This is a genomic window from Sphingopyxis sp. (assembly GCF_036675685.1).
Classification (GTDB): Bacteria; Pseudomonadota; Alphaproteobacteria; order Sphingomonadales; family Sphingomonadaceae; genus Sphingopyxis.
In genome coordinates this window covers 57,499-103,582 of record NZ_JAKFEM010000026.1, presented here as the reverse complement: position 1 = coordinate 103,582, position 46,084 = coordinate 57,499, and the positions used below count along the sequence as shown (strand labels likewise).

General features: G+C 64.4%; 44 protein-coding genes, 1 tRNA gene and 1 pseudogene (1 of these 46 cut by a window edge). 31 read left to right on the top strand and 15 right to left on the bottom strand.

Annotated features, from left to right (window positions below; translation table 11 throughout):
- The 3 genes and pseudogenes from V6M50_RS12315 to V6M50_RS12305 all read left to right on the top strand — a co-directional run.
- Positions 1-393: pseudogene (locus tag V6M50_RS12315) on the top strand (DNA primase); the annotation flags it as partial.
- Between the two features lie 31 nt (positions 394-424).
- Positions 425-2,449 carry an RNA polymerase sigma factor RpoD gene (gene rpoD, locus V6M50_RS12310; protein WP_332818858.1) on the top strand — a complete coding sequence of 675 codons (2,025 nt, stop codon included), beginning with the start codon at positions 425-427 and terminating at the stop codon, positions 2,447-2,449.
- A 497-nt stretch (positions 2,450-2,946) separates the two neighbouring features.
- On the top strand, positions 2,947-3,588 hold the full coding sequence (locus V6M50_RS12305) for a hypothetical protein (RefSeq protein ID WP_332818857.1): 642 nt from the start codon (positions 2,947-2,949) through the stop codon (positions 3,586-3,588).
- Positions 3,589-3,665: 77 nt separating this feature from the next.
- Here V6M50_RS12305 and V6M50_RS12300 read toward each other — a convergent pair whose 3' ends face one another.
- On the bottom strand, positions 3,666-4,985 hold the full coding sequence (locus V6M50_RS12300) for a DNA-packaging protein (RefSeq protein WP_332818856.1): 1,320 nt from the start codon (positions 4,983-4,985) through the stop codon (positions 3,666-3,668).
- A 51-nt stretch (positions 4,986-5,036) separates the two neighbouring features.
- Positions 5,037-5,558, bottom strand: a complete 522-nt coding sequence (locus tag V6M50_RS12295) for a hypothetical protein (RefSeq protein WP_332818855.1) — start codon at positions 5,556-5,558, stop codon at positions 5,037-5,039.
- A gap of 329 nt (positions 5,559-5,887) precedes the next feature.
- Here V6M50_RS12295 and V6M50_RS12290 point away from each other — a divergent pair, with 329 nt between their 5' ends.
- The 4 genes from V6M50_RS12290 (at position 5,888) to V6M50_RS12275 (ending at position 8,741) form a co-directional block, all read left to right on the top strand.
- On the top strand, positions 5,888-6,364 hold the full coding sequence (locus V6M50_RS12290) for a PspC domain-containing protein (RefSeq protein ID WP_332818854.1): 477 nt from the start codon (positions 5,888-5,890) through the stop codon (positions 6,362-6,364).
- Positions 6,365-6,630: 266 nt separating this feature from the next.
- On the top strand, positions 6,631-7,302 hold the full coding sequence (locus V6M50_RS12285; protein WP_332818853.1) for a DUF6975 family protein: 672 nt from the start codon (positions 6,631-6,633) through the stop codon (positions 7,300-7,302).
- Positions 7,303-7,468: 166 nt separating this feature from the next.
- Complete coding sequence (locus V6M50_RS12280) at positions 7,469-8,314, top strand: AAA family ATPase (RefSeq protein ID WP_332818852.1); 846 nt, start codon at positions 7,469-7,471, stop codon at positions 8,312-8,314.
- A 7-nt stretch (positions 8,315-8,321) separates the two neighbouring features.
- Positions 8,322-8,741: a GFA family protein gene (locus V6M50_RS12275; protein ID WP_332818851.1), complete on the top strand. Its 420-nt coding sequence runs from the start codon at positions 8,322-8,324 to the stop codon at positions 8,739-8,741.
- Here the strand turns inward: V6M50_RS12275 and V6M50_RS12270 are convergent.
- Positions 8,738-10,135: a methyl-accepting chemotaxis protein gene (locus V6M50_RS12270; protein ID WP_332818850.1), complete on the bottom strand. Its 1,398-nt coding sequence runs from the start codon at positions 10,133-10,135 to the stop codon at positions 8,738-8,740. The genes V6M50_RS12275 and V6M50_RS12270 overlap by 4 nt on opposite strands.
- Before the next feature lie 383 nt (positions 10,136-10,518).
- Here V6M50_RS12270 and V6M50_RS12265 point away from each other — a divergent pair, with 383 nt between their 5' ends.
- The 3 genes from V6M50_RS12265 to V6M50_RS12255 all read left to right on the top strand — a co-directional run bounded on the left by V6M50_RS12265 (position 10,519) and on the right by V6M50_RS12255 (position 13,432).
- Complete coding sequence (locus V6M50_RS12265) at positions 10,519-11,697, top strand: vWA domain-containing protein (RefSeq protein WP_332818849.1); 1,179 nt, start codon at positions 10,519-10,521, stop codon at positions 11,695-11,697.
- A 75-nt stretch (positions 11,698-11,772) separates the two neighbouring features.
- Positions 11,773-12,579 carry a lipid II flippase Amj family protein gene (locus tag V6M50_RS12260; protein ID WP_332818848.1) on the top strand — a complete coding sequence of 269 codons (807 nt, stop codon included), beginning with the start codon at positions 11,773-11,775 and terminating at the stop codon, positions 12,577-12,579.
- Complete coding sequence (locus tag V6M50_RS12255; protein WP_332818847.1) at positions 12,572-13,432, top strand: DUF817 domain-containing protein; 861 nt, start codon at positions 12,572-12,574, stop codon at positions 13,430-13,432. The genes V6M50_RS12260 and V6M50_RS12255 overlap by 8 nt, the downstream gene beginning before the upstream one ends.
- On the opposite strand, the gene V6M50_RS12250 is transcribed toward V6M50_RS12255, so the two are convergent.
- From V6M50_RS12250 to V6M50_RS12240, 3 genes are read right to left on the bottom strand one after another with little or no spacing between them, the layout of a single operon-like run.
- On the bottom strand, positions 13,429-14,673 hold the full coding sequence (locus tag V6M50_RS12250; protein ID WP_332818846.1) for a M24 family metallopeptidase: 1,245 nt from the start codon (positions 14,671-14,673) through the stop codon (positions 13,429-13,431). The genes V6M50_RS12255 and V6M50_RS12250 overlap by 4 nt on opposite strands.
- Before the next feature lie 17 nt (positions 14,674-14,690).
- Positions 14,691-15,896 (bottom strand): exo-beta-N-acetylmuramidase NamZ family protein, encoded by a 1,206-nt coding sequence (locus tag V6M50_RS12245; protein ID WP_332818845.1) that lies wholly within the window; start codon positions 15,894-15,896, stop codon positions 14,691-14,693.
- A complete protein-coding gene (locus V6M50_RS12240; protein WP_332818844.1) occupies positions 15,893-16,441 on the bottom strand; it encodes a DOMON-like domain-containing protein in 549 nt (182 codons plus the stop codon). Before V6M50_RS12240 ends, V6M50_RS12245 begins: the two co-directional genes overlap by 4 nt.
- Positions 16,442-16,482: 41 nt before the next feature.
- Between V6M50_RS12240 and tyrS the strand changes: the two genes are divergently transcribed.
- Together tyrS and V6M50_RS12230 are read left to right on the top strand one after the other, a co-directional pair.
- On the top strand, positions 16,483-17,709 hold the full coding sequence (gene tyrS, locus V6M50_RS12235; RefSeq protein WP_332818843.1) for a tyrosine--tRNA ligase: 1,227 nt from the start codon (positions 16,483-16,485) through the stop codon (positions 17,707-17,709).
- A 74-nt stretch (positions 17,710-17,783) separates the two neighbouring features.
- Positions 17,784-18,125 carry a PilZ domain-containing protein gene (locus tag V6M50_RS12230; protein ID WP_332818842.1) on the top strand — a complete coding sequence of 114 codons (342 nt, stop codon included), beginning with the start codon at positions 17,784-17,786 and terminating at the stop codon, positions 18,123-18,125.
- A gap of 92 nt (positions 18,126-18,217) precedes the next feature.
- Here V6M50_RS12230 and recG read toward each other — a convergent pair whose 3' ends face one another.
- Positions 18,218-20,284 carry an ATP-dependent DNA helicase RecG gene (gene recG / locus V6M50_RS12225; protein ID WP_332818841.1) on the bottom strand — a complete coding sequence of 689 codons (2,067 nt, stop codon included), beginning with the start codon at positions 20,282-20,284 and terminating at the stop codon, positions 18,218-18,220.
- Positions 20,285-20,489: 205 nt separating this feature from the next.
- Between recG and V6M50_RS12220 the strand changes: the two genes are divergently transcribed.
- Positions 20,490-20,750: a succinate dehydrogenase assembly factor 2 gene (locus tag V6M50_RS12220; protein ID WP_332818840.1), complete on the top strand. Its 261-nt coding sequence runs from the start codon at positions 20,490-20,492 to the stop codon at positions 20,748-20,750.
- Positions 20,747-24,241: a transcription-repair coupling factor gene (mfd, locus tag V6M50_RS12215; RefSeq protein WP_332818839.1), complete on the top strand. Its 3,495-nt coding sequence runs from the start codon at positions 20,747-20,749 to the stop codon at positions 24,239-24,241. Before V6M50_RS12220 ends, mfd begins: the two co-directional genes overlap by 4 nt.
- Before the next feature lie 151 nt (positions 24,242-24,392).
- Here the strand turns inward: mfd and V6M50_RS12210 are convergent, their stop codons facing one another.
- Positions 24,393-25,595 (bottom strand): GGDEF domain-containing phosphodiesterase, encoded by a 1,203-nt coding sequence (locus tag V6M50_RS12210; protein ID WP_332818838.1) that lies wholly within the window; start codon positions 25,593-25,595, stop codon positions 24,393-24,395.
- 59 nt (positions 25,596-25,654) lie between these two features.
- On the opposite strand from V6M50_RS12210, the gene moaA reads away from it, so the two are divergent.
- The 3 genes from moaA (at position 25,655) to V6M50_RS12195 (ending at position 27,643) form a co-directional block, all read left to right on the top strand.
- Positions 25,655-26,671: a GTP 3',8-cyclase MoaA gene (gene moaA / locus V6M50_RS12205; protein ID WP_332818837.1), complete on the top strand. Its 1,017-nt coding sequence runs from the start codon at positions 25,655-25,657 to the stop codon at positions 26,669-26,671.
- Between the two features lie 43 nt (positions 26,672-26,714).
- On the top strand, positions 26,715-27,485 hold the full coding sequence (locus tag V6M50_RS12200) for an NAD kinase (RefSeq protein ID WP_332818836.1): 771 nt from the start codon (positions 26,715-26,717) through the stop codon (positions 27,483-27,485).
- An 83-nt stretch (positions 27,486-27,568) separates the two neighbouring features.
- A tRNA-Asn gene (locus V6M50_RS12195) sits at positions 27,569-27,643 on the top strand.
- A 60-nt stretch (positions 27,644-27,703) separates the two neighbouring features.
- Here the strand turns inward: V6M50_RS12195 and V6M50_RS12190 are convergent.
- On the bottom strand, positions 27,704-28,099 hold the full coding sequence (locus tag V6M50_RS12190; RefSeq protein WP_332818835.1) for a RidA family protein: 396 nt from the start codon (positions 28,097-28,099) through the stop codon (positions 27,704-27,706).
- A gap of 318 nt (positions 28,100-28,417) precedes the next feature.
- On the opposite strand from V6M50_RS12190, the gene V6M50_RS12185 reads away from it, so the two are divergent.
- Entirely contained in the window at positions 28,418-29,116 is a 699-nt protein-coding gene (locus V6M50_RS12185; protein WP_332818834.1) for a helix-turn-helix domain-containing protein, read from the top strand.
- Between the two features lie 41 nt (positions 29,117-29,157).
- Here the strand turns inward: V6M50_RS12185 and V6M50_RS12180 are convergent, their stop codons facing one another.
- Positions 29,158-30,186 carry a formylglycine-generating enzyme family protein gene (locus V6M50_RS12180; RefSeq protein WP_332818833.1) on the bottom strand — a complete coding sequence of 343 codons (1,029 nt, stop codon included), beginning with the start codon at positions 30,184-30,186 and terminating at the stop codon, positions 29,158-29,160.
- A gap of 224 nt (positions 30,187-30,410) precedes the next feature.
- Here V6M50_RS12180 and V6M50_RS12175 point away from each other — a divergent pair, with 224 nt between their 5' ends.
- From V6M50_RS12175 to V6M50_RS12165, 3 genes are all read left to right on the top strand, one after another.
- Positions 30,411-31,574 carry an acyl-CoA dehydrogenase family protein gene (locus V6M50_RS12175; protein ID WP_332818832.1) on the top strand — a complete coding sequence of 388 codons (1,164 nt, stop codon included), beginning with the start codon at positions 30,411-30,413 and terminating at the stop codon, positions 31,572-31,574.
- A gap of 7 nt (positions 31,575-31,581) precedes the next feature.
- Entirely contained in the window at positions 31,582-32,418 is an 837-nt protein-coding gene (locus V6M50_RS12170) for an FAS1-like dehydratase domain-containing protein (protein WP_332818831.1), read from the top strand.
- A gap of 158 nt (positions 32,419-32,576) precedes the next feature.
- The gene (locus V6M50_RS12165; protein ID WP_332818830.1) at positions 32,577-32,993 is read left to right on the top strand and encodes a Rap1a/Tai family immunity protein; all 417 of its coding nucleotides are present in this window, start codon (positions 32,577-32,579) and stop codon (positions 32,991-32,993) included.
- A gap of 139 nt (positions 32,994-33,132) precedes the next feature.
- Here the strand turns inward: V6M50_RS12165 and V6M50_RS12160 are convergent, their stop codons facing one another.
- Entirely contained in the window at positions 33,133-33,564 is a 432-nt protein-coding gene (locus tag V6M50_RS12160) for a hypothetical protein (protein ID WP_332818829.1), read from the bottom strand.
- 145 nt (positions 33,565-33,709) lie between these two features.
- Positions 33,710-35,176, bottom strand: coding sequence for an efflux transporter outer membrane subunit (locus V6M50_RS12155; protein WP_332818828.1), 1,467 nt, complete (start codon positions 35,174-35,176; stop codon positions 33,710-33,712).
- A gap of 93 nt (positions 35,177-35,269) precedes the next feature.
- Here V6M50_RS12155 and V6M50_RS12150 point away from each other — a divergent pair, with 93 nt between their 5' ends.
- From V6M50_RS12150 to V6M50_RS12130, 5 genes are all read left to right on the top strand, one after another.
- Positions 35,270-35,890, top strand: a complete 621-nt coding sequence (locus V6M50_RS12150) for a TetR/AcrR family transcriptional regulator (RefSeq protein WP_332818827.1) — start codon at positions 35,270-35,272, stop codon at positions 35,888-35,890.
- 111 nt (positions 35,891-36,001) lie between these two features.
- Positions 36,002-37,030: an efflux RND transporter periplasmic adaptor subunit gene (locus tag V6M50_RS12145; protein ID WP_332818826.1), complete on the top strand. Its 1,029-nt coding sequence runs from the start codon at positions 36,002-36,004 to the stop codon at positions 37,028-37,030.
- The gene (locus V6M50_RS12140) at positions 37,027-40,197 is read left to right on the top strand and encodes an efflux RND transporter permease subunit (protein ID WP_332818825.1); all 3,171 of its coding nucleotides are present in this window, start codon (positions 37,027-37,029) and stop codon (positions 40,195-40,197) included. The genes V6M50_RS12145 and V6M50_RS12140 overlap by 4 nt, the downstream gene beginning before the upstream one ends.
- A complete protein-coding gene (locus V6M50_RS12135) occupies positions 40,194-40,409 on the top strand; it encodes a hypothetical protein (RefSeq protein WP_332818824.1) in 216 nt (71 codons plus the stop codon). Before V6M50_RS12140 ends, V6M50_RS12135 begins: the two co-directional genes overlap by 4 nt.
- Positions 40,410-40,514: 105 nt before the next feature.
- Positions 40,515-40,811 (top strand): YciI family protein, encoded by a 297-nt coding sequence (locus V6M50_RS12130; protein WP_332818823.1) that lies wholly within the window; start codon positions 40,515-40,517, stop codon positions 40,809-40,811.
- A 136-nt stretch (positions 40,812-40,947) separates the two neighbouring features.
- Here V6M50_RS12130 and V6M50_RS12125 read toward each other — a convergent pair whose 3' ends face one another.
- The 3 genes from V6M50_RS12125 to V6M50_RS12115 are packed head-to-tail and all read right to left on the bottom strand — an operon-like array spanning position 40,948 to position 42,712.
- Positions 40,948-41,823, bottom strand: a complete 876-nt coding sequence (locus tag V6M50_RS12125; protein WP_332818822.1) for a fatty acid desaturase — start codon at positions 41,821-41,823, stop codon at positions 40,948-40,950.
- Positions 41,820-42,038 carry a hypothetical protein gene (locus tag V6M50_RS12120; RefSeq protein WP_332818821.1) on the bottom strand — a complete coding sequence of 73 codons (219 nt, stop codon included), beginning with the start codon at positions 42,036-42,038 and terminating at the stop codon, positions 41,820-41,822. Before V6M50_RS12120 ends, V6M50_RS12125 begins: the two co-directional genes overlap by 4 nt.
- Positions 42,035-42,712, bottom strand: coding sequence for a TetR/AcrR family transcriptional regulator (locus V6M50_RS12115; protein ID WP_332818820.1), 678 nt, complete (start codon positions 42,710-42,712; stop codon positions 42,035-42,037). Before V6M50_RS12115 ends, V6M50_RS12120 begins: the two co-directional genes overlap by 4 nt.
- Before the next feature lie 279 nt (positions 42,713-42,991).
- Between V6M50_RS12115 and V6M50_RS12110 the strand changes: the two genes are divergently transcribed.
- The 5 genes in view from V6M50_RS12110 to V6M50_RS12090 are tightly spaced (at most 5 nt apart) and all read left to right on the top strand, a layout consistent with a single transcriptional unit that may run on beyond the window.
- Positions 42,992-43,492, top strand: a complete 501-nt coding sequence (locus V6M50_RS12110) for a winged helix-turn-helix transcriptional regulator (RefSeq protein ID WP_332818819.1) — start codon at positions 42,992-42,994, stop codon at positions 43,490-43,492.
- Positions 43,489-44,082, top strand: a complete 594-nt coding sequence (locus V6M50_RS12105; protein WP_332818818.1) for a 2-hydroxychromene-2-carboxylate isomerase — start codon at positions 43,489-43,491, stop codon at positions 44,080-44,082. The genes V6M50_RS12110 and V6M50_RS12105 overlap by 4 nt, the downstream gene beginning before the upstream one ends.
- Entirely contained in the window at positions 44,079-44,774 is a 696-nt protein-coding gene (locus V6M50_RS12100; RefSeq protein ID WP_332818817.1) for an SDR family NAD(P)-dependent oxidoreductase, read from the top strand. Before V6M50_RS12105 ends, V6M50_RS12100 begins: the two co-directional genes overlap by 4 nt.
- A 5-nt stretch (positions 44,775-44,779) precedes the next feature.
- Positions 44,780-45,265, top strand: coding sequence for a PaaI family thioesterase (locus tag V6M50_RS12095; protein WP_332818862.1), 486 nt, complete (start codon positions 44,780-44,782; stop codon positions 45,263-45,265).
- A gap of 1 nt (position 45,266) precedes the next feature.
- Positions 45,267-46,084 carry the 5' portion of an NADP-dependent oxidoreductase gene (locus V6M50_RS12090; RefSeq protein WP_332818816.1) on the top strand. It continues 214 nt past the right edge of the window, so 818 of the gene's 1,032 nt are visible here — the first part of the coding sequence; the start codon lies at positions 45,267-45,269; the stop codon falls past the right edge of the window.

Here is a 46,084-nt window from a genome sequence, read left to right as displayed (position 1 = left end):
AGCGACGCCGAACTGCTCGGCGTAATGCTTGACAGCGCAATGCGTCAGGAAGGGCTTGATTGCGAGGGGTTGCTTGCCATATTGGAGCCAATGAAAGTGTATAATAGGGCGATGACATTGCTCAGAGCCGACGGAATGCACTTCTCGTTCAATCGCAGGCTGGAAAGCAAGGAAGAGGCCGCAGCGGCGCGGGAAACGGCGCTTCGCGACCTTGACGAATATATCGGCGTGCTTGTGACGCAGCCCGAAATCCGCGCCCGGCTGGCCGAAGCCACCGCGGATTACATGCGTACGATGGACGACGAAGGTATGGCGCGTCAGCAAAAGCTGCGCGCGATGGACGAGGATTTGACCCGCCGCCTGGCTGCGCTGTCCGACAGCAGCCAAGGCTGACCCACTTATTGCCCCTAAGGCAGGAACAAATATGGCCACCAAGAACACCGCCGAAACCGAAACCGACACCGACGGCCCACTGATCGACCTCAACGAGGCCGACGTCAAAAAGCTGCTCGCGCGCGGCAAGAAGCGCGGTTACCTGACCTATGACGAGTTGAACGCGGCGCTGCCGCAGGACGAGATGTCGTCCGAGCAGATCGAGGACATCATGTCGGCTATCTCCGACATGGGCATCAACATCGTCGAAAGCGACGAGGATGTGCAGGAAGAGGCCGACGCCGAACCCGACGACGAAGTCGACGTCAGCGCTGGCACCGGTTCGGTTTCGAACCCCGCGATCGAAAAGAAGAAGGAAACGGTCGATCGCACCGACGATCCTGTTCGCATGTACCTGCGCGAAATGGGCGCGGTCGAGCTGCTCAGCCGCGAAGGCGAAATCGCGATCGCGAAGCGCATCGAGGCCGGCCGCGACACGATGATCCTCGGGCTTTGCGAAAGCCCGCTGACCTTTAACGCGATCATCGACTGGTCGAACGCCCTCAATAATGGCGAGATGCAGCTGCGCGAGATCGTCGACCTCGAAGCGATGTTGTCAAAGGACCCCGCGCCCGAAAATCTCGATGAAGAGGGCGCAGAAGACAATGGCGAGATCAGCGAAAAGACCGCCGGCGTCTCGTTCAAGGACGAGGATGAGGTCGAGGAAGAGCCCGCCGCCGATTCGGATGACGAGGATGGCGAAGGCTCGTCGGGCAAGCGCGAAACCTTTGAAGAGGATGAGGAAGACAACACCCTCAGCCTCGCGGCGATGGAAGAGCTGCTGAAGCCCGACGCGCTCGAAAAGTTCGCGAACATCACCAAGAGCTTCAAGGCCTTTTCGAAGCTGCAGGAAGCACGGCTCGAGGCTTTGTCGACCGCGGGCGAATTCCCTTCGGCGTCGGAAAAGAAGTACCACAAGTTGCGCGAGGAACTCACCGCGCAGGTCGAGAGCGTGCAATTCCACAACACCAAGATCGAATATCTCGTCGACCAGCTCTACAGCTATAACCGCCGCCTGACCGCGCTTGGCGGCCAGATGCTGCGCCTGGCCGAACGCCACAAAGTGCCGCGCAAGGCGTTTCTCGACAATTATGTCGGGCGCGAGCTTGAAGAAAACTGGATCGAGAGCGTCAGCGGGCTCGACAAGAAATGGGCGGCTTTCGCCGAGAATGAAGCCGGCGCGGTCGACCGCATCCGCATCGAGATTTCGGAAATCGCGCAAGCCGCGGGCATGAGCCTGACCGAATTCCGCCGCGTCGTGAACATGGTCCAGAAGGGCGAGCGCGAGGCGCGCATCGCCAAGAAGGAAATGGTCGAGGCGAACCTGCGTCTCGTGATCTCGATCGCCAAGAAATACACGAACCGCGGCCTGCAGTTCCTCGACCTGATCCAGGAAGGCAATATCGGCCTGATGAAGGCGGTCGACAAGTTCGAGTATCGCCGCGGCTACAAGTTCAGCACCTATGCGACCTGGTGGATCCGTCAGGCGATCACCCGCTCGATCGCCGATCAGGCGCGCACCATCCGTATCCCGGTGCATATGATCGAGACGATCAACAAGCTGGTGCGTTGCAGCCGCCAGTTCCTCCACGAAAGCGGCCGCGAGCCGACTCCAGAGGAAATGGCCGAGCGTCTGTCGATGCCGCTCGAAAAGGTCCGCAAGGTGATGAAGATCGCCAAGGAGCCGATCTCCCTCGAAACGCCGATCGGCGACGAGGAAGACAGCCACCTCGGCGATTTCATCGAGGACAAGAATGCCGTCATCCCGGTCGACGCCGCGGTGCAATCGAACCTCAAGGAAACGGTTACGCGAGTCCTGGCGTCGCTTACGCCGCGTGAGGAGCGTGTTCTGCGCATGCGCTTCGGCATCGGGATGAACACCGACCACACCCTCGAAGAGGTGGGCCAGCAGTTCAGCGTGACCCGCGAACGTATCCGCCAGATCGAGGCGAAGGCGCTGCGCAAGCTGAAGCACCCGTCGCGCAGCCGCAAGATGCGCAGCTTCCTCGACCAGTAACGAAAGGCCCCGCTCCGGCGGGGCTTTTTTTGGGCGATTATATGGCTTGTAGGCCCAAGGCCAGGCTGGGGGATCGTGGCCGAAAGGCGACGTTTCTTTTATCGTCACCCCGGACTTGATCGGCGCTTATACCTTGGAGCCAAGTATCTGACTGTTCCCCGGCGAAGGCCGGGGTCCAGAGCGCGATAACGCTACGTTTGCTTCCAACGCTCTGGACCCCGGCCTTCGCCGGGGAACATCTACTTGCTTAAAAGGTATAAACGCCGACTTGATCCGGGGTCCAAGCAACCGCGGTGGTCGTGGACCCCGGATCAAGTCCGGGTGACGATGATTGGGCCCCAATAATAGGGACAGTCCCTATTTAATCGGAATGACCGCTAACGACCGATTGCGGACATTCAGTGCTCTCGGAACGAAACGAAGTGAAACTGGATATCAGTCACTAGTTCTGTCATGCGATTTGGCTCAAATTTCTCGGAACGACGGGGCTAATTTTTGTGATCAAGGCCGCTCTCTTTGTTATCGCCATTGTGACGTTGTCTGCTGCAGCTGGTGCCACTGCCAAGGATTCCGTTGATGATGCGCCACTAGCTCATGCTCCCGATGGCTCCAGCGAAGCGGCGAAGATTGCTGCGGCATCCGCAACCGCAATTGATGCGGATTACCAGCGCGTTGCCGAATGTGGGATCGCCAAGAATCGTGTGGCGGTAAAAGCTTGGGTCGATGATTGGCACAATGTTGGCAGCGGCGAGGCCGAGAAATTCCAGAAGGACACAGGTTCCACTGCCAGCCTAAAAGCAGCATTGGCAGGATGTATCGAACCAAGCCTTCGCTTCCTGCCCTATGACCCGGATCGGCTAGCGTCCGATTGGGGAACAATGCTGGGGTGGACTGTTCCGGCTCCGGATCCGACAACGACGGACAGGGTTCTAGGTGTTCAGCGCGTAGGGAGCTTTTCTGAGCTTGTTTCGTGCATTCGCGCGAAAAACTCGGCCTCCGATATCCAAGCCTTTATTGCTGCACCGTCGATAGACGTGAAAGTTCAAAGATATTCGACCTTAAGTGATAAATGCCCGCCTCGCGACGGCGTCAATCTGGATTTCAATTTTGGCGCCTTGGAACGAGCTTTGGTCGAATAGCAGACTGACAGCTTCCCACCCCAAAACCGACGCCCGTCTTGGAGCGTTCGCAAACGACATCGCGCTCTTGCCTGGCCTCAGAACGCCTTCACGCGCGGCGCGCCCGTCGCGCGCACCGGTAGCAGTTCACTGAGCGCCCACACCATCGCATCGGCCCGGTCGGGCGATCGCCCCGGCCCTTCATAGCCGCCGCCCGCCACCAGCCCGCATAATTCGGCCTCCAGTTCGGGAAATTCGCCGCACAATCCCACCTTGCCGGCCTCGAAGGCGGTGGCGATCGGCGTGGCCCGGTCGCTCTTGCTGATCATGGCATTCACCGCCTTCACCCGCAATTTGTGATCGACCGCGTGTAACACCGCCTCGACCATCGTCCCGCCCTGGTTGGTTTCGGCAACGATCATCTGCGCACCATGCGCCATTGCCGCCGCAGCCACCGCCCTGGCCCAACCTTCCGCCGAGCGGGCGGTCACACTGTGGTCGGCAAGCACATAGCCCATACCGTCGGCTCCCAGAGCGCACGCGACGATCCCGCAAGTCCCATCGCCCGAGGGCGGGTCGACCCCGATGACGACGCGGGCATAATCCCCGCGCGCCGGCTGCGGCGGCGCGATCCGGCACCGCTCGATCGTCTCGACCGTCCACAACGCCCCCGCCACATCGGGCAGCAATTCGCCGTCGATTTCCTGCCGCCCCAGCCGCGTACCCGAATAAAGCCCACTTACTCGCTGGACGAAGGCGGCGGGCAGATGCGGATTGTCGTGCGTGCGCCCGCGCGTCACCACGCACCCCTGTTCCGCCATGATCTCCGCCAGCGCCGCACCCGGACGCGGCGTCGTGGTGACAATCGCGCGCGGCCGCTCGCCCAGCCGCAGCCCCAATTGCAACATGTCCCATGCCGCGCGGGGCTGGCGCCATTTGGCCAGCTCGTCGCACCAGGCGGCGTGATGCTCGGGTCCGCGCAGCGCCTCGGGCGACGCGCCCGAATAGAGATAGGCCTCGGCGCCGTTGGTGAACGCCAGCACGCGCCTGGCGGGATAAAAGCGATGGACGATATCGCCCGCGACCGCCATCAGCCCGCTTTGCCCGTCGATCATCACCGCGCGCGCTTCCTCGATCGTCGCGGCCACCAGCGCGATCCGCGCGCCGGGCGTCGCGTCCGCCACCGCGGCGACCCACTCGGCCCCGGCACGCGTCTTGCCATAGCCGCGCCCGGCCATGATCACCCAGCTGCGCCAGTCGCCCGGCGGACACATCTGTCCGTCATGGGCCCAGCTCGGCCAGTCGCCATCGACCGCCTCGCTCTCGTTCACATCGAGCGCCGCCAGCAGCAGCGGGCGTTTTTCAGGGGACAAACGACGATAAAGGTCAAGGAAACCGCTGCGGGTCGATTCGGTCATGCGGTCCATTTCTTTTCCGAGGGTTCGTATTTGGGACAGGTCCTGATAAGATTACGACCCCGCCCCCACCCGCTCGATCGCCGCGATCTTGCGTTCGATGCTCGCGCGTACCTCTTCAAATCGGCGGCGGCGCGGGGGTTGGCCGGGGCCACGACGACCATCACCCGCCACCGCATTGCGATGCGCGCGCAGCACATTCATCGCCTGTTCGACCGTCATCGTCGGGATCGGCCGGTCAGCGTCGAAATCCTTTCCGGCCATCGTGCGGCAAGCCGCGTGGACCAGCTCCATTTCCAACCGGGCATAGCCTTGCTCCAGCGCCACCTGCCAACGCGCCGCAAAGTCAGGCCGTATCCGCCGCTGGCGATAAACGGTGAACGTCGTGAAACCCGTCGCCCGCGCCGCCATGCGGACATTGGCGCAGCTCGCGAGGATGTCGAAGAATTTCTCCTCCGCCGCTTCGGACCATTGCTTGCCGCCGGTCTTGATACGCTGGGCGCGGCCCGTCGGGCCGCAACGCACAATCTCGCCTTCCGGCCCCTTCGCGCGGCCGACCCCCTCTGCTTCGCTCATTCCGGACATTCCTCGGCATAGGGCGAACATATGTCGCCAATGATCCCCTTATGTTCCATATAAGGTGAAATGTCAAGATAAACTTACCTATCTGGTTAGATTTGCCCTGAAAACCAATCCGTCGCATCACTCCCCGCGAGCACGAAAGGAATAGGGTTACCACCCGAGCTGCCGACGGTATGAGCCAGGATGCCGCAAGCCCGCCGGCGCCGCAGCGATCGGCACGCTGCACCGCACAACTTTTGCTCGACTTCTTTAAACCTTCACATCTTCGCCCCAGATAGCGCTTCGTCATCGGAAACGGCCGCGCTTCATGGTCGGCTCAGGTGGTGACCATCAAATGGCAATCATTCCCACTCGATGGGAAACGATTCAGAATCCAGGGCAGGCGACCGACCTCGGCTGACACCAAAAATCCCGGAAAACAAGGGCTGCAAGAAATTGGCACGAGCCTTGCGATGCACCCGGCATCGGCGCGGGGCAGTGCCCGCCGCCAAAAGGAAAGACTAAAAATGGACAGCGAAACCACCAACCTCTTCCAGCGCCGCGACACCTTCTTCGGTATTTGCGAAGCCGTGGGCCAGGATTTTGGCTTCAACCCGCTGTGGTTGCGCCTTGCCTTCGTCGCACCGCTCTTCTTCTTCCCGGTCCAGACCTTCATCGGCTATTTCGCGCTCGGCCTCGTCGTGCTCGCGTCGCGGCTGATCTTCCCGGCCAAAGCGACCGCTGAACAGCCGGTACTGAGCGCGGTCGAAACCGCCGACCGTCCGGCCGGAAAAACCGAGGGCTTCGCGCTCGCAGCGTAAACAGAACCAGCCGGACGCTCCCTCTCCCCAGGTCCGGCCACCCCGCTTATGGCGCCAGCGAGCGCCATAGATTGGGACCGGCAAGCTCTCCCCGGTGCTTGCCGGTCCCTTTACGTCTGTCCTTTGGCGCTGTCCCTGACTGAAACAGGTGCGCCGCAAATCCGGCGCCGCTTATAAACGCGACGTTTACGACGTTGCCCTATCACTGATCGCTGCAATTCCATCGGCTTGGGCTTCGCGGCCCGCGCCACAGCGAGGATCAAGCGTTGAGCCAGTCGACCCAGCCCAAGGTGCAGACGCGTGGCGTCGCTGAAATGCTCGATTCGCTGGTTGCCAGCGAAGGGACCGGTGCGCATCCGCACGTCCGCTCGGGCGCCTTGTCCAGCGGGCCTGAAGCGATGCGCAACCTCGCCGACGCCGTCCATTTTCTCTGCCTGCTCCATGGCCGTTATCCCGGCGTCATCGACAATGCCGCGCGCAAGGCGGTCGACCCCGCATCGCGCCAGTGGATGGACGAGGCGGCGAACGCCTTTGTCCAGGAGCGCGCCTTCCTGTCCAAAATCGCCTCCGCAGTCGGCCCCGTGCCGAGCACCCAGGGCCAGGCGCAATGCGAAGCCGCGGTCGCCGCCCAGCGCAAGGCAATCGACATGCTCGCCGAATCGGACCGCCACGGCTGCGCCGTCGGCGCGGCGATCGCGCTGTCGCTCGACTGGCGGACGATCCGCGTCCTCCTCGACATCAGCGCCCAGCGGCTCGACCTGACCCCGCCGACCTGCACCCTCCCCGACCTGCGCGAAACCGCGCGGCTTGCCGCGACCGTCGCCGACAGCCCCGCCGTCGAGCGCGCGATGGTGTTCGGCGCGCAGCAACTCATCACCCAGCACAGCGGGCTGTGGGATCTGATGGCAGCCCGCGCCACCAGCCGCCTGCACCCGTAACAACACGTCGCCCCTGCGAAGGCAGGGGCCGCTGACAACCTTATGCTACGCCGATGGCGGCCCCTGCCTTCGCAGGGGCGACGTGTTAGCAGGCACGCTTGCACCCTCCCCCTCGCCTCGCTATGCCGATCCCAATTGACGTTCACGTTAAGGGAAAGACGAGCCCATGCGTTTCGAGGGAACCAGCGCCTATATCGCGACCGACGACCTGAAGGTCGCGGTCAACGCCGCGACGTTGCTGCGCCGCCCGCTGCTCGTGAAGGGCGAGCCCGGCACCGGCAAGACCGTGCTGGCCGAGGAAATCGCGAAAGCGTTCGACGCGCCGCTGATCACCTGGAACATCAAGTCGACCACCAAGGCGCAGCAGGGCCTGTACGAATATGACGCGGTCGCGCGCCTGCGCGATGGCCAGCTCGGCGAAGAGCGCGTCCACGACATCCGCAACTATATCCGCAAGGGCAAATTGTGGGAGGCGTTCACCTCGCCCAAGCTGCCCGTGCTGTTGATCGACGAGATCGACAAGGCCGACATCGAGTTCCCGAACGATTTGCTCCAGGAACTCGATCGCATGGCGTTCCATGTCTATGAGACCGACGAGACGGTGACCGCGAAGGAACGCCCGATCGTCGTCATCACCTCGAACAATGAAAAGGAACTTCCCGACGCGTTCCTGCGCCGCTGTTTCTTCCACTATATCAAATTCCCCGACCGCAACACGATGGCAGAGATCGTCGATGTCCATTTCCCGGGCATCCAGAAGACGCTGGTCAGCCGCGCAATGGACATCTTCTACGAAGTCCGCGACGTTCCGGGGCTCAAGAAAAAGCCATCGACGAGCGAGCTGATCGACTGGCTCAAGCTGCTGCTCAATGAGGACATGCCGCTCGAGGTCTTGCAGAATCGCGACGTCGGCAAGGCGATCCCACCGCTCCACGGCGCGCTGCTCAAGAATGAGCAGGATGTGATGCTGTTCGAAAAGCTCGCCTTCATGGCGCGGCGCCAGGGCAGCTAAACCCGCCATGTCCTACGCCGGAAGCTGTGCCTGCAGCGCGGTCGAAATCCGTATCGAGGGCGAGCCGGTGGCGGTGCGCCAGTGCTGGTGCCGCCAGTGCCAGAAGCTCGCCGCGGGCGGTCCGACGCACAATGGAATCTTCTTTACCGCCGACATCGCGCTGACCGGCGTGGTCGCATCGAACAGCCGTGTCGCGGCGAGCGGGAACGAGTTGACATGGTCCTTCTGCCCCGCTTGCGGGACGCAGCTTTACGGCGCCTCATCGGCGCGACCCGAAATGCGCGCGGTTCGGCTTGGCCTGCTCGACGAGCATGGCCTGGAGCCCACGGTCGCGATCTGGGTTGACGAAGCGCCGGCCGGAACCGTCCTCAATCCCGCGCTGGCGCAATATCCGGCGCAGCCGCCCGCGCCGGGCGCCCCGCGCTAGAGCTGGTACGCGACCTCGACGTCGCCCCAACGGCGGCCGTTGATCACGACCGGCGTATAGACGTTGCGCACCGTCACATAGTTGGTGCCGTCGCCTTCCTGGCGATAGACCGCCATGAAGAAGGGCGCGTTGCTCTTCTTCGCCGCCCTGTCGGTCTCGTCGAACAGGATGCGCCCGTTGCGGCAATAGGCGGTGTCGTGTGCGACGTCGCCGGTCGGGGCGCGCGAACATTCGGTGATATGCGTCGGCAGGAAGCCGTTCATGTCGCCCGCCGACGACATTTTGACTTCGGGATGATTGGTGACGATGCGGTCGAACAGCGGCCGCCAGTGGATGTCGGCCCAGTCGCAGAGCGTGGTGCGGAAGCGTTCGGGATTCGATCCCGGAACGCGGACATAATCGGTGTCGAACAGCTGCTCCATCGTAAGCTCGCCGTTCGCGACCGCGCGCTCGGCAAGGTCCACGAACTCATCGCGCACTTTTGCGGCAAGGTCGACCACCACCGAATCGCTCGGGGATACACCGGCGGAGATCACCGCGTTGAACATACGGTTCGACACATGTTCCATCGACAGGATCGAATCGCGCGTGCCGTCCAGCGTCGAACTGTTGTCGCGCACCGAGGTGACGACACTGTCGAGCGCCTCGCGCACCTTGGCGCCATTGGCATGGACCATGGCCGAGCTTTGCGCGATCCGGTCGCTCTGGTCGTCGAGCAGCGCGACGAGTTGCGTCGCATCCTGCAGCGCGTCGGTAATCGTTTCGAATTGCATTTCGGCGCGGCTCGACTGTTCGACCCCCGACTGGATTTCGGTGACGAGCCCGCTCGCCTCGGTCGCGAGGCTGCCGATGCTGCGGCGAATCTCGTCGGTGGCGCTGCGCGTATTTTGCGCAAGCTTCTTCACCTCGGCGGCGACGACGGCGAAAGTGCGGCCGGCGTCGCCGGCGCGCTCGGCCTCGATCGCGGCGTTCAATGCGAGCATGTTGGTGGTCTTGGCGATCTGTTCGATCGACTGGCTGACCTGCTGGACCTGCTCCATTACCGCGGCGAAATTGGTGACGTGGGTGCCGAGCCGCGCGACGAGGTCGATGACCGAGCGGAATTCGCTGACCGCAGCGTTGACCCGCTCGGCGCCGGTGTCGAGCTGTTCGCACGCACGCGCCGACAGTAATTTCGCCTCATCGGTCGAATCGGCGATCTGGCGCTGGTCGGCCTCGAGGCTGACAACAAACTCCTCGAGCCGCCCGAGCTCGGTAATCTGGCGGTCCATCTGGTCGGTCGCGCGCTTGATACGCCCCGCGGCATCGCTGCAGCCGACGGCAAGTTCGCCGCAGTCGCTGGCCACCGACTGGTCGAGTATCTGAGCCGCCGGATTGATCGGATCGAATTTCATTGCGCCACCCACATCAGATTGATCGCGATGCTATGCCCGACAATGGTTAACGCGGCGTCAAAGGGTGGAGAGCTGCCGCTTCCTATTTTCGTCATCCCGGCGTAGGCCGGGACCTCGCCCTATCGGATTCACGCACTGGCGAGATCCCGGCCTACGCCGGGATGACGGTTTTGGTAAGGGCGGCTATCGATCCTTAGTGGACACTTCTCTTTCCCGTTCGCATCGAGCGAAGTCGGGACACCTTTCAACCATGTTCTACGCCGATGGGCATCTCGACTCGCTCGATGCGAACGGACAACGGGCGGCTGCAAACCACGCTGCCCCTGCTTTCCGTTTACGTAAACTAGTTGCGCCCACCCCCTCGACGCGATAGTCCAGCATCCATGTTTTTCGGCTTCCTCGACGAGCTGCGTGCCGCGGGCATCCCCGCCAGCCTGAAAGAGCATCTGATGCTCTTGGAAGCGCTCGACCGTGAGGTGATCGACCGCAGCCCCGAGCAATTCTATTACCTGTCCCGCGCGATTTACGTGAAGGACGAGGGCCTGCTCGACCGCTTCGACCAGGTGTTCAACAAGGTCTTCAAGGGCATCATTTCCGATTACGGCCAGAACCCGGTCGACGTGCCCGCCGACTGGCTGAAGGCGGTCGCCGAGAAATTCCTGACCCCCGAGGAAATGGCGGCGATCGAGTCGCTCGGCGACTGGGACAAGATCATGGAGACGCTGAAAGAGCGGCTCGAGGAACAGCAGAAGCGCCACGAGGGCGGCAGCAAGTGGATCGGCACCGGCGGCACAAGCCCGTTCGGCAATTCGGGCTATAATCCCGAGGGCGTGCGGATCGGCGGCGAGAGCAAGCACAAGCGCGCGCTCAAGGTCTGGGAAAAGCGCGAGTTCCAGAACCTCGACAACACCAAGGAGCTTGGCACCCGCAACATCAAGATCGCGCTCCGCCGCCTGCGCAAATTCGCGCGCGAGGGCGCCGCCGACGAGCTCGACATTCCCGGCACGATCGACGGCACTGCGCGGCAGGGCTGGCTCGACATCAGGATGCGCCCCGAGCGGCGCAATGCGGTCAAGCTGCTGCTGTTCCTCGACGTCGGCGGGTCGATGGACCCCTTCGTCAAGCTCTGCGAAGAATTGTTCAGCGCCGCGACGAGCGAATTCAAGAATCTCGAATTCTTCTACTTCCACAATTGCCCCTACGAAGGGGTGTGGAAGGACAACAAGCGCCGCTGGTCCGAACGCCATCAGATGTGGGACATTCTCCACAAATATGGTCATGATTACAAACTGATCTTCGTCGGCGACGCGTCGATGAGCGCCTATGAAATCACCCATCCCGGCGGCAGCGTCGAACATTTCAACGAGGAATCGGGCGCGGTGTGGATCCAGCGCATGACGCATGTCTACCCCGCCGCGGTTTGGCTCAACCCGGTGCCCGAGGCGCATTGGGGCTACACCCAGTCGGTGAAGCTGATCAAACAGCTGATGAACGATCGCATGTACCCGCTCAGCCTCGCGGGGCTCGACGATGCGATGCGCGAACTGACGCGCAAGCATTGACCAACCACATCCGTCGTCCCGGCCTGCGCCGGGATGACGATTCCTCTAACGACAATCTTGCGCTAAAGCCCCGCAATGATCGACCTCCCCCTCGTCACCATCCTATTGCTCACCGGCTTCATCAACCTGATCGGCGCGCTCGCCTATGCCGCGCGGATCGCCGGGGTGCGGACGCGGCGGATCGCGATGTCGTTCGCGCTGTTCAACATCCTCGTGCTCTTCTCGCGCACGTCGAACAGCTTCCTCGGTCCCTTCCTTGCGAAGCGGATCGAAACGCGGATCCACGACGGCAGCGGCGTGTCGCTGTTCATCGACATGCAGTTCGTGCTCGCCGCGGCGAGCGTCGCGACGCTGGTCGGCATCCTGCTCGTTCCCACGGGGCAGCGCATGTTCGCGGCAGCGATCGGCTGGTATCAAACCAACCGCTCGACGACCAAGCTGGCGGTGAAGGCGATGAGCCCGAGCGGGCTGCGCACCTTCCGTCGGTCGCTGCGTATCCCCAGCCTCGGGCACCTCAAGAGCTGGCGCATGCCGAAGGGGATCAGCTGGGGCGTGCTCATCGCCAACTGCCTTGCGCAGTCACTGCTCGCGGTCGGCGTCGTCGCCTCGCTCTACGCCGGTTTTCTTGCCCCTGAATTCCGGGTAACTGCTTCGCAATTGTCGGCGCTCATCAACGGCTTCGCGACGATCCTGCTCTTCGCCTTCATCGACCCGCAGCTGTCGGTGATGACCGACGATGCGGTCGAGGGCAAAGTCGGCGAAGGCGAGTTCCGCCGCGCGATCATGCTCATCTCGCTAAGCCGCCTCGCGGGCACAATCCTCGCGCAACTTTTGCTGATGCCCGCCGCGATGCTGATTGCCTACGTCGCCGTCCATGTCTGACACCGAGTTGGGCGCGGTGGGCGGCCACAGCCGCTTCCATGCCGTCCGCTCGCGGCTGGAGGCGATGGCGGTCACGCCGGGACCACGCGGCTGGTTCCTCGAATTCCTCGTTTTCGGTTTCAAACAGGGCTGGGCGTGCCTGTTCGGCGGACTCATGCTCGCGCTGCTTCTCGGCACGCATCTCTTCTGGCCCGACGATGCGCCGCTCCACCGTTATGACGCGATCACGATCGGTGCGGTGCTGATCCAGCTCGGGATGCTGGCTTTCCGGTTGGAGACGCCCAAGGAAGCGGTCGTAATCCTTATCTTCCATATCGTCGGCACGGTGATGGAGCTGTTCAAGACCGCCGCGGGATCGTGGCAATATCCCGAGGCAAGCCTGCTCCATATCGGCGCGGTGCCGCTCTTTTCGGGTTTCATGTATGCCGCGGTCGGGAGTTATATCGCGCGTGTCTGGCGCATCTTCGACTTCCGCTACTCGGGCTATCCGCCCGTCTGGACCAGTTATGCGCTCGCCGCCGCGATCTACGTCAATTTCTTCGCGCACCACTGGCTGCCCGACATCCGCTGGTTCCTGTTCGCGGCGACCGCGCTGCTGTTCTGGCGCTGTCAGGTGTGGTTCCGCCCGCTACACGTCCATCGCCGGATGCCGCTCCTCGTCGGCTGGGGCCTCGTCGCGCTGTTCATCTGGCTGGCCGAAAATATCGGCACCTTCGCCCGCGCCTGGACCTACCCAAGCCAGGATGGCGGCTGGCATATGGTCGGTGTCGAGAAGCTTGGCAGCTGGTATTTGCTGATGATCATCTCGTTCGTACTCGTCAGCCTTGTCCAGCGGCCCAAGACGCCGGACTAGTCGAACGGCTTGTCGATCGACGGCGGCGGTTCGCTGAACCATTTCGGCCCCGCTTCGGTCATATAGAAGCAGTCCTCGAGCCTTATGCCGAATTCGCCGGGGATATAGATGCCGGGTTCGTTCGAGAAGCACATGCCCGCGCCAAGCGGCGTCGTTTCGCCGCGCACCAGATTGACCGGCTCGTGGCCATCAAGGCCGATGCCGTGGCCGGTGCGGTGCGAGGTGCCGGGAAGCTTGTAGCCAGGACCCCAGCCGAGGCTTTCATAATAGGCGCGCACCGCATCGTCGACCTTGCCCGCAGGCGTGCCGAGCTTCGCCGCGGCAAAGGCGACATCCTGCCCCTTGCGCATCTGGTCCCACACCTGCCGCTGGCGCGCGCTCGCCTTGCCGAAAACGAAGCTGCGCGAAATATCGGATTGATAGCCATGGACGGTCGTGCCGCAGTCCATCAGCACGACCTCGCCGCTCTTCACCGCCTGCGGCTTGCCCGACCCGTGCGGATAGGCGCTTGCCTCGCCGAGCAGGATCAGTTCGAACCCGCCCGTCCCGCCGAGCGTGGTGGTCGCGGCCGCCATGATCGCGCCGATGTCGGCCGGGGTCATCCCCGCCTCGACCCGCGGCGCGGTGTGGCGGTACGCGGCGATGGTGATGTCGGCGGCGATCTGCATCAGCGCGATTTCGGCCGACGACTTGTGCATGCGGCACCCGCGCACGATCGGGGCGCCGTTGACGACGCTTGCGCCCGGCGTCGCTTTTTTGAGGCCGTCGACCGCGAAGAAACGTACGGTTTCCTCAACCCCGATCTTGCCCTTCGCCAGCCCGCGCTTGCCGAGCCAGCCCGCGACTGCAGCGAGCGGGTTCTCATCCTCGTTCCACGTCAGCACTTCGGCGTCGACGCCGAGGCTCTCCCGCACCGATGGCTCTTCGAAGAAGGGCGTGACGATCGCAATCTCGCCCTCACGCGTCAGCACTGCCGCGGTCAGCCGCTCGCTCCGCGACCAGCGCACCCCGGTGAAATAGATGAGGCTCGACCCCGGCTCGATCAGCAGCGCGCCAATATCGTTCGCGCGCATCAACTCCTTTGCCTTGGCAATGCGCGCCATGCGCTCGGCCGCTCCGATCGGGACCGCCTTGGCGGCAAGGTTTGGCAGACCCGCCGTGTCGGCCGCCCATGCGGAAAGCGGCAGCGTCGCCACCAGCCCGCCGAGGGCCGCCGTGCCGAGGAATTTCCGTCGCTGCATCGTTCCGCCTTTCACCATCAATAGAGGAGCAAGTTCGCAATCTCATCGCGCCACGCCGCCTCGTCGGGCAGCGCCAGCGCGTCGAGATCGCCCGCCGCGGCGCCCGCATCGTCGACCCATTCGCGCAAGCCCGGGCCGCCGTTGATCACGTCGATTGCGAGCACATCGTCGGTATATTCATATTTGAAATCCTTGCCGCGCCAGATCGGATAGTCGGGATAGAGCGCGCGGATCGCCTTGAACCCCAGCGCCTGGACGCGCCACGGCTGGAACGCCGCATCGTCGTACCATGGCCCTTCAGCGTGGATATGGACGCCATTATTGAGCTGGCCGACATGTTTGTGGAAAGTCGGCTGGAACCAGATGTCGCGCAGCTTGCATCCGCCGAGCCATTCGGGCGCAAGCCGGCGCATTTCGGCAATCACCGTCTTGGCATCGATGTCGGGGGCGCCGAACAGTTCGAGCGGGCGTGTGGTGCCCCTGCCCTCGCTGAGCGTCGCGCCTTCGACCATCACCGTGCCGGCGTATGCGCGCGCCATATTGACGTTCGCGGCGTTGGGGCTGGGGTTGATCCATACGCGGTCGGTCGGCCAGCCGAAGCCGGGGCCTTGCGGATTCCATCCGTCCATCTCGATCACCCGGTAATCGACGTCGAGATTGAAGTGGCGGATGAACCAGCGCCCAATCTCGCCCATCGTCAGCCCGTGGCGCATGACCATCGGCCCCGCGCCGACGAAGCTCTCCCAGCCGGGCCGGAGCAGCGTGCCCTCGACCGGACGCCCCGCCGGGTTCGGCCGGTCGAGCACCCACACCGCCTTGCCATGCTGCGCCGCGGCTTCAAGCATGTAGAGCAAAGTCGTGACATAGGTGTAGATGCGGCAGCCAAGGTCTTGCAGGTCGATCAGGATCACGTCGAACGTGTGCATCGACTGGCCCGTCGGGCGGCGCACCTCGCCGTACAGGCTGAAAACCGGCATGCCGTAAGTCGGATCGGTGAAGTCGGGCGACTCCATCATATTATCCTGAAGGTCGCCGCGCACGCCATGCTGCGGTCCGAACACCGCGGTGACATTGACCCCCGCTGCGACGAGCGCGTCGAGGCTGTGGGTCAGGTCGGCGGTGACCGAGGCCGGGTGCGCGAGCAGCGCGACGCGCTGGCCCTCCAGCGGTTTACGAAGCGCCGGATCGGCGAGCAGGCGGTCGATACCGAAGTAAGCAGTCATGCCGCGTCGGGTGCCCCAAGCGTGAGCGCAAAGCAATCGGGATGATGGAAGTCGGGCTTGCCCGGCGGGTGCGCGAGAGCCCAATAGCTTTTGGTGCCGCCGGCCTCCTCGATCACCGCCGACAGCGCGAGTTTCGCGCCATTGTCGGGAAAAATCCCGGGCTCGACGCGCAGCGCATAGCTTTGCTCGCCCTTTTCTGCCGCCATTTCCCATGGCGCAAGATCGTCCGTGCGGAGCAGCGAGCGGTAATCGTCGAACTGGTAGCAGGCCCAGCGCCCGTCGGGGGAGTAATTGAACTCGGTATAATCGGGCTCGCCCTCTTCGGTCAGGAAAGCTTCGAAGCAGGTGCTTTGCCACAGGCCGTCGGTGGCGCTGTCGGCGATGACGAGTTCGCCTTCGCCGTCGGGCAGCACCAGCTCGGCAATCACCCCGTCGACGACGAAGCGCAGCGCAAACCCGTCTTCGAACGACAGGCTGACCTCCACCGCCACCGACCGAACGGCCTTGGCGGGGGTGCCGGGGTGACAGATCAACTCTTTGCGCATGCTATCCAAATATCAAACCCCATGCTAAGCGCCCGCCCGCTATGACGAACTATAAATCCGACCTGCTGCGCCTGCTCGACGAGCGAGGCTATATCCATCAGATGACCGACGCGGAAGGGCTCGATGCACTCGCCGCGAAACAGGTCGTCCCCGGATATATCGGTTTCGACGCAACCGCGCCGTCGCTGCATGTCGGCAGCCTCGTCCAGATCATGATGCTGCGCCGCCTGCAGCAGACGGGGCACAAGCCCGTTGTGCTGATGGGCGGCGGGACGACGCGGATCGGCGATCCGACGGGGCGCGACGAAAGCCGCAAGATGTTGTCGGACGAAACGATCGCCGCGAACATCGCGTCAATCTTCAGCATCTTCCAGCAATATCTGACCTTCGGCGACGGCCCGACCGACGCGGTGATGGTCGATAACCAGGGCTGGCTCGGCAAGCTTGGTTATATCGAGCTGCTGCAGGAGGTCGGCACGCATTTCACGATCAACCGCATGATGACCTTCGATTCGGTCAAGCTGCGGCTCGAGCGCGAACAGCCGATGACCTTCCTCGAATTCAATTACATGATCCTCCAGGGCTATGATTTCCGCCATCTGTCGAAGGATATGGGCGTGCGGCTCCAGATGGGCGGATCGGACCAGTGGGGCAATATCGTCAACGGAATGGAGCTAGGCCGCCGGATGGACGGCGCCGACCTTTATGGCCTCACGACTCCGCTGCTGACGACCGCGGCGGGCGCCAAAATGGGCAAAACCGCCGCCGGCGCGGTCTGGCTCAATCCCGAACAACTGTCCCATTTTGACTATTGGCAATATTGGCGCAACTGCGACGACCGCGACGTCGGCAAATTCCTCAAGCTGTTCACCGACCTGCCGATGGGCGAGATCGCGCGGCTCGAGGCGCTCGAGGGGGCGGAGATCAACGCGGCGAAGAAAATCCTCGCCGACGCCGCGACCGCGCTGTGCCGCGGCGAAGAGGCCGCGCGCACCGCATCGGACACCGCCGCGCAAACCTTTGAAAAGGGACAGATTGGCGGCGACCTTCCGCAAGCCGTTGCCCCCGCCGAAGGCATCAGCGTCGTCGATGCGCTGCGCGAATTGGGCTTCGCGGCGTCGAACAAAGAGGCGCGCCGCAAGCTCGACGAGGGCGCGGTGAAGGTCGCAGGCGATGTCATTCGCGACCCGCAGCACCTGATCCTGCCCGACGCCGACCCCGTGCCGCTGAGCCTCGGGTCAAAAAAACATGGCCTTGTGACGCGGTAAGGCGCAGACCAGCGTTTACCACTTCTTCAGCAATCGAGTGGATCGTCATGCCCAAATCAACAAGGTCCATAAAAATGCGCAAGATCGATACCAGCAAGGCCCATTATGTCGGCCTCGACCAGCGGATCGCCCCGCGTAGTGACGTCTATTGCCGCCTGCCCTTCGTCATGCCCGACGGACGGCAGGAAATGTGCACCTGCGTCAACATCAGCGCCGACGGCATGTTGATGCGGTTCGAGCGCGGGCTGGAGATCGGCGACCTCGTCGTTTTCCGCATGCCGATCATCGGTCGCACCGCGGCCAAGGTCGTGTGGTCGTTGGGCGGCAAGACCGGTGTCCAGTTCGACAAGTCGATCGCGGTCGAGGATTACCTGCCGATGATCCGCGCCATGGGCGCGAGGGCGGACCTCAACTAAAACACCCCAATAGCCGTCGCCCCCGCGAAGGCGGGGCCGCCATCGTCGTGGCACTATGTTGCCAGCGGCCCCCGCCTTCGCGGGGGCGACGCCTATCCACTCCGCAGCAGCGGCACCGCCGCATCGCGCTCGAACAGATAGAGGCAGTGCCGTACCGCCTCGCCGCGCGCGCCGTCCATCCCGCCGTCGCGTTCGACGAACAGCCGCGCATCGTCATGTGCGACCGGCAGCAGCCGCACGAGCTGTTCGGCGCTCGCGAGCCGGTAATCGGCGTCGCCCGATTGCTTGAGCCCGAGCAGTTCGCCGCCGCCGCGCAGTTCGAGGTCCTTCTCGGCAATCACAAAACCGTCGTTGGTCTCGCGCATCAGCGCCAGCCGCTCGCGCGCGGTTTCGGACAGGTTCTGCGAGCGGAGCAGCAGGCACACCGACTTCGCCGTCCCGCGCCCGACGCGGCCGCGCAGCTGGTGGAGCTGCGCGAGCCCGAAATTCTCGGCATGTTCGACAATCATCAGGCTCGCCGCGGGCACATCGACCCCGACCTCGATCACCGTCGTCGCGACAAGGACGCCGATTTCGCCCGCCTGGAACCGCGCCATGACGTCGTCCTTGTCGGGGCCCTTCATTCGGCCGTGGACAAGCCCGACGCGATCCGCCCCGAGCCGTTCGCGCAGCAGCGCCGCGCGCTCTTCGGCGGCTGCCAGTTCGCTGGCCTCGGTCTCGGCGACCAGCGGGCAGACCCAATAGGCCTGCGCCCCGCTCGCGAGGTGGCGCTCGAGTCCGCCCACGACCTCGTCGAGCCGATCGACCGAGACGACGCGCGTGTCGACCGGGGTGCGCCCCGGCGGCATTTCGTCGATCCGCGACACATCCATCTCGCCATGATTGGCAAGCTGCAGCGTGCGCGGGATCGGGGTCGCGGTCATCACCAGCAGGTGCGGCGGGCGCGCCGCTTTCTGGGTGAGCATCAGCCGCTGCGCGACGCCAAAACGATGCTGTTCGTCGACGACCACCAACGAAAGATCGCGATACGCCACCGCGTCCTGGAAAATCGCGTGGGTGCCGACGAGGATGTCGATGCTGCCGTCGGCCAGCCCCATCAGCGTCGATTCGCGTATCCTGCCCTTGTCGCGGCCGGTCAGGATCGCGATGTTGACCGGCAGCCCTGCGAGCATCGCCTGCAGCGTCGCAAAATGCTGGCGCGCCAAAATCTCGGTCGGCGCGAGCAACGCCGCCTGCGTCCCCGCCTCGACCGCGGCGAGCATCGCGCGCAAGGCAACGAGCGTCTTGCCCGACCCGACATCGCCCTGCAGCATCCGCAGCATCGGCGTTTCGCCCGCCATGTCGCCGGCAATCTCACGCCCCACGCGCTCCTGCGCGCCGGTCAGCCCGAACGGCAGGCGCAGCGTATCGACCAGCCGGCCATCGCCGACCACCGGACGCCCCTTTCGCGTGCGCAGCCCTTGCCGGATCAGCATCAACGCGACCTGGCTCGCGAAAATCTCGTCATAGGCGAGCCGGTCGTGCGCGGCCGTATCCTGCGGGCTCGCATGCGCGCGCGCCAGCGCATCGCGCCACGCGGGCCAGCCCCGGCTCGCCAGCAGCGGCGCGTCGATCCATTCGGCGAGTTCGGGCCGCCGTTCGAGCGCGGTCTCGACCAACTGCGACAGCCGCGCGTTGGTGAGGCCTTCGGTCAGCGGGTAGACCGATTCATGCACCGCGATCCCCGCCTCGTCGCCGGGCTCGGCGACATGGTCGGGGTGCACGATCTGACGCATCTCGCCATACAGATCGAGCCGCCCAGATACGCGACGCTTCTCGCCCAAAGGAAAGAGTTTGCGCGCCAGTCCCGACGTCCGGCCGAAATAAACGAGCCGCACATGGTCGCCCGCGCTGTCGAACGCCTCGACCCCAAACGGCGCGCGCGGACTGCGGCCCGATCGGTAATCCTGCGCTGTCAGTTCGACGATGATCGTCTGTCCGGCCTGCGCCTGATCGAGCCGGTCGACCGGAAAGCGCGAGATCAATCCGGTCGGCAAATGGAACAATACATCGACGACGCGCTCCAGCCCCAGCCGCGTCAGCGGCTTGGCAAGCTGCGGCCCGACGCCTTTCAGGTCGGTGAGCGCGGCAAAGAGCGGATTGAGTATCTCGGGTCGCATGGCTAGGGCGTGTCTAGCCCCCACATTCCGTTCGTGTCGAGCGAAGGAAACGCAACCCCCTCTTCCGTTCGTGCTGAGCTTGTCGAAGCACCGTCTTGCTTTCTGACGTTGCAAAGAAAGAGCTGCCCTTCGACAGGCTCAGGGCGAACGGTGAAATCGGGCGGCGCTGGTTGCCAGATTAACCGAGAAGATTAAAAGGCCCGCCATGCAAGACCGCCTCAAACGCCTGAAATTCCGCGCATGGCATCGCGGCACGCGCGAGGCCGACTATATGATCGGCGGCTTTTTCGACCGTTATGCGGCCGAATGGAGCGACGAAGAGATCGCGTGGTATGAAATCGTCGTCGAGGAAGACGATGTCGACATCATGGCGTGGGCGCTCGGCACCGGCGAGCCGCCCGCGCATCTCGACCGCCCCGAGATGATCGCCGCGATGCGCCGCCTGGACTATATCCCGCTGCCATGACGATGCCCGCCGCCGACATTTTCGCCGCGATCGGGTCGGCATCGGCGCCGCTGACGCTCGCGCGCGCCGCCGACGGCTTCCTGCCGCTGCTGCTCGCCGATCTGGCGCGCGCGAGTGACAAGCGCCTTGTTTACGTCGCGACCGACGATACCGCGATGCAGGCGATCGCCGACGCGGCGCCTTTCTTTGCGCCCGACCTGATCGTCCACCGCTTTCCGGCGTGGGACTGCCTGCCCTATGACCGCGCCGGCCCGTCGATGCGCGTCAGCGCCGACCGGCTAGCGACGCTTTCGGCGTTGCAGCTCGCACCGAAACGCGGCGAACTGATCCTCACCACCGTCGCCGCGATCACCCAGCGCACGCTGACGCCGTTCCGCATCCGCCAGCTCGCGACGACGCTCGCCGCGGGGCAGCGGATCGACCGCGACGCGCTCGCCGAACTGCTCGTCTCGAACGGGTTCAGCCGCGTCGACACCGTCGCCGACCAGGGCGAATTCGCGGTGCGCGGCGGCATCCTCGACCTGTTTCCCGCGGGCGAGGAAACCGGCTTGCGCGTCGATTTCTTTGGCGACGAGATCGAGAGTATCCGCCGGTTCGACCCCGCCGACCAGCGCAGTCTTGGCCCCGCCAAGGCGCTGCAACTGCTTCCCGCCAGCGAAACCCTGCTCGACGAAGCGACGATCAAGCGTTTCCGGTCGGCCTATCGCGACCTGTTCGGCGGGCAGTCGACGGGCGATCCGCTCTATCAGGCGGTGAGCGAGGGCCGGCGCCAGGCGGGCATGGATCATTGGTTGCCGCTGTTCGAGGAACGGCTGGCCACCCTCTTTGATCATATCGATCCCGCGACGCCGGTACTGCGCGGCCACCGCACCGAGGCGACCGCCGAGACGCGCTTCGCCGCGATCGCCGATTATCACGCGAACCGCGTCGCCGCCGAACGCGAGTCGCCGGGAAGTTATCGCCCGCTCGCACCCGAAACGCTGTATCTGACGACAAGCGAATGGGCCGGAGCGTCATCCGAGCGCCCGATCCATATCGTCACCCCCTTCGACGTCCCGCCCGCCGCGACGGTCATCGACCTCGAAACCTTCGCCGCGCGCGATTTCACCCCCGAACGCACCGCCGACCTCAATGTTTACGACAAGGTCGCCGATCATCTGTCGGACGAGCGCCGCAAGGGGCGGCGCACGATCATCGCGAGCTATTCGGGCGGCGCACGCGAGCGGCTGTCGGGATTGCTCCGCGACCATGGCGTCACCTCGCTCGCGCCCGCCGACAGCTGGCAGGACGCGCTCGGCACCGCCTCGGCGGAAAGTGGCGGCGCGACCGCGATGGTCGTACTCCCCCTCGATCACGGCTTCGCGTCGGATGCGATCAGCCTGCTCACCGAACAGGACATCCTCGGCGAGCGTCTCGTCCGCCGCCAGAAGCGCCGCAAGAGCGCCGACGCCTTCCTTGCCGAGCTCGCGACGCTCAGCGTCGGCGATATGGTCGTCCATCTCGATCATGGCATCGGGCGTTACGAGGGACTGACCTCGATCCCGGTCGGCAACAGCCCGCACGATTGCGTCGCGCTGACCTATGCCGGTGGCGACAAGCTCTACGTCCCGGTCGAGAATCTCGACGTCCTCTCGCGCTACGGCGGCGAGAGCGACGGTGTCGCGCTCGACCGGCTCGGCGGCGAAGCGTGGCAGCGGCGCAAGGCGCGGATGAAGGAGCGCATCCGCGAGATTGCGGGCGAACTGCTCGCGACCGCGGCGCAGCGCGCGCTGCGTTCGGGCGAATTGCTCGCACAGGACGCCGCCTACCCCGCCTTCGCCGACCGTTTCCCCTATCAGGAAACCGACGATCAGGACCGCGCGATCGGCGATGTGCTCGCCGACATGGCGTCGGGCCGCCCGATGGACCGGCTCGTCTGCGGCGACGTCGGGTTCGGGAAGACCGAGGTTGCGCTCCGCGCCGCCTTCGTCGCCGCAATGGCAGGGGTGCAGGTCGCGCTCGTCTGTCCAACGACCTTGCTCGCGCGCCAGCATTTCACCAATTTCGTCGAGCGCTTCAAAGGCTTCCCGGTCAATATCGGCCGCTTGTCGCGCCTTGTTCCGGCGGGCGAGGCACAGAAAACGCGCGACGGGCTCGAAAGCGGACACATCGACATCGTCGTCGGCACCCATGCGGTGATCGCGAAGTCGGTCGAATTCAAAAATCTCGGCCTCGTGATCGTCGATGAGGAACAGCGCTTCGGGGTCGTCCACAAGGAACGGCTGAAGCAGCTCAAGACCGACGTCCACGTCCTGACCCTCACCGCAACCCCGATCCCGCGCACGCTCCAGATGGCGATGTCGGGGCTGCGCGAACTCAGCGTCATCCAGACCCCGCCGGTCGACCGGCTTGCGGTGCGGACTTATGTGGCGCCGTGGGACCCCGTCGTGCTGCGCGAAGCCCTGCTGCGCGAGCATGATCGCGGCGGGCAGAGCTTCTTTGTCGTCCCGCGAATCAAGGACCTGCCCGACATCGAGGAATTTCTGCGTAATCGCGTGCCCGAGATCAAATATGTCGTCGCGCACGGCCAGATGACCCCGACCGAGGTCGAAGACCGGATGAGCGCCTTCTACGACCGCAAATATGATGTGCTGCTGTCGACGACGATCGTCGAAAGCGGGCTCGACATTCCGAGCGCCAACACGCTGATCATCCACCGCGCCGACCGCTTCGGCCTCGCGCAGCTTTACCAGCTACGCGGGCGCGTCGGACGCGCGAAGACGCGCGCCTATGCTTATCTCACGACCCCCGAGCATGGCGCGATCACCGACACCGCCGAAAAGCGGCTCAAGCTGCTCGGCGACCTCGACACGCTCGGCGCGGGGTTCCAGCTCGCGAGCCACGACCTCGACATTCGCGGCGCGGGCAATCTCGTCGGCGACGAGCAATCGGGGCATATCCGCGAGGTCGGCTTCGAACTCTACCAGTCGATGCTCGAGGAGGCGATCCTCGTCGCCAAGGCCGAGGGCGCGGGCACGCTGCCGCCGCGCGAAGCCTTGTCGCCGGTCATCACCGTCGACGCGCCGATCCTGATCCCCGAGGATTATGTCCCCGACCTGCCGCTGCGCATGGCGCTTTATCGCCGTCTCAACGACGCCGAGGACCGCCCGGCGCTCGACGCCTTCGCCGCCGAGATGATCGACCGTTTCGGCCCGCTGCCGCTCGAGACCGCAAACCTGGTCCAGCTGATGGAAATCAAGGCCAACGCGAAGCTGGCGGGCATCGCCAAGCTCGATGTCGGCACCAAAGGCGCGCTGGTGTCGTTCCACAACGAACAATTCGCCAATGTCCCCGGCCTGATCGCCTATGTCGAGCGGCTGAAGGGCCGCGCGCGCCTCCGCCCCGACAACAAGCTGTCGGTCAGCGGCGATTGGGTGAGCACCGGGGCACGATTGAACGGCGCGCTGCAATTGTCGAAGGGGTTGGGCAAGCTGGCGAAGCAGGTGGTGTAACGGCCGGCGACCAGCCACTCCTCCGTTCGTGCTGAGCTTGTCGAAGCACCGTGCTTCTCTTGCGGTGTCAAAAGGCAGAACAGCCCCCTTCGACTGCCTTGCAAGCGCTCAGGACAGGCTTCGACAAGCTCGGGGGCGAACGGAATAGGGGTCAGTTACCCTCCATCAACGCCAAAAGCTGATCCGCCGGTACCGGTCCCGACCGCAGGAATCCCTGCCAGGTCGCGACCCCCAGCTCGGACAATCGCGCCAGCTGGCGCTCATTCTCGATCCCCTCGGCGACCACCAGCAGCCCCAGCGCGCGCGCCAGATCGACGATCGCGCGCACGACGATGCGGTCGCGGTCGCTGCCGTCGATCGTGCGGGTGAAGCCGCTGTCGATCTTGAGATAATCGATCGGCAGCCGCGCGAGCAGCGACAGGCTGGAATAGCCGGTGCCGAAATCGTCGATCGCGATCGCGCAGCCCAGCGTGCGGATCTGCGCGAGTTGCTCCGCCGCGCTCGCCGGGTCGCTCAGCATCGCCTGTTCGGTCAGTTCGAGCGTCAGCCGGTCGGGGTCGACCCCCGCCGCTTTCGCCATGCCGGCAAAACGGCCGGCGAATTCGGGGTCGCCGAGGTCGGCGGCGGTGATGTTGAGCGAGACGCGCAGCTTCGCGAGCGGTTTGGGCCATTTCGCCATCTCGGCAAGCGCTACACTGTGGGCATGTTCGGTGAGCTCGCATTCGAGCCGCGCCGCGCGCGCCGCGGTGACCAGCGGCCCGGCGCCGAGCAGCCCGAGCTCGGGGTGGTGCCAGCGCAGCAGCGCCTCGACCCCGGTCATCTTGCCGGTGCCGACGTCATATTGCGGCTGGTAATGGATCGCGACCTCGCGGCGCGACAGCGCGGCATGGACCATCGCCCCGTCGCGCGCCGACGCCGGCCGCGCGAGCTGGTCGCCGGCATTGCGCAGCTGGACCGCGACCGATTCGTCGCGCGTGATCAGCGCCGCGGCGATACGAATCGCGAGGCGGCCATTGGGGTCGCCGACGATCGGCTCGGCGAGCGCGACGTGCAGCGCGCGCTCCTGGGCACGCAGCGCGCCGAGCGACAACGGCATCGACGGCACGATCAGGAAGCGCGGCCCATCCAGACGCTCGACGCACGATCCCTGACCGAATTCGTCGCTGGCGAAATTTTTCAGCCGCCGCCCGATTTCGTCGAGCACGGCGTCGCCCGCCGCGGTGCCCGCGCTATTGTTGATGCGCGCCATCTGGTCGACCTGGACCAGGATGACGCCGGCGTCGGCATTGTGCCGCGCATGCAGGGCTTCGAGCTTCCGGACGCAGGCGGAAAGAGATTCGGACAGGCGATTCATGGCGTCCCTCTATCAGGCTTTGCTTGCCAAGCTCTTGCCTTTTGCATCAATATGGACACGTGGCCGCCACATTGCCCCATAATGCCGTATCTTCGGCACCGCTGATCGACGGTCATGGCCGCCGGATCAGCTATTTGCGCCTGTCGGTTACCGACCGCTGCGACCTGCGTTGCCGCTATTGCATGGCGGAAGACATGACCTTCCTCCCCAAATCGGCGGTGCTCAGCATAGAGGAAATGGGCGAGATTGCCGAGCGGTTCGTCGCGCGCGGCATCCGCCGTATCCGCCTGACCGGCGGCGAGCCGCTGGTGCGGCGCGGCATCGACACGCTCGCGATGCGGCTCGGTGCGATGATCGGGCACGGCCTCGACGAGCTGACCTTAACCACCAATGCGATGCGGCTCGCCGAGCATGCGCCGATGCTGGCGGCGGCGGGCGTCCGCCGCGTCAACATCAGCATCGACACGCTCGATCCGGCCGCCTTCCGCCACATCACCCGCGTCGGCGATCTCGATGTCGCCCTGCGCGGCGTCGCCGCCGCGCGCGAGGCCGGGCTGGCGGTCAAGATCAACATGGTCGCGCTCGCCGGGCTCAACGAAGACCAATTGCTCCCGGTGCTCGATTATTGCGCCGCGAACGGCTGCGACCTCACCCTCATCGAGACGATGCCGCTGGGCGAGGTCGAAGGCGACCGCAGCGATCATTATATCCCGCTCCATCAGTTTATCGCCCCGCTCCGCGAAGCCCGCGCGATCTACCCGGTCGACCGGCGCACCGGCGGCCCGGCACGCTATTTCGCGGTCGAGGACAGCCCGGTGACGCTGGGCCTGATCACGCCGCTCAGCGACAATTTCTGCACCACCTGCAACCGCATCCGCCTGACCGTCGAAGGCCGCGTCTATATGTGCCTCGGGCAGGACGACCATGTCGACCTGCGTGCTGCGCTCCGCGAGCGCGGCGATGTCGACGGGTTGATTGATCGGGCATTGGCTGGCAAACCCCGCGCGCATGACTTTCATATCGAGGGAAAGTCCAAACCGGCGGTCGCGCGTCATATGAGTGCAACGGGCGGCTGACACGTCGCCCCGATATTTGAAGGCACGGGGGAACCGGACCAATATGCATCGCAAGATCGCGCTTGTCGCATCGAACGCGCCCGCGGCCATGGAGGCCGAGGCCGAATTGCGCCCGCTCTATGACTTCGTCGACCTGAACGACGCCGACCTGTTGATCGCGCTCGGCGGCGACGGTTTCCTGCTGCACATGCTGCACCAGCTGCTCGACCAGCGGCGCAGCATGCCCGTCTTCGGGATGAACCGCGGTACGATCGGGTTCCTGATGAACGAGTTTCGCGTCGAGGGGCTGGTCGACCGGCTCGCCGCCGCGCGCCCCTTCCTGATCCATCCGCTCTCGGGCGACATCACGACGATCAGCGGCGAGCGCCATATCCTGCCCGCGATCAACGAAATCTCGCTGCTGCGCGAAACGCGCCAGGCCGCGAAGCTCGAAGTGATGATCAACGAGAAGACGATGCTCGAAGAACTCGCGTGCGACGGCGTGCTCGTGTCCACGCCCGCGGGATCGACCGCCTATAACCTCAGCGCCAACGGCCCGATCCTGCCGCTCGAATCCGAAATGCTCGCGCTGACGCCGATCAGCCCCTTCCGCCCGCGGCGCTGGCGCGGCGCGCTGGTCCCCGAATCGACGAGCATCCGCTTCAACGTGCGCGAGGCGGCGAAACGCCCGGTCAGCGCGGTCGCCGACCAGCGCGAAATCCGCGATGTGAAGACGGTTTTGGTCACAACCGACCGCAGCCGGCCGCTGACTTTGCTGTTCGATCCCGACCAGGGGCTCGACGAACGCATCGCGATGGAACAATTTATCGTCTGAGAGTTACAAAAGCCGCCAAAACCCCCTTGATAAATATGTCGGTTGACGGCAAAGGGGCCGCCTTGTCCGCTTCGGCGGCGTGTTCCTCGGTAGCTCAGCGGTAGAGCAATCGACTGTTAATCGATCGGTCGTAGGTTCGAATCCTACCCGGGGAGCCATTACCACCAATCCGTTGCGGCCCGCGATAGAGCGATTTATTCGTCGCAGGTGGTCCCCTGTCAAGCCGCTGCTTCCTTGGTCGACAGTGCGATGGCTTCGATCTCAATTCGAAAACCAAAGTGGAGCGGCCCCGTCGGCACGACGCTCCTGGCGGGCCGCGTCGCACCAAAAAATTGGCCGTACACTTCATCCAGTTCATCCCAGTCGGCTATGTCGCTGAGATAGACGGTCGTCTTGATCACCTGTGCCAGTTCGGCGCCCGCGCCTTCAAGGACGGTTTTCAGGTTCCGGAGCGCTTGCTCGGCCTGTGCCTTGAAGGGCGAGTCCGCCAGCGATGTATCCCGGCCGGGCCGCAACGGCAGCTGGCCGGACACGAAGACAAGGCCGCCGCCGATCGCGAAGGGCGAATAGTGCGGGCCGCCGCCATTTTTCGATTTCATTCCGCCGGTCTCCAAATCTCGTGCCAGTGCGCGATACCATTTCTCGCTGATGCCGGGAATTACGGTGACAGTTTATATTGCCCTCAAATGGCCCTTTCCTTCGGCCCCTGTCTGAAATGGGTTTAGAGGTTAAGTAAGCTGTCACTGGAATTCACCGGGATTCCGTTTGCAGACACCTATATCGCGACCCGCTGCGCTCGCCGTGCCCGACGCACGGCTCAACGAGTGGAGGCATATTCCGCTTGTAGTCGCAAAGGGTGCACCGCACCGTCCGGCGGTGCCGCGGCCAATCTTTACCGTTCGACAACCGATCAAGACGCATAGCGTTGAACCATGCCCATTCATGCGACCATAGAACCCCGGGATAATATCGGCAGCCAGCGGGGCACGGCGCGCATGCGAATGCGGATCGAGGCGCCCGGCTCCCTCGGCATCGGCCAAGGCACGACGGTTGTGATCCACAATCTGTCGGCCACGGGCATGCTTATCGAAACCACGTCCGACTTGACGATCGGTCAGCAGATCATGGTCGCGTTGCCCGAGGCGCGCGACCTGGCGGCCACCATTGTCTGGCGCAGCGAGGCGCTGGCGGGCTGCCGGTTCGACCACCCACTCTCGCGCGCAGCGCTGAGCGCCGCGCAGTTGCGCAACCCGCTTCCCGCGGACGTCGATCCGGCTGCCACCGCCGATCCGGGTGAGCTGTTGCCGCAGCGCCTGCACCGGCTGCGGAAGGAGCGCGGGCTCAGTCGCGCGGCGCTCTCGGCGCGTACGGGGTTGAGCAAGCCGAGCATCTGGGCATGGGAGACGGGCAAGACGATCCCACGGCGCAACAGCCTAGTCGCCCTCGCCGACGCCTTTGGAATCTCCGAGCGCGAGCTCATTATCGGGGGCTTCGCTGCGTCCGTAAGCGAGGGTCCGGACGTCGCGGGCAGTGCCGAGCAAATTCAGTCGCTGGTCGATGAGAGCAAGGAACGGATCGCGGCACTGGCCGGCGTACGGGCGACCAATGTGAAGATCCTCATCGAGTTTTGAACCGCGCCGCGGGCGTCGCACCAAAACGAGGGGCCAGCATCTCAGGCACCCGGCGCTTGATCGTAGACGAGCCGGAAACCGACATTACTGGTGCCGAGCCCCGGATCGCGGCCCTGCCGCGAGGCGGGGCGATAGCGCTGGCAATAATTGGGCGCGCACAGATAGCTGCCACCCTTCACCGTCCGCGACGGCATGCCGGGGTTGAGCGGATCATAGGCCCCATTCTCGCTCGGACCTTTAGGATTGTCCTTCTCGTCCGGATTGTGTCCGGGCCTGAAGAAGTCCGCGGTCACCTCCCAAACATTGCCAACCATGTCGTAGAGGCCGTTGGCGTTGGGCTTGTAGCAGCCGACCGGCGCGACGCCCTTGAAGCCGTCGCTTTCGGCATTGTAGTTCGGGAAGGCGCCCTGCCAGCTGTTCGCTTCCGCGGGCTGGACATTCTTCGACGGCTTGCCCGCGCTCGCGGCATATTCCCATTCAGCCTCGGTCGGAATGCGCCCTCCGCGCCATTTGGCATAAGCGACCATGTCGTCCCACGCGAGGTGGACGACCGGCTCGTTGTCGACCGGGCCGGAACCGGTCGGTCCATAGGGTTTTTTCCAGTTCGCGCCCGGCACATATTTCCACCAGTCGGCATAATTGTTCGACGGGAAATCGGGCGGCGTGAACACCGCCGACCCGGCTTTGAGCATGTCGGAGGGGATCTGGTCGACGGGCACCTGAAACTGCCTGGGATCGACGGGCTTTTCGGCGACGGTCACATAGTCCGCCGCCTCGACGAACTCGGCGAACTGGCGGTTGGTGACCTCGTGCGGGTCGATCCAGAAGCCGCCGACGGTGGTTTCGCGCACCGGCCCTTCCTCCCGATAGACATCGTCCTCGCCCATCGCGAAGCTGCCGCCCGCAAGCTTGACCGGCGTGTCGGCAATCGCCGGACATTTGCGCGCCGTCGCGGCCGCAACCTGCTCGCTCTCGGGCGCGTCGCCGGTGCCGCACGCCGCGAGGGTCGCGAGCAGCACGGCCCCGCCGAGCAGCGGCAAGAACACCAAGGGGGCCGAACGGGTCATCATCTTCTCCACCTGGGCGGCCTTACCGCCCGTACCGCAACCGGGGCTGGACGCTCTTCGGTCCCGGGTCAATGGGCGAGCGGCAGCAACGCGCCGCCGATGATCGCGCGATTAGGGCCCTCTAGCATCGACCACGGGGAGCCATTTCTTTCATCGCAAAATAGGTCGCCAATTCACGCCTTGCACGCCTAAGACTCTCCCGACGATCAGGGGAGAGCGAAACGCCGATGTCCGAAGCCCAGCCACAAAGCTATCCCGAAATCCGCGAAGCCGTGCGCCGCCTGTGCGCGGCGTTCCCGGGCGAATATTGGCAGGCGCTCGACCGCGACCGCATCTATCCGACCGACTTCGTCCGCACCCTCACCGAGGCCGGCTTCCTCTCGGTGCTGATCCCCGAAGACTATGGCGGGTCGGGCCTCGGCCTCGGCGCCGCAACCGCGGTGCTCGAGGAAATCCACCGCTCGGGCTGCAACGGCGGCGCCTGCCATGCCCAGATGTACACGATGGGCACGCTGCTGAAACATGGATCGGAGGCGCAAAAACAAGCCTATCTGCCCGCCATCGCGCGTGGCGAGCTTCGTCTGCAGGCGTTCGGCGTCACCGAGCCGAGCGCGGGAACCGACACCACGCGCATCCGCACCTCCGCCAAACGGGTCGGCGACCACTATGTCGTCAACGGCCAGAAGATCTGGATCAGCCGCGCCGAACATTCGGACCTGATGATCCTGCTTTGCCGTACCACCCCGCGCGAGGCGTGCGCCAAACCCTCCGACGGGATGAGCGTGCTGCTCGTCGACATGCGCGAGGCCGAGGGCAAGGGGCTGACGATCCGGCCCATCCGCACGATGCTCAACCATGCGACGACCGAGCTGTTCTTCGACGATTTGCAAGTCCCCGCCGCCAATTTGATCGGCGAGGAGGGAAAGGGCTTTCGCTACATATTGTCGGGCATGAATGCCGAGCGCATCCTGATCGCGTCCGAATGTATCGGCGACGGCCGCTTCTTCATCGACCGCGCCGCCGCCTATGCCAAGGAGCGCGAGGTTTTCGGTCGCCCGATCGGCGAAAATCAGGGCGTCCAGTTCCCGATCGCGCGCGCCTATGTCCAGCTCGCCGCCGCCGCCGAAATGGTCGACAAGGCGGCACGCCTCTTCGACGCCGGGCAGGACGGCGGGACCGAGGCCAATATGGCAAAGATGCTCGCATCCGAAGCGAGCTGGTATGCCGCCGATATGTGCATCCAGACCCACGGCGGTTTCGGTTTTGCCGAGGAATATGACATCGAGCGCAAATTCCGCGAAACGCGCCTCTATCAGGTCGCACCGATCAGCACGAACCTGATCCTGAGCCACGTCGCGACCCACGCGCTCGGCCTGCCCAAGAGCTTTTGAGGACAGCATGGATGATTTTTCCGCCTGGGTCGGCCGCAGCGAAACGCGTGAGGACAGCGCGACCGCCGCACCGCTCGCCGGCCTCGCGGCGCTGCTCGACCATGATGCTTCAAGGCCCGATACGGTGCCGCCGCTCGGCCATTGGCTCAATTTCCTGCCCGACGCGCGCCAGTCGGCGATCGGCGCAGACGGCCACCCGCGCCGTGACGACAACGGCCTGCTCCCGCCGATCCCGCTGCCGCGCCGCATGTGGGCGGGCGGGCGCGTCGAATTCCTTGCGCCGATACCGGTCGGTGCCGCGCTCACGCGCATCACGACGATCGAGGCGATCCGCCCCAAGCGCGGGGCGAGCGGCGACCTGCTGTTCGTAACCTTGCGCCACGACATCACGGCGGACGGCGTTCCGGCGATCCGCGAGGAACAGGATCTGGTCTATCGCGCGCCTGCCGCTGCTGCCGCGGCACCGGTCGAGCCCTCCCCGGTGCCCGACCCCGAACCCGCCGACGCGGTCCGCAGCGTGTCGCCCGACCCCGTGCTGTTGTTCCGCTACTCCGCGCTCACCTTCAACGCCCACCGCATCCATTACGACCGCGACTATGCGCAGGGGGTCGAGGGTTATGCCGGACTGGTCGTCCACGGGCCGCTGATCGCGACGCTGCTGATGGACCATTATCTGCGCGAGACGCCCGGCGCCGCGCCAAAATTCTTCAATTTCCGCGCCGAAGCCCCACTGATCGACGGCGCCCCCTTCGACCTCTGCCTCGCACGGCAGGAGGGCGGCGCAAGGCTATGGGCGCGCGATGCGGCGGGGCGGCCGACGATGCGCGCCGAGGTGACGACGTAGGAATTAAAAGTAAAACACCACCCTAATCTCGACGTGGCGCGCGCCGGGGGCGCTATACCGTCATAAGCATTTCGACATACTTGACGCTCATCACCCTAAATAGGATGATACCCGCCTCGCCACACTCCATTGGCGCGGGGGTGACAAAAGGGGTGGCAATGAAAACACTCGCGGCCTTGATACCGTTAGCGGCGCTCGGCATGGCGCCGCCGGAGAGCAGGGAGAATCTGTCCGGCGGCAGCGCATATTTTTCCGAATGCGTCGCCGGCAAAGCCTATTACACGGTTTGCCTGGGCTATTTAATGGGAATGGTCGACGCCCCCATCATGAACACCGGGAAAACACCCGATGAGGCGGTCTACTGCCCCCGCAGCGGTGCTACCTATGAGCAGAACCGCGACGTCTTTCACAAATATCTGCAGGAACACCCGGCGTATCGGCACATTTCCACGCACATGCTGTTCTTGATGGCGATGAATGAAGCCTTCCCGTGCAAAAGCTCCCCCTTCTTCACGATCGATCCGGAAACCGGCGAAATGTTTATTTCGCTGCCCAAGCCGCGCCCCGGCGCCTGATAGGCATAAGTGGTGCACCGCGACCGGCGAAGATGAGCATTACGGTTTCGCTATAGCGCTCTAGGGTTGCGCAACGCTTCTCTGTGTTGCGGTCCTATTTCGCAGGCATGAATATCTGAAAAGGGGTGGGAAGCGGACATCACCTCCCGCTGAGGCGCGCCTCTTCGATCTCGCCAGCCATCAGCTTCACTATCTCAAGCTGGAATGCCGCCAAGTCCGGATAATTCGTTTGGAATGAAGTTTTGACGCAGTCAGTCGGGTCATCCTGATCCGCTATTTCAACACGGACTGTCAGGTCTCCGCGTGCATTGGCCGGGGCAATTTCAACTCCTAGAACCTTCTCATACTCGCCGTTTTCGCTGTAACCCCATTGCTGGGCAAGAGGAGCGTCCGGGTCAATTGGATACGCCGAGAGCTTTTCGCCAAACTTTTTTACATCTTGCCACTGGACCCAAAAACCGCCGACTCCCGAACGACTTTCGGTGACCACGCGCATCTCCAGCCAACCGAAGTCGTCAAGGACATGAGTGGGAGTGCCGTCATATCGGTATCGGAATGTCAAAAAGCTCATAAGACGATTGTGGCTTGGAATTGGAACGTCCGCAATCGATCGTCAGCCGACCACGGGTTCGTCGTCGGCGGCACCAGACCGGCCGTGCCGCACTGCCTGCCTGCGTGTCGTTGCAAAGAACGCGGGTGGGCATTTCGCCGACCGATCATTTATCCAAGCCGGCGCGCTCGAATTCTCCTGCTGACGCCGCTGGCTCCCATCCACCGCCTAGAGCACGAAAAGAGGCGACCGCCGCGCGCGCGGTCGACGCGCGCGCCTGGATTCGCGCATCGCGCACCTCAAGAAGGCGCCGGTCGGCGTCGAGCACGTCGAGCAGGTTCGCGACGCCTCCCTTGTAGCCTGCAAAAGACGATTGCCGCGCCGCGGCCTGTGCATTTTCGGCCGCCGCCAGCAAATCGCCGCGCGTGCGCTGATTGATCAGGCTCGAGAGACCGTTTTCGACATCCTCCGACGCGCGAAGCACCGTCAGGCGATAGACCGCCAGCGCCTCGGCATTCCGGCCCTCGGCCGCGGCGATCTCGGCATCGACGCGGCCAAAATCGAACAGGCGCCATCGCAAACCCAAGATTCCGCTCGCCTGGACCGAATCGCCTCCGAACAAACCGCCAACGCCCATCGTCGCGGTCCCGAGCAGTCCGCTCAGCGAAAATTTCGGATAATATTCCGACATGGCAGCGCCGATCCGCGCGTTGGTGGCGGCCAGCGTCCGTTCGGCCGCGATGATGTCGGGTCGCCGCCGGATCATCGCCGCCGGGCCGCCGGCACTCGATATTACCGGAGGCGACGGTATCGCCGCAGCCGCAGCAAGGTCGCCGCGCGTCGCGCCGGGCTGCAGGCCCAGCAGAATGTCGAGCGCATTCATGGCCTTGTCGCGCTGCTCTTCCAGCTCCGGAACCGCCGCCGCAACCTGCGCCAAAGCTCCTTCGGCCTGCCGCAACTGATATTCCGCCGCCACGCCCTTGCGAAACTGCAGATCGACGAGATCCACGAGTTGCTTTTGAACCGCCCGCCGTTCGCGCGCGACCTCAAGCCGCGCCTGCAGCCCGCGAATGGCGATATAGGTGTCCGCCGTCTGCGCCGCGACGCTGAGTCGCGCGGCGACCGCGGCAGCCGCCGAGGCTTGCCAATCGGCGCGCGCGGCGTCTCGCGCGGCATCCCTGCCCCCAAACAGGTCGATTTCCCAACTCGCGCCGACGCCGAGGTCATAGGCCTGCGCTTCGCGCTCGAACCCGGGCAAGGCGCTCGCAATCCGGCCCTGTGGAGATTCCAGAGACTGGTAGGTTTCGGCGGCCGATCCGCTGATCTGTCCGCTCGGCAGCAGCGCGGCGTTCGCACTGCGCAGGCCAGCGCGCGCCTGGGCGACGCGCGCACTGGCTTGCTGAAGATCGAGATTCTGCGCGAGCGCCTGCTCGACGAGGCGCGCCAGCAGCGGATCGTCGAAGGATCGCCACCAGTTGACCAGATCGGCGTGCGCAGTGTCGCCCGCTCCGCCATCGAGTGCCGCGCCGCCGAGAAACGCCGGCGGCGCCTCGATTGCAGGCGCGACATAGGCCGGCCCGACGGCGCAACCCGAGAGCAGCGCGGCTATGAGATACAGGAGAGACTTTCGCATGATCGCGCTTCACCATTCAGTTGGGCAATATGTGACTAATGACAATATTGGTTACAATTTGTCAACCCCGCTCAACATGGCTATAGGAATTGGATGAGCAACGATCCATCCAGCAACAGCGCGCCTGCCCGCGGGCCGGCCGACCATGTCGTGCGCGAACAGATCATCGCCGCGGCGAACGAACATTTCGCCCATTATGGCTATGCCAAGACGACCGTGTCCGACCTTGCGCGCAAGATCGGCTTCTCGAAAGCCTATATCTATCGCTTTTTCGAATCGAAGCAGGCGATCGGCGAGGCGATCTGCGCCAACTGCCTGGGCGGCCTCTACGAGCAGGTCAGGCTCGCGGTCGACGAAGGGCAAGACGCGACCGATAAACTGCGGCGTTTCGCCAAGACTGTGACTGCGGTCGGCGTCGAACTTTTCTTCCATGATCGGCGAATCTACGAGATTGCGGCCAATGCCTCGACCGAAAAATGGCCGGCGACACTGGCCTATAGCGAGCGGCTGCGCCAGCTGATCGAAGATATCGTGCGCCAGGGGCGCGAGAGCGGCGAATTCGAGCGGAAGACGCCGCTCGACGAGACATGCCGGTCGATCTCCTACGCCTTTCTGCCCTTCACCGATCCCGTCTGCCTCGAACGCAGCCTCGATCTCCTGCCCGATGCGCAGGTCGAGATCACGAGCCTCGTTCTGCGCAGTTTAGCTCCATAGCCGTATGTGACTAGTTGACAAACTGGTCACAAGTTGACATGTGGGCTCGACCTCTAAGGGAGAATCTGCGTGTCGAGACAGGTTTGTGCGCGCTGGGCGGGCACTTTTATCATGGCAGCCATGCTGGCCAGTTGTGGCGAAACCCCGGACGACCCGCGTGCGAAGCCGCCGCTGGTGCGCACGGCAGAAGCCGGTGTCGCTGGTGCAAGCGAGCGCGAATTCTCGGGCGTTGTCGGCGCGCGCGTCCAGAGCGACCTCGGCTTTCGGATTGGCGGAAAGATCACTGCGCGGCTCGTGGATGCTGGACAGCTGGTCCGCCGCGGCCAGCCGCTGATGCGTATCGACCCGGCCGACTACCGGCTGGCGGCGGCGGCCGCCGCCGGAACAGTCGACGCCGCGCGTGCCCGCGCGATTCAGACGGCCGCCGATGAAAACCGCTACCGCGATCTCGTCGGCGCAGGCGCCGTGTCGGCCTCGGCTTACGACCAGGCGAAGGCGGCGGCGCGCGCCGCGCGCGCCGATCTGGCGTCGGCCGAAGCGCAGCTGGGAGCGCGGCGGAACGACGCCGGCTACACGCTGCTCGTCGCAGACGCTGACGGTGTCGTCGCAGAAACGCTCGGCGAGCCCGGCCAGGTTGTTGCCGCGGGCCAGACCGTCATTCGGCTGGCACGGTCAGGACCACGCGAAGCGGTGGTCCAGCTTCCCGAGACGCTGCGGCCTGCCCTCGGCACCATCGCGCGGGCGGAGACCTATAGCGGGCTGAGCGGAGCCGCGACCCTGCGCGAGCTCAGCGCGGCTGCCGATCCCGCGACCCGCACCTTCGCCGCAAAGTTCACGCTAGCGGGCGCCCCGGCCAGCGCACCGCTCGGATCGACGGTCACGATCCGCCTTGGAGCCCCCGACGATACCGGCCGCATTTCGGTGCCGCTCGCGGCGATCGACGATCGCGGCCGCGGTCCCGGCGTCTGGGTCGTGCAAGGCGGCAAGGTCCGCTTCCGCCCGGTCAAGATCGCGGCGCTCGGCGAGGAGACAGCGACGCTAGCGGGCGGCCTGCGCACCGGCGAACGCTTCGCGGCGCTCGGTGTGCACCTGCTTCGCGAGGGCCAGCCCGTGCGCATCCAGACGGGAGCCGCCCGGTGACCGAAACCCCCGAGACCGGGAGCCGGTTCAACCTCTCCGCTGTCGCGGTGCGCGAGCAATCGATCACGCTCTTCTTCATCATCGCGATTATCCTCGCAGGAACCGTCGCTTTCCTCAAACTCGGACGTGCCGAGGATCCCGCCTTCACGATCAAGATCATGACCGTGGTGACGGCATGGCCGGGTGCGACGGCGCAGGAGATGCAGGACCAAGTGGCCGAACCGCTCGAGAAAAGACTGCAGGAACTGCGCTGGTACGACCGCAGCGAAACCTTTACGCGGCCCGGCCTCGCCTTCACGACCTTGACGCTGCGCGACAATGCCCCGCCCGCCATCGTCCAGTCCGAATTCTATCAGGCGCGCAAGAAGATCGCCGACGAGGCGCCCAAATTGCCGCGCGGGGTCGCGGGTCCGTTCGTGAACGACGAGTATAGCGACGTCACCTTCGCGCTCTATGCGCTGAAAGCGAAGGGCGAACCGCAGCGGCACCTTGCCCGCGAGGCCGAACAGCTTCGCCAGCGTCTGCTCCACGTCCCGGGCGTCAAGAAGGTCAATATCGTCGGCGAGCAGCCCGAGCGCATCTATGTCGAATTTTCGCACGAACGGCTGGCGACGCTCGGCATCGCGCCGCGCGCCATTTTCGCGGCGCTCGCGCAGCAGAATATGATCACCCCGGCAGGCGCGATCGAGGCGAACGGACCGCAGGTCCAAGTCCGGATCGACGGCGCGTTCGACGATCTCGAAAAGATCGGCAGCCTTCCCATCATCGCGCAAGGCAGGACATTCCGCCTCTCCGATATTGCGGCGGTGCGCCGCGGCTATGAGGATCCCGCGACCTTCCTGATCCGCAGCGAGGGCGAGCCCGCACTCCTGCTTGGGGTGGTGATGCGCGAAGGCTGGAACGGCCTCGATCTTGGCAAGTCGCTCAAGGCGGAAGTCGCTAGCATATCCTCCGAGCTACCGCTCGGCATGTCGCTGACCCCCGTCACCGACCAGGCAGTGAACATCGCCTCGGCAGTCGACCAGTTCATGACGACCTTTCTCGAAGCCCTGGCGATCGTGATGGTGGTAAGCCTGATTGCGCTCGGCTGGCGCGTCGGCATCGTTGTCGCGGCCGCCGTGCCGCTCACCCTGGCCATTGTGCTCGTCATCATGTGGGCGACCGACCGGGTTCTCGATCGCATCACGCTGGGCTCGCTGATCCTGGCGCTGGGGCTGCTCGTCGACGATGCGATCATCGCGATCGAAATCATGGTTGTCCGCATGGAAGAGGGGTTCGACCGGATCAAGGCGTCGGCCTATGCGTGGAGCCACACCGCGGCGCCGATGCTCGCCGGAACGCTGGTGACGGTAATCGGACTGATGCCCGTGGGGTTCGCGCGGTCGACCGCCGGCGAATATGCCGGAAATATCTTCTGGGTTGTGGGCTTCGCGCTCATCGCATCCTGGGTCGTGGCGGTCGCGTTCACGCCCTATATGGGGGTGAAGCTCCTGCCTGTGATCAAGAAGGTCGAGGGCGGGCATGAGGCAATCTATCAGACCCCTCGCTACCAGAAGGCCCGCTCGATCGTTCGCTGGGCGGTCGAGCGCAACCGGCTGGTGACCGCCGCGACGCTGGCGGCTTTCCTGGTCGCCGGCGCCGGCATGATATTCGTGAAGAAGCAGTTTTTCCCCGCCTCCGACCGTCCCGAGGTGCTCGTCGAAGTGCAGATGCCCAAGGGCACTGCGATCGAGCGGACCGACGCGACGACGAAGACGGTCGAGGCCTGGCTGCGCAAACAGCCCGAGGCGAAGGTCATCACCGCCTATGTCGGCCAGGGCGCGCCGCGCTTCTTCATGTCGCTGTCCCCCGAACTTCCCGATCCGTCCTTTGCCAAGATCGTCGTGCGAACCGGCTCCGAGGATGAGCGCGATGCCCTGAAGGTGCGTCTGCGCGGCGCCGTCGCCGAAGGGCTCGCGCCGGCGGCGCAGGTCCGCGCGGCGCAGCTCGTGTTCGGGCCCTACTCGCCCTACCCGGTCGCGTTCCGCGTTGCCGGCCCCGACACTGCCAAGCTCCGCACGATCGCCGACCAGGTGAAGGACATCCTCGCCAGGGACCCGATGATGCGCACGGTCAATGCTGACTGGGGCGAGCGCGTTCCCGTGCTTCATCTGAGGCTCGACCAGGACCGGCTTCGCGCCCTCGGCCTCACCTCCGCCGATGTCGGCGAGCAGCTGCAGTTCCTGCTCTCGGGCGTTGCGGTGTCGGAGGTCCGCGAGGATATTCGCGGCGTCGAGGTGATCGCCCGCTCGCAAGGGCCCGCCCGCCTCGACCCTGCCCGCGTCGCCGATTTTACCCTCGCAGGCGCGAACGGCGCACGCATATCGCTCGGGCAGGTCGGCAAGCTCGAGGTCCGGATGAACGAGCCGATCCTCCATCGCCGCGACCGCGTTCCCACCATCACCGTGCGCGGCGACATCGCCGACGGCTTGCAACCCCCCGACGTCTCGCAGGCGATGTACGCGAAGCTCCAGCCGGTCATCGACACGCTGCCGCCAGGCTATCGCATCGACATGGCGGGCTCGATCGAGGAAGCGGGCAAGGCTAATGCGGCGCTCGCTCCGATCTTCCCGATCATGATCCTCCTGATGATGGTCGTTATCATCCTGCAGGTTCGGCAGTTTTCGGCGATGGCGATTGTATTGCTGACGGCGCCCTTGGGACTGGTCGGGGTTGTGCCGACCCTGCTCGTCACCGGTCAGCCGTTCGGGTTTAACGCGATCCTCGGTCTGATCGCTCTCGCCGGCATCCTGATGCGCAACACGTTGATCCTGATCGGGCAGATCCAGGATAATCAGAAGCTGGGTCTTTCTCCCTTCGACGCGGTCGTCGAGGCCACCGTTCAGCGATCGCGACCGGTCGTGCTGACCGCGCTCGCTGCTGTTCTCGCCTTCGTGCCGCTGACCACTTCGGTGTTCTGGGGATCGATGGCTTACACTTTGATCGGCGGCACGCTGGTCGGCACGATCCTGACGCTCGTCTTCCTGCCGGCGCTTTACACACTCTGGTACAGGATCGGTTCGGAAGGAGATGCCCGGCCCGCGACAACGCGTACTGGCACCCGCTTCCCCCTGTTGGCGCGTTTCGGCGCGATGCGCAGGATCATCTCAAGGAGGTTCACGCGATGAGTATCGGGAAAAGGCTTGGCGCCGCATGGCAGCGATTTGCTGCGGTTGCCCATGCCATGGACTATGATGAGCCTGCCGCAACGGCTTCGCTTGTCGCGGGGCTAGATGCGCGTGTCCGTCAGCAAGCTGCGGATCTCGCCACCATTTCAGCGCGAATGGACAGGCTCGCCGCTCAAATAGCGCAATCTTCCCAGCCTGATCCGCCGCAGTGAGGGCAACCGAAGGATGCCGCGCCGCATGGTAGATGAGAAAGAAGCGTGCGCGCGGCTCGGAGACCGCGACCACCCGGAAGCGCTAATCGATGAAAGGATGACCCGATGAAATATTATCTGTGCAAATATCTGCCGCCACGCTCCGACTTCCTTGCCACCATGACCGACGACGAGAAGATATGGATGGGACAGCATGGCGCCTATCTGGACAAGCTGCTCGCCAAAGGACAGATTGTCGCCCACGGCCCGGTGATGGACCCGAATGGCGGCTATGGCGTCTCGCTCTACCGGATCGACGACGACCAGGACATCGAGGCGCTGACCGGTCAGGACCCGATCGTGAAGAACGGTGTCGGTCATTACGAACATTTCAGCATGCTGCACCTGCACGCGCGCGACTGACGTTTTTCCAGCTGCGGGCACGGCAGGGGATCGCGTTTGCCGCGCATCACTTGTGGGCTATCGATCGCCGGTGGGGGTCTTGGCTGCTTCTTTATCGGCAGCGCAGGCCGGGGATTTGTGACAAGTCGCCCGCCGATCAAAGCTCGTGGATATTGCAGCCGCGCGCCTCCAATATCGGACGCATCTCCCAATAGGCGGCGGGCGTCCGGGTCAGCGGGATATAGGGGTGAAGGTGATGGACGATATGGAACTGCATCCCCATCGAGCCGATATTTCCCAATCGCGAGCGGAAACTCCGCGTGTCGCGATAACGGCCGGTTTCCTTCGCCGGGTGGTGCGGTGCCCACGACAGGTATAACGCCACATAGACCAGGCCGATCTGCAGCGGCAGCCACCAGAGGAAGAACGCTTCCAGCGCAAGGCCGGACCAAGCGAGAGTGAACAGGACGGCAAAGTACGTCATCTTGAACCCGACGCTCTGCAGGATCAGATCCTTGCGATTGCCCCGTGCGAGACAGGCCGCATAGTCCCGGCTGCGCTGGCCGTCGGGCTGACTCTCGCGGATGATCTTGCGGACAGCATGCCAGGCGCTGTCGGCGTGGGTCGTATGATCAGGATCGAGTGCAGGGTCGTTGGCGTGCTTGTGATGCTCGAGATGGGTGAACCGTAGCACGGCGAAGGGACTGACGATCATCCAGGACGTGGCGTGCCCGACCAGTTCATTGAGCCAGCGCCACTTAGTGCCCGGCCGGGCGATGATGTCGTGCTGAGCCTCATGCGTCGGCAGATACACCAGCATGATGTTGATCGTCGCGATAGAGAACGCGGCCCAAAGCGGCAGGTAGCCGAGGATCACCAATGGCCATAGACATAGCCAGCATGCCATGTTGCCAAATGCCCACAGCAGGATTTCCCACGGAAATTGACCGCTGTGCCGGCGCGCGATTTCCCGCTCTAGCTTCATCAACTCGGCTTTCGACAGGGTGCTGACATCGATAGGCGGAGCGGTCATATCCAACGTCCCCTTATTTGCGCAACGAGCCCCCAGCCGCCGCCGACAAGGAGTGCGATAACCAAGGGCGCGGTCCCGAGAGGCCGCACCCACCCCAAGCTTTCGACGCCCTGTGCGATCACGGGGACCAGAAAGCCGAATGCGAATATCAGCGGCATGAAATCCAGTAACCGCAGCATGCCGCGCGCCTCTTTTGCCTTCGCCGGGTCTTTCATGCGGCACATCTTTCGGCAGCGTCTCGGCCGAGGGCAGCAAGACGGTCCAGGAGGTCGTGCCGGAATGAATCGCTGGCATCGGCAGCCAAGGCGAGGATGAACCCCCGCTTGATCCGATAGCGTGACATCGCAAGGCTGATGGTGCCGAAAGCCCATTCTCGCGTCGGCCCGAGATAGGCGTAAAACATCTGTTCGGTAACATCCCGGGTGCTGACGTTGCCGCGTAGCAGGCCTTGAGCGCGGGCCGCTTCACAGGCCGGGAGCGCGATCGTCATGGCGGCTTCGCCCAGCGCTGGATGCGAGCCGACATCTCCCCGCAGGCCGTAGCCACCGGCAATGCGATCCTGGCAGAAACTGAGCGCGCGGTGGTAGGTCTCGTCGCTTTCGACCATGTCGACAGCTTCGTCGGCGATCGCCTCGATCCATTCGAGACAGGAATCGAATTCCAGCAGCGAGAGCCGATGCTGGACATGCTCCGCGCCGGCCTTGGCAAGCGCGCGAACGATATCGTCCTTGCCGCCGATGAGATTGTAGAGCGTGGGGGCGGAAACGCCGGCAACCTGCGCCAGGCCGCGCGTGGTCAGCGCGTCAAAACCGTTTTCCGCAATGATCGATCGGGCCGCATCGAGAATACGGTCGCGTCGCTCGTTCATGTTGCGCATCCGCGTTGACATGATCGTTCTCCCTGAACGGAAAATAGATCATGTCAATTTCTTTATCAATGATAAACTTTTGTCCTTCTCCGACCTCATCTGCAGGAATTTCGCAGCCTCAGATCAACTATCCCGTCGCGATAGAGCGCGGCGGCGTATCCTTGGAAGTGGCAGCATGCACGCCGGTCATATCGATTCACTCCGACATTTGTGCGCCTGAACCGCGCGGCACGAATTCGCTTGCCTATCCCGATGATCGCATATACTTCAATGATTGAAGTTATAAAAAGCACGGAACCTATGAAACCAAAATCCTTCGCCGGAATGCGCTGCTCGATCGCGGGCGCGCTTGAATCAATCGGGGATCGCTGGGCGCTGCTGTTGATCCGCGACCTGTCGCTCGGTCTCCGCCGCTACGACGAACTTCGGGCGAGCACGGGCATTCCCGATGCGACGCTGGCCGCTCGCCTCAAGCATCTGACGGCAGCGGGCATCGTCGAGCGCGTGCGCTACCAGGAGCGTCCCCCACGCGACGAATATCGCCTGACGCCGAAAGGCCGCGATCTCTGGAAGGTCAGCGTGGCGCTTCGCGAATGGGGAGATCGCTGGGACGCCACCGGATTTGGCCAACCGACGATGGAAATGGTCGATCGCGACAGCGGTCATCCGCTCGTGCTCGCGCTGGTCGATGCCGAGACGGGCCTGCCGGTCCCCTCCGATCGCGTCCAGCTTCGCCCCGGCCCCGGCGCCGACGACATGGTGCGGCGCCTTCTCGAACCCAACACAGGAGCAACACAATGACCCAGGAAATCGAACTCTTTTACGACTTTCGCAGTCCCTATGGATATCTAGCCTTCACCCAGCTGCGCGACATGGACGTCGCGATCCGCCTGCGGCCGATGAAGATTCTGACGGTGATGGACAAGGTGGGTAATGTCCCGACGACCATCACCTGCGCAGCCAAGGGTCGCTATGCGCGCGCAGATCTCGGCCGCTGGGCGGCGCGATATGGCGTCACGCTCAATCCTTCGGACATGCGCGACAATGACGGCGATGCCTGCTCGCGCGCCGTGCTTGCCGCAGGCACTCCAGCCGAGGCCGGAGCGATCACGCTGGCTCTTTACCGGGCGTGCTGGAGCGAGGGAAAAACCCTTACGACGAACGACGATATTCTTTCCGCGATCGCCGCAGCAGGCCTCGACGCGGCACCGATTGCGGAGCGCATCGACGCAGCGGACGTCGTCGCGCAGCTCGACGCCAATACCGAGGAAGCGGCGGGACGCGGTGTGTTCGGTTCGCCGTCGGTCTTCGTCGGCGACACTTTGTTCTTCGGCAACGACCGGCTCGATTTCGTGCGCGAGGAACTCGCACGCCTGGAGGAAGCAGCATGAGCAACACCAAGCCCCTCGCTCTCGTTACCGGGGTTGGCCCAGGAACCGGCGCTTCAGTGGTCCGGCGGTTCGCGGAAGGCGGCTATCGTGTCGCGATGCTCGCGCGCGACGCCGACCGGCTCGCAGCGCTTGCGAAGGAAATCCCAGATACAGTCGCTCTCCCCTGTGACGTGAGCGATGCCGATGCGCTCAAGCAGGCGATCGACAGTCTCGGCGCCCCGAAGGTCGTCGTGCACAATGCGGTCGGCGGCGCCTTCGGCACCTTCTCGCAGATCGAGGCGGAGGTCCTGCAGCGCAATTTCGAGATCAACACGATGGCGCTTTTGCACCTCGCGCGCCTGGCGACGCCGGCGATGATCGCCGCGGGCGAAGGCGCGCTGATCGTCACCGGCAACACCTCGGCGCAGCGCGGACGCGCGGCCTTCGCCGGCTTCGCGCCGACCAAGGCGGCACAGCGCATCCTCGCCGAATCGCTGGCGCGCGATCTCGGTCCGAAAGGAGTCCATGTTGCCTATCTGATTATCGACGCGGTGATCGACGTGCCGTGGCAGCGCGAGCGCTTGCCCGATGCAGCCGACGATTTCTTTATCTCGCCCGCCTCGATTGCCGGCGAGGTCTTCCATCTCGCGCACCAGCCGCGCGATGCCTGGTCGTTCCTCGCCGAGGTTCGTCCCTTCCACGAGCCCTGGTGAGCAGGATGGACGCTGCCGACGAAAGCGGCCTTGCTGGCCTCGCGCAGTTGCGCGCCTGGATCGAGAGCGGCTTTCAACCGCCGATGGGCGGAACACTCGGCTTCGCGCTTGTCGAAGTCGAGCGCGGGAAGGCGGTTTTCGAGGGACGTCCGGACCGCAGCGTTTATAATCCACTCGGCTCGGTCCATGGCGGCTATGCCGCGACGCTGCTCGACAGCGCGTGCGGCGTCGCGATCGCATCGATGCTCGGCCCCGATCGCGGTCACACGACGCTGGAGTTGAAGATATCCTATCTGCGAGCACTGACCGAAAGCAGCGGTACGGTTCGTGCGGTCGGCCGCGTCGTATCGCTGGGTAGCCGGGTCGGTTTTTCCGAGGCCACGCTGCACGATGGCGACGGGCGGCTCTGTGCCACCGCGACATCGACGCTGCTCGTCTTCGACGCGCGACCACATGTGCCTGGCCAGGGAACGATTGTACGAGGAGAATGAAATGAAGGCCTTCGCCATCGACGCCTACAAGGGCGAATTGTCGCTGCGGGATGTGCCTGATCCGGTGGCGGGACCCGGACAGGTCGTGGTGGCGATCGCCGCCGCGAGCGTTAATCCGATCGACGTCAAGCTGCGCGAGGGCGAGTTCAAGGCGATCCTCCCGCACAGGATGCCCTTCATCCTCGGCAGCGACCTTGCCGGCACGGTGGTTGCGCTCGGTCCGGGCGCCGACCGGTTCCGGATCGGCGACGAGGTCTTTGCCTGCCCGAACAAGGACCGCATCGGCACCTTTGCCGAGCGGATCGCGATCGATGAAGCCGACCTCGCGCTCAAACCGCCAAGCCTGACCATGGCCGAGGCGGCCGCACTGCCGCTCGTGGCGCTGACCGCGTGGCAGGTTCTGGTCGAGCGCGCGAAGCTTGGGCCGGGCCAGAAGCTTCTGGTCCATGCCGGCTCGGGCGGGGTCGGGACGGTTGCAATCCAGCTCGCCAAGCATCTCGGCGCCACCGTGGCGACCACCGCGGGCACCGACAATATCGCGCTGGTGAAGAGTCTTGGGGCCGATGTCGCCATCGACTATCGGAAGGAGGATTTCTCTGAGACGCTCAGCGGCTACGACGTGGTCCTCAACACGCTCGGTCCGGACGTTCTCGAAAAGTCGCTCAAGGTCCTGAAACCTGGCGGCAGACTCATCTCGATTTCCGGCCCGCCCGACGCGGCCTTCGCGCGCAGCATCGGCGCCAATGCCATCGTCCGGCTGCTGATGCGCCTCTTGAGCTTCAAGATCCGGCGCAAGGCGCAAAAGCACGATGTCGATTA

Coding starts and splice junctions, on each gene's coding strand:
- rpoD (WP_332818858.1), top strand. CDS start 425: ATGGCCACCAAGAACACCGCCGAAACCGAAACCGACACCGACGGCCCA.
- V6M50_RS12300 (WP_332818856.1), bottom strand. CDS start 4,985: ATGACCGAATCGACCCGCAGCGGTTTCCTTGACCTTTATCGTCGTTTG.
- V6M50_RS12295 (WP_332818855.1), bottom strand. CDS start 5,558: ATGAGCGAAGCAGAGGGGGTCGGCCGCGCGAAGGGGCCGGAAGGCGAG.
- V6M50_RS12280 (WP_332818852.1), top strand. CDS start 7,469: ATGCGTTTCGAGGGAACCAGCGCCTATATCGCGACCGACGACCTGAAG.
- V6M50_RS12275 (WP_332818851.1), top strand. CDS start 8,322: ATGTCCTACGCCGGAAGCTGTGCCTGCAGCGCGGTCGAAATCCGTATC.
- V6M50_RS12270 (WP_332818850.1), bottom strand. CDS start 10,135: ATGAAATTCGATCCGATCAATCCGGCGGCTCAGATACTCGACCAGTCG.
- V6M50_RS12265 (WP_332818849.1), top strand. CDS start 10,519: ATGTTTTTCGGCTTCCTCGACGAGCTGCGTGCCGCGGGCATCCCCGCC.
- V6M50_RS12260 (WP_332818848.1), top strand. CDS start 11,773: ATGATCGACCTCCCCCTCGTCACCATCCTATTGCTCACCGGCTTCATC.
- V6M50_RS12255 (WP_332818847.1), top strand. CDS start 12,572: ATGTCTGACACCGAGTTGGGCGCGGTGGGCGGCCACAGCCGCTTCCAT.
- V6M50_RS12250 (WP_332818846.1), bottom strand. CDS start 14,673: ATGCAGCGACGGAAATTCCTCGGCACGGCGGCCCTCGGCGGGCTGGTG.
- V6M50_RS12245 (WP_332818845.1), bottom strand. CDS start 15,896: ATGACTGCTTACTTCGGTATCGACCGCCTGCTCGCCGATCCGGCGCTT.
- V6M50_RS12240 (WP_332818844.1), bottom strand. CDS start 16,441: ATGCGCAAAGAGTTGATCTGTCACCCCGGCACCCCCGCCAAGGCCGTT.
- tyrS (WP_332818843.1), top strand. CDS start 16,483: ATGACGAACTATAAATCCGACCTGCTGCGCCTGCTCGACGAGCGAGGC.
- V6M50_RS12230 (WP_332818842.1), top strand. CDS start 17,784: ATGCGCAAGATCGATACCAGCAAGGCCCATTATGTCGGCCTCGACCAG.
- recG (WP_332818841.1), bottom strand. CDS start 20,284: ATGCGACCCGAGATACTCAATCCGCTCTTTGCCGCGCTCACCGACCTG.
- V6M50_RS12220 (WP_332818840.1), top strand. CDS start 20,490: ATGCAAGACCGCCTCAAACGCCTGAAATTCCGCGCATGGCATCGCGGC.
- mfd (WP_332818839.1), top strand. CDS start 20,747: ATGACGATGCCCGCCGCCGACATTTTCGCCGCGATCGGGTCGGCATCG.
- V6M50_RS12210 (WP_332818838.1), bottom strand. CDS start 25,595: ATGAATCGCCTGTCCGAATCTCTTTCCGCCTGCGTCCGGAAGCTCGAA.
- V6M50_RS12200 (WP_332818836.1), top strand. CDS start 26,715: ATGCATCGCAAGATCGCGCTTGTCGCATCGAACGCGCCCGCGGCCATG.
- V6M50_RS12185 (WP_332818834.1), top strand. CDS start 28,418: ATGCCCATTCATGCGACCATAGAACCCCGGGATAATATCGGCAGCCAG.
- V6M50_RS12180 (WP_332818833.1), bottom strand. CDS start 30,186: ATGATGACCCGTTCGGCCCCCTTGGTGTTCTTGCCGCTGCTCGGCGGG.
- V6M50_RS12175 (WP_332818832.1), top strand. CDS start 30,411: ATGTCCGAAGCCCAGCCACAAAGCTATCCCGAAATCCGCGAAGCCGTG.
- V6M50_RS12170 (WP_332818831.1), top strand. CDS start 31,582: ATGGATGATTTTTCCGCCTGGGTCGGCCGCAGCGAAACGCGTGAGGAC.
- V6M50_RS12165 (WP_332818830.1), top strand. CDS start 32,577: ATGAAAACACTCGCGGCCTTGATACCGTTAGCGGCGCTCGGCATGGCG.
- V6M50_RS12160 (WP_332818829.1), bottom strand. CDS start 33,564: ATGAGCTTTTTGACATTCCGATACCGATATGACGGCACTCCCACTCAT.
- V6M50_RS12155 (WP_332818828.1), bottom strand. CDS start 35,176: ATGCGAAAGTCTCTCCTGTATCTCATAGCCGCGCTGCTCTCGGGTTGC.
- V6M50_RS12150 (WP_332818827.1), top strand. CDS start 35,270: ATGAGCAACGATCCATCCAGCAACAGCGCGCCTGCCCGCGGGCCGGCC.
- V6M50_RS12145 (WP_332818826.1), top strand. CDS start 36,002: ATGGCAGCCATGCTGGCCAGTTGTGGCGAAACCCCGGACGACCCGCGT.
- V6M50_RS12135 (WP_332818824.1), top strand. CDS start 40,194: ATGAGTATCGGGAAAAGGCTTGGCGCCGCATGGCAGCGATTTGCTGCG.
- V6M50_RS12130 (WP_332818823.1), top strand. CDS start 40,515: ATGAAATATTATCTGTGCAAATATCTGCCGCCACGCTCCGACTTCCTT.
- V6M50_RS12125 (WP_332818822.1), bottom strand. CDS start 41,823: ATGACCGCTCCGCCTATCGATGTCAGCACCCTGTCGAAAGCCGAGTTG.
- V6M50_RS12120 (WP_332818821.1), bottom strand. CDS start 42,038: ATGAAAGACCCGGCGAAGGCAAAAGAGGCGCGCGGCATGCTGCGGTTA.
- V6M50_RS12115 (WP_332818820.1), bottom strand. CDS start 42,712: ATGTCAACGCGGATGCGCAACATGAACGAGCGACGCGACCGTATTCTC.
- V6M50_RS12110 (WP_332818819.1), top strand. CDS start 42,992: ATGAAACCAAAATCCTTCGCCGGAATGCGCTGCTCGATCGCGGGCGCG.
- V6M50_RS12105 (WP_332818818.1), top strand. CDS start 43,489: ATGACCCAGGAAATCGAACTCTTTTACGACTTTCGCAGTCCCTATGGA.
- V6M50_RS12100 (WP_332818817.1), top strand. CDS start 44,079: ATGAGCAACACCAAGCCCCTCGCTCTCGTTACCGGGGTTGGCCCAGGA.
- V6M50_RS12095 (WP_332818862.1), top strand. CDS start 44,780: ATGGACGCTGCCGACGAAAGCGGCCTTGCTGGCCTCGCGCAGTTGCGC.